At 42.2% G+C, this 57,671-nt stretch carries 49 protein-coding genes and 1 pseudogene (1 of these 50 running past the window's edge); 31 read left to right on the top strand and 19 right to left on the bottom strand.

Annotated elements, in window-relative coordinates; genetic code table 11:
• The 3 genes from ftsZ to ACFFAP_RS00975 all read right to left on the bottom strand — a co-directional run.
• Positions 1–1,002, bottom strand: the 5' portion of a protein-coding gene (ftsZ, locus tag ACFFAP_RS00985; protein WP_375509464.1) for a cell division protein FtsZ. 321 nt of this gene lie to the left of the window's left edge; only the first 1,002 of its 1,323 coding nucleotides appear in the window; the start codon lies at positions 1,000–1,002; its stop codon lies off the left edge, out of view.
• A gap of 60 nt (positions 1,003–1,062) precedes the next feature.
• The gene (locus ACFFAP_RS00980) at positions 1,063–1,347 is read right to left on the bottom strand and encodes a hypothetical protein (RefSeq protein ID WP_375509463.1); all 285 of its coding nucleotides are present in this window, start codon (positions 1,345–1,347) and stop codon (positions 1,063–1,065) included.
• Positions 1,348–2,044: 697 nt separating this feature from the next.
• Complete coding sequence (locus ACFFAP_RS00975) at positions 2,045–2,896, bottom strand: cell division protein FtsQ/DivIB (protein WP_375509462.1); 852 nt, start codon at positions 2,894–2,896, stop codon at positions 2,045–2,047.
• An 845-nt stretch (positions 2,897–3,741) separates the two neighbouring features.
• Here ACFFAP_RS00975 and ACFFAP_RS00970 point away from each other — a divergent pair.
• Together ACFFAP_RS00970 and ACFFAP_RS00965 are read left to right on the top strand one after the other, a co-directional pair.
• Complete coding sequence (locus ACFFAP_RS00970; RefSeq protein WP_375509461.1) at positions 3,742–5,073, top strand: P-loop NTPase fold protein; 1,332 nt, start codon at positions 3,742–3,744, stop codon at positions 5,071–5,073.
• A gap of 102 nt (positions 5,074–5,175) precedes the next feature.
• Positions 5,176–10,227 carry a hypothetical protein gene (locus ACFFAP_RS00965; RefSeq protein WP_375509460.1) on the top strand — a complete coding sequence of 1,684 codons (5,052 nt, stop codon included), beginning with the start codon at positions 5,176–5,178 and terminating at the stop codon, positions 10,225–10,227.
• A 152-nt stretch (positions 10,228–10,379) separates the two neighbouring features.
• Here the strand turns inward: ACFFAP_RS00965 and ACFFAP_RS00960 are convergent, their stop codons facing one another.
• Positions 10,380–10,718: a hypothetical protein gene (locus ACFFAP_RS00960; RefSeq protein WP_375509459.1), complete on the bottom strand. Its 339-nt coding sequence runs from the start codon at positions 10,716–10,718 to the stop codon at positions 10,380–10,382.
• Positions 10,719–11,348: 630 nt separating this feature from the next.
• Here ACFFAP_RS00960 and ACFFAP_RS00955 point away from each other — a divergent pair.
• The 7 genes from ACFFAP_RS00955 to ACFFAP_RS00925 all read left to right on the top strand — a co-directional run bounded on the left by ACFFAP_RS00955 (position 11,349) and on the right by ACFFAP_RS00925 (position 21,661).
• Positions 11,349–12,185 (top strand): photosystem II manganese-stabilizing polypeptide, encoded by an 837-nt coding sequence (locus ACFFAP_RS00955; protein ID WP_375509458.1) that lies wholly within the window; start codon positions 11,349–11,351, stop codon positions 12,183–12,185.
• A gap of 1,046 nt (positions 12,186–13,231) precedes the next feature.
• Entirely contained in the window at positions 13,232–14,008 is a 777-nt protein-coding gene (locus ACFFAP_RS00950; protein ID WP_375509457.1) for an RNA polymerase sigma factor SigF, read from the top strand.
• 166 nt (positions 14,009–14,174) lie between these two features.
• Positions 14,175–15,071 carry a hypothetical protein gene (locus tag ACFFAP_RS00945; protein WP_375509456.1) on the top strand — a complete coding sequence of 299 codons (897 nt, stop codon included), beginning with the start codon at positions 14,175–14,177 and terminating at the stop codon, positions 15,069–15,071.
• A 2-nt stretch (positions 15,072–15,073) separates the two neighbouring features.
• Positions 15,074–15,325, top strand: coding sequence for a hypothetical protein (locus ACFFAP_RS00940; protein WP_324985186.1), 252 nt, complete (start codon positions 15,074–15,076; stop codon positions 15,323–15,325).
• A gap of 492 nt (positions 15,326–15,817) precedes the next feature.
• Entirely contained in the window at positions 15,818–16,057 is a 240-nt protein-coding gene (locus ACFFAP_RS00935; RefSeq protein ID WP_375509455.1) for a helix-turn-helix domain-containing protein, read from the top strand.
• 5 nt (positions 16,058–16,062) lie between these two features.
• Complete coding sequence (locus tag ACFFAP_RS00930) at positions 16,063–20,655, top strand: ATP-binding protein (protein ID WP_375509454.1); 4,593 nt, start codon at positions 16,063–16,065, stop codon at positions 20,653–20,655.
• Positions 20,656–20,758: 103 nt separating this feature from the next.
• On the top strand, positions 20,759–21,661 hold the full coding sequence (locus ACFFAP_RS00925; protein ID WP_375509453.1) for an ABC transporter ATP-binding protein: 903 nt from the start codon (positions 20,759–20,761) through the stop codon (positions 21,659–21,661).
• A 2-nt stretch (positions 21,662–21,663) separates the two neighbouring features.
• Here ACFFAP_RS00925 and ACFFAP_RS00920 read toward each other — a convergent pair whose 3' ends face one another.
• Positions 21,664–22,344 carry a tetratricopeptide repeat protein gene (locus ACFFAP_RS00920; RefSeq protein WP_375509452.1) on the bottom strand — a complete coding sequence of 227 codons (681 nt, stop codon included), beginning with the start codon at positions 22,342–22,344 and terminating at the stop codon, positions 21,664–21,666.
• A 632-nt stretch (positions 22,345–22,976) separates the two neighbouring features.
• On the opposite strand from ACFFAP_RS00920, the gene ACFFAP_RS00915 reads away from it, so the two are divergent.
• Together ACFFAP_RS00915 and ACFFAP_RS00910 are read left to right on the top strand one after the other, a co-directional pair.
• Positions 22,977–23,303, top strand: a complete 327-nt coding sequence (locus tag ACFFAP_RS00915) for a YbjQ family protein (RefSeq protein ID WP_196528493.1) — start codon at positions 22,977–22,979, stop codon at positions 23,301–23,303.
• Positions 23,304–23,623: 320 nt separating this feature from the next.
• A complete protein-coding gene (locus ACFFAP_RS00910) occupies positions 23,624–24,256 on the top strand; it encodes a hypothetical protein (protein WP_375509451.1) in 633 nt (210 codons plus the stop codon).
• 205 nt (positions 24,257–24,461) lie between these two features.
• Here ACFFAP_RS00910 and ACFFAP_RS00905 read toward each other — a convergent pair whose 3' ends face one another.
• Together ACFFAP_RS00905 and sufR are read right to left on the bottom strand one after the other, a co-directional pair.
• On the bottom strand, positions 24,462–24,722 hold the full coding sequence (locus ACFFAP_RS00905; RefSeq protein ID WP_229470514.1) for a hypothetical protein: 261 nt from the start codon (positions 24,720–24,722) through the stop codon (positions 24,462–24,464).
• Between the two features lie 222 nt (positions 24,723–24,944).
• Complete coding sequence (sufR, locus tag ACFFAP_RS00900; protein WP_375509450.1) at positions 24,945–25,628, bottom strand: iron-sulfur cluster biosynthesis transcriptional regulator SufR; 684 nt, start codon at positions 25,626–25,628, stop codon at positions 24,945–24,947.
• 242 nt (positions 25,629–25,870) lie between these two features.
• Here sufR and sufB point away from each other — a divergent pair, with 242 nt between their 5' ends.
• From sufB to ACFFAP_RS00865, 7 genes are all read left to right on the top strand, one after another.
• Positions 25,871–27,310: a Fe-S cluster assembly protein SufB gene (sufB, locus tag ACFFAP_RS00895; RefSeq protein WP_375509449.1), complete on the top strand. Its 1,440-nt coding sequence runs from the start codon at positions 25,871–25,873 to the stop codon at positions 27,308–27,310.
• A gap of 130 nt (positions 27,311–27,440) precedes the next feature.
• A complete protein-coding gene (sufC, locus tag ACFFAP_RS00890) occupies positions 27,441–28,232 on the top strand; it encodes a Fe-S cluster assembly ATPase SufC (RefSeq protein ID WP_375509448.1) in 792 nt (263 codons plus the stop codon).
• Positions 28,232–29,611 (top strand): Fe-S cluster assembly protein SufD, encoded by a 1,380-nt coding sequence (gene sufD, locus ACFFAP_RS00885; protein ID WP_375509447.1) that lies wholly within the window; start codon positions 28,232–28,234, stop codon positions 29,609–29,611. Before sufC ends, sufD begins: the two co-directional genes overlap by 1 nt.
• Positions 29,612–29,675: 64 nt before the next feature.
• A complete protein-coding gene (locus ACFFAP_RS00880) occupies positions 29,676–30,938 on the top strand; it encodes a cysteine desulfurase (RefSeq protein WP_375509446.1) in 1,263 nt (420 codons plus the stop codon).
• Between the two features lie 267 nt (positions 30,939–31,205).
• Positions 31,206–31,838, top strand: a complete 633-nt coding sequence (locus tag ACFFAP_RS00875) for a Uma2 family endonuclease (RefSeq protein ID WP_375509445.1) — start codon at positions 31,206–31,208, stop codon at positions 31,836–31,838.
• A gap of 48 nt (positions 31,839–31,886) precedes the next feature.
• Positions 31,887–32,519, top strand: coding sequence for a Uma2 family endonuclease (locus ACFFAP_RS00870; protein WP_375509444.1), 633 nt, complete (start codon positions 31,887–31,889; stop codon positions 32,517–32,519).
• 111 nt (positions 32,520–32,630) lie between these two features.
• Positions 32,631–33,026 (top strand): hypothetical protein, encoded by a 396-nt coding sequence (locus tag ACFFAP_RS00865; protein WP_375509443.1) that lies wholly within the window; start codon positions 32,631–32,633, stop codon positions 33,024–33,026.
• 18 nt (positions 33,027–33,044) lie between these two features.
• On the opposite strand, the gene ACFFAP_RS00860 is transcribed toward ACFFAP_RS00865, so the two are convergent.
• On the bottom strand, positions 33,045–33,998 hold the full coding sequence (locus ACFFAP_RS00860) for a pentapeptide repeat-containing protein (RefSeq protein ID WP_375509442.1): 954 nt from the start codon (positions 33,996–33,998) through the stop codon (positions 33,045–33,047).
• Between the two features lie 324 nt (positions 33,999–34,322).
• On the opposite strand from ACFFAP_RS00860, the gene ACFFAP_RS00855 reads away from it, so the two are divergent.
• Positions 34,323–34,835, top strand: coding sequence for an Imm1 family immunity protein (locus tag ACFFAP_RS00855; RefSeq protein ID WP_375509441.1), 513 nt, complete (start codon positions 34,323–34,325; stop codon positions 34,833–34,835).
• Positions 34,836–34,872: 37 nt separating this feature from the next.
• Positions 34,873–35,094 carry an addiction module protein gene (locus tag ACFFAP_RS00850; protein WP_375509440.1) on the top strand — a complete coding sequence of 74 codons (222 nt, stop codon included), beginning with the start codon at positions 34,873–34,875 and terminating at the stop codon, positions 35,092–35,094.
• A gap of 106 nt (positions 35,095–35,200) precedes the next feature.
• On the opposite strand, the pseudogene ACFFAP_RS00845 reads toward ACFFAP_RS00850, so the two are convergent.
• Positions 35,201–35,506: pseudogene (locus ACFFAP_RS00845) on the bottom strand (hypothetical protein); the annotation flags it as partial.
• Positions 35,507–35,651: 145 nt separating this feature from the next.
• On the opposite strand from ACFFAP_RS00845, the gene ACFFAP_RS00840 reads away from it, so the two are divergent.
• From ACFFAP_RS00840 to ACFFAP_RS00830, 3 genes are all read left to right on the top strand, one after another.
• Positions 35,652–37,226 (top strand): lysostaphin resistance A-like protein, encoded by a 1,575-nt coding sequence (locus ACFFAP_RS00840; protein WP_375509439.1) that lies wholly within the window; start codon positions 35,652–35,654, stop codon positions 37,224–37,226.
• 509 nt (positions 37,227–37,735) lie between these two features.
• Complete coding sequence (locus ACFFAP_RS00835) at positions 37,736–38,011, top strand: TM2 domain-containing protein (RefSeq protein WP_375509438.1); 276 nt, start codon at positions 37,736–37,738, stop codon at positions 38,009–38,011.
• Positions 38,012–38,280: 269 nt separating this feature from the next.
• Positions 38,281–38,514: a hypothetical protein gene (locus tag ACFFAP_RS00830; RefSeq protein ID WP_375509437.1), complete on the top strand. Its 234-nt coding sequence runs from the start codon at positions 38,281–38,283 to the stop codon at positions 38,512–38,514.
• A gap of 43 nt (positions 38,515–38,557) precedes the next feature.
• Here the strand turns inward: ACFFAP_RS00830 and ACFFAP_RS00825 are convergent, their stop codons facing one another.
• Positions 38,558–39,352 (bottom strand): hypothetical protein, encoded by a 795-nt coding sequence (locus tag ACFFAP_RS00825; protein WP_375509436.1) that lies wholly within the window; start codon positions 39,350–39,352, stop codon positions 38,558–38,560.
• 267 nt (positions 39,353–39,619) lie between these two features.
• On the opposite strand from ACFFAP_RS00825, the gene ACFFAP_RS00820 reads away from it, so the two are divergent.
• A complete protein-coding gene (locus ACFFAP_RS00820) occupies positions 39,620–42,151 on the top strand; it encodes a heavy metal translocating P-type ATPase (protein ID WP_375509435.1) in 2,532 nt (843 codons plus the stop codon).
• Between the two features lie 184 nt (positions 42,152–42,335).
• Entirely contained in the window at positions 42,336–42,833 is a 498-nt protein-coding gene (locus ACFFAP_RS00815; protein ID WP_375509434.1) for an FHA domain-containing protein, read from the top strand.
• Positions 42,834–42,905: 72 nt separating this feature from the next.
• On the opposite strand, the gene ACFFAP_RS00810 is transcribed toward ACFFAP_RS00815, so the two are convergent.
• Positions 42,906–43,253 (bottom strand): hypothetical protein, encoded by a 348-nt coding sequence (locus tag ACFFAP_RS00810; RefSeq protein WP_375509433.1) that lies wholly within the window; start codon positions 43,251–43,253, stop codon positions 42,906–42,908.
• A gap of 196 nt (positions 43,254–43,449) precedes the next feature.
• Between ACFFAP_RS00810 and ACFFAP_RS00805 the strand changes: the two genes are divergently transcribed.
• Positions 43,450–44,370 (top strand): TIGR01777 family oxidoreductase, encoded by a 921-nt coding sequence (locus ACFFAP_RS00805; RefSeq protein WP_375509432.1) that lies wholly within the window; start codon positions 43,450–43,452, stop codon positions 44,368–44,370.
• A gap of 119 nt (positions 44,371–44,489) precedes the next feature.
• On the opposite strand, the gene ACFFAP_RS00800 is transcribed toward ACFFAP_RS00805, so the two are convergent.
• The 3 genes from ACFFAP_RS00800 to ACFFAP_RS00790 all read right to left on the bottom strand — a co-directional run bounded on the left by ACFFAP_RS00800 (position 44,490) and on the right by ACFFAP_RS00790 (position 45,878).
• The gene (locus ACFFAP_RS00800; RefSeq protein ID WP_375509431.1) at positions 44,490–44,735 is read right to left on the bottom strand and encodes a hypothetical protein; all 246 of its coding nucleotides are present in this window, start codon (positions 44,733–44,735) and stop codon (positions 44,490–44,492) included.
• Positions 44,736–44,908: 173 nt separating this feature from the next.
• Positions 44,909–45,331 carry a tetratricopeptide repeat protein gene (locus tag ACFFAP_RS00795; RefSeq protein WP_375509430.1) on the bottom strand — a complete coding sequence of 141 codons (423 nt, stop codon included), beginning with the start codon at positions 45,329–45,331 and terminating at the stop codon, positions 44,909–44,911.
• Positions 45,332–45,521: 190 nt separating this feature from the next.
• Positions 45,522–45,878, bottom strand: a complete 357-nt coding sequence (locus tag ACFFAP_RS00790; RefSeq protein WP_179069217.1) for an iron-sulfur cluster assembly accessory protein — start codon at positions 45,876–45,878, stop codon at positions 45,522–45,524.
• 327 nt (positions 45,879–46,205) lie between these two features.
• Here ACFFAP_RS00790 and ACFFAP_RS00785 point away from each other — a divergent pair, with 327 nt between their 5' ends.
• The 4 genes from ACFFAP_RS00785 to ACFFAP_RS00770 all read left to right on the top strand — a co-directional run bounded on the left by ACFFAP_RS00785 (position 46,206) and on the right by ACFFAP_RS00770 (position 52,698).
• Entirely contained in the window at positions 46,206–47,846 is a 1,641-nt protein-coding gene (locus tag ACFFAP_RS00785) for a DUF6930 domain-containing protein (protein WP_375509429.1), read from the top strand.
• Between the two features lie 2,433 nt (positions 47,847–50,279).
• A complete protein-coding gene (locus tag ACFFAP_RS00780; protein WP_181985004.1) occupies positions 50,280–50,456 on the top strand; it encodes a CopG family transcriptional regulator in 177 nt (58 codons plus the stop codon).
• Between the two features lie 274 nt (positions 50,457–50,730).
• Positions 50,731–52,170: a 9,9'-di-cis-zeta-carotene desaturase gene (gene zds / locus ACFFAP_RS00775; protein ID WP_375509428.1), complete on the top strand. Its 1,440-nt coding sequence runs from the start codon at positions 50,731–50,733 to the stop codon at positions 52,168–52,170.
• 84 nt (positions 52,171–52,254) lie between these two features.
• The gene (locus ACFFAP_RS00770; protein WP_375509427.1) at positions 52,255–52,698 is read left to right on the top strand and encodes an SRPBCC family protein; all 444 of its coding nucleotides are present in this window, start codon (positions 52,255–52,257) and stop codon (positions 52,696–52,698) included.
• A 360-nt stretch (positions 52,699–53,058) separates the two neighbouring features.
• Here ACFFAP_RS00770 and ACFFAP_RS00765 read toward each other — a convergent pair whose 3' ends face one another.
• The 3 genes from ACFFAP_RS00765 to ACFFAP_RS00755 all read right to left on the bottom strand — a co-directional run bounded on the left by ACFFAP_RS00765 (position 53,059) and on the right by ACFFAP_RS00755 (position 55,605).
• The gene (locus ACFFAP_RS00765) at positions 53,059–53,295 is read right to left on the bottom strand and encodes a 2Fe-2S iron-sulfur cluster-binding protein (protein ID WP_375509426.1); all 237 of its coding nucleotides are present in this window, start codon (positions 53,293–53,295) and stop codon (positions 53,059–53,061) included.
• Between the two features lie 102 nt (positions 53,296–53,397).
• Entirely contained in the window at positions 53,398–54,876 is a 1,479-nt protein-coding gene (gene cobQ, locus ACFFAP_RS00760) for a cobyric acid synthase CobQ (protein ID WP_375509425.1), read from the bottom strand.
• A 324-nt stretch (positions 54,877–55,200) separates the two neighbouring features.
• Positions 55,201–55,605, bottom strand: a complete 405-nt coding sequence (locus ACFFAP_RS00755; RefSeq protein ID WP_375509424.1) for an Npun_F0494 family protein — start codon at positions 55,603–55,605, stop codon at positions 55,201–55,203.
• A gap of 195 nt (positions 55,606–55,800) precedes the next feature.
• On the opposite strand from ACFFAP_RS00755, the gene ACFFAP_RS00750 reads away from it, so the two are divergent.
• Positions 55,801–56,238 (top strand): peroxiredoxin, encoded by a 438-nt coding sequence (locus tag ACFFAP_RS00750; protein ID WP_375509423.1) that lies wholly within the window; start codon positions 55,801–55,803, stop codon positions 56,236–56,238.
• Positions 56,239–56,316: 78 nt separating this feature from the next.
• Here ACFFAP_RS00750 and ACFFAP_RS00745 read toward each other — a convergent pair whose 3' ends face one another.
• Positions 56,317–56,715 carry a hypothetical protein gene (locus ACFFAP_RS00745; RefSeq protein WP_375509422.1) on the bottom strand — a complete coding sequence of 133 codons (399 nt, stop codon included), beginning with the start codon at positions 56,713–56,715 and terminating at the stop codon, positions 56,317–56,319.
• Between the two features lie 33 nt (positions 56,716–56,748).
• Entirely contained in the window at positions 56,749–57,636 is an 888-nt protein-coding gene (locus tag ACFFAP_RS00740) for an ABC transporter permease (RefSeq protein ID WP_375509477.1), read from the bottom strand.
• Positions 57,637–57,671 lie beyond the last annotated feature (35 nt).

Genomic DNA, 57,671 nt, shown 5'->3' with positions numbered 1-57,671 from the left:
GATTGCTTCTGCTGCTGCATTGACTTCATGCAAAGTCAGGTCAGTACCACCAGTAATATTAAAGACAACCCCTCTGGCACCTTCAATAGAACATTCTAGTAATGGTGAAGAAATAGCTGCGATCGCAGCTTCTCTGGCTCTAGATTTTCCAGAGCTAACGCCAATTCCCATCAATGCCGATCCCGCATCTGCCATCACAGCTCGGACATCAGCAAAGTCAACGTTTACCAAGCCGGGGATCGTGATGATATCAGAAATACCTTGCACCCCTTGACGCAGCACATCATCTGCATAGCGAAAAGCTTCTTGCACAGGCGTTTGTTCGGGGATCACTTCCAGCAGTTTGTTGTTGGGGATAATAATCAGTGTATCTACCCTACTTTTTAGTCCTTCAATACCTTGTTCCGCTTGGCTGGTACGGCGGCGTCCCTCAAAGACAAATGGACGTGTTACCACACCAACAGTGAGAGCGCCCATTTCCTTTGCTACTTCTGCCACGATTGGGGCTGCACCTGTCCCAGTACCACCCCCCATCCCAGCAGTGATAAATACTAGGTCTGCACCCTCTAAAGCTGTAGCAATTTCGTCTCGTGATTCCTCTGCTGCTTTTTGACCGATGGCAGGATTACCGCCTGCTCCTAAACCCCGTGTTAGCTTCTGTCCAATTTGCAATCTACTTGGAGCGCCAGCTAAGGTAAGAGCTTGGGCATCAGTGTTAATTGACCAAAACTCTACCCCAGAGACATCAGATTCGATCATGCGGTTAACGGCATTGCCACCGCCACCACCTACACCAATCACTTTGATGTTGGCAACCCGCCCAGGAACAATCTCGCCAATTCGGCTATTTTCCGCAGAAATCTTCTTATTATCGTGATTTTGTCCGAAGTTCAACCCAGAGTTATTAAAGGGATTGGTCGAGTTAACTGCCAGAGAGAACCCCGGCTGTCCCGTAGATTGGGAATTTTTATAGTTAAGTCCTTGGTTATTATCAAGTGTCATTGGATTTGTCAAAGGGTAGATAAACGACTTTTTCAGGTGTTATTCACCTAAGAGTCAACTTTAGTTTGACAGTGCCACAATACTAGGGCACTGTTCTTTATTGTTTTCACTACTGCCAAGCCTAACAGAATTGGCAGTGCGAAAATTTGCTATGGGATAAGCTTTCAGGGCAACCGATCGCACAGCCAATTCTAGAGAAGTATACCTACATTTATCTAAAAGTGATCTGTATAACTTCAACCAGACATTAATCGCTTCATTATTCTCAACAGAGGGCAGAACTTGTAAAGACACACTACAGCGCATCTTATCTACCTCAATAATATTGTTAATAGATTTCACCATTGGGGATAGCTGCAACTTTAGACACAAAATTTACCTTATACTTACTTATCCATAAGGTTGAAGTAAGCAAGAATTTACTTTGTCAGACTATACCTGATTAACTTGTTGTTTGGGGGGTCTTAATGGACACTTTCCTTGAGCAATAGTCTATCTTACAAGAACCCTCACTAGTGTGGTCAACAAATCAAGATTTTTCCAGAGGTTTCGTAACCAAATAGGAATTACGGCACAGAATAGTCTGAACTGATTGCCCACAAACAATGCTTACGCAACTTTGGGCGGTATTTTCCTTTACAGATTGAAACTTTGGTAAACTGTCTTTGGAATAGAAGGCGTTTTGCACGCCATAGCCCATCATTAGATTGTCGGACATCTTGCACCCTACTATTAAATGTTAGGGGTCATAATTGAAAGTGTTTTACTCGTAATAGAGATTTTAGGATTTATCTTCTTATTTTAATTAGAAGTTAATGCCGATTTTCGTGCGTTTGGCTCGAAAACTGAAAATAAATTAGATATCTATCAGCATAAAGCTTCTTAATTTACTAGGAGCTATCAATACATTAAACACGCTAGTACCGCAAGGCGGAAGTCAGCCCCTACGGGGAATTCAAAAGTCAAAAGTCAAAAGTCAAAATAATTATCTTCTAAGCTTTTGCGCCATTTGAAATGGTATGTTTATTTGCGCGGTCCTGTACTAGATGTTTTTAGGGGTTTTGGAAGTTAATTTTTGTTCTTGGTTCATCTGTACTAATGGAAATTCCGGATTTTTCAGATCAATATACTCTATTTGGCCGGAATTTAGTTTTGCTCTTAAATGGCGCATTTGGGCGAGTACTTTAATTTGTTCAGACAGTTGGGGACCTGGAACGCCAAGATACACATTTCCTAATTCTGTTTTCAAAATTAAATTCGCTGGATTTTGGCAATCAATTTCTATCACCTTAACGGGACTTTGGCTTACAGCTTGATGAAGTTGAGTCCAGTAGAGACAGTATTGTTTAGGCAATCCAATTACTCTGAGATTGGGTAATTTCTTAGTGGGATTCAGTGATGTGTATTTTTCTAAAGGCATCCAGGCCCCACTTGCATCTAGTAAGCCGATTGTGACTTTTTTGTTGCCAGTGCCCTGATTTTGTCCACTTGGTGTTTGAGTCACGGCTACAGGGACTCGTTCTTGGATTTCGATGTTTAATCCAGGAGGAAACAAGCGGCGTCTAACCATCGCTTCGGCAATAGTTGGTTGTTTCTTCAAAGAGTTAGCGATCGCTGCCGGTTCAATCCGCCACAAAGATTGGGGGTAAGATAGCACCAACAGTGATTGAGTTGTCTCATCTGACAGTAACTGATTGCCTGATTTCATCACCACTTGTTTGGGAGTTTTTAGTACCCAAACTGGTTGAACTGCCACCCACAGCAATCCACCTGCAAAACCGGTAATGGCAAAAGTTCGCCAAATAGCCTGAATAATTCTCATCTGCCTCTGCCGACGTAATTTCTTACGACGCTGCGCTAAATTTGTGCGGGAAACTGATATTATGCCAGCCATTCAAACCCCTTTCTGGTTACAATCCAAATTCCTTGACGCGCTTGTATCATTATTAATCTTCAGTAAACCCTGTTGGCATCTGTTAGCCGCTCTCCTCAAGACTTTTTTTATTTTTAGTAACACTTTACAGTAACTAGACAACGAACGTGGCGCTAGTCATTCTTCCAATTAAAGTTTCCGGTGTCCATTGTTAACTTACTGTTGTCTTTTTGACAAGCGATCATTAAATATTTTTTCTCTAAAGATTACAAAATATTAATTTAGATATTTCTAATTTGGTATTCTTGACAAATATAATATTAAATGATATAAAAAATTTCCTAAATCTCTGTATAGCTTGCTATAATTCATACCAGTCCTTATGATTAGCTATCCAAACTGGGAACTATATGATGTAGTAGCTTTTTTTACTGATTAACTCAAGCCTACAAGGTTTGTACTAGGTCAAACAAAAGCTACAGATTGTCAAAATCTCAATAGCAGGAGTAAAAAGGACAGATATGCTTAAGTTTACTAGTACAGCACGGCGTAAATAAACATACCCTTCGGGTTCACCAGTCGCCTGCTTCGGGAAACCCTCCCGCAGCGCTGGTTCACCATTTCAAATGGCGTAAAAGCTTAGAATACAATTATTTTGACTTTTGAATTCCCCCTAGGGGTTGACTTCTGCCTTGCGGTACTAGGGTCAACTAAATCTCTACCATACTACTGACAGTGATCTGTAATAAGTGCTGTCTTTTGCAAGATACTACTAACTTGCCAAATAATCGTGTATTTACATCCAGCTTCAAGATGTTTTGTATAAAAAATACAATTTAACTGCATTCACACACACATCTACATACATGAAAACGACATTAAATTTATCACGTTTTTATAAAGCATGTAACCCAAGCTACACACTTAATATAAGTAACGTGCTAGATCGCCAGTATTACATAGATTTTGCTGATGTCCGTGGTTGCAAGATTGTGGAAGAATTGCAGCGGACTATCATTCGGATTTCTCCTGATGAGCCAACCTGCCAGTTATTTACGGGTCACATTGGTTGCGGGAAGTCAACGGAATTGCAGCGCCTGAAGACAGAACTAGAATTGGCGGGATTTCATGTAGTTTACTTTGAGTCCAGTCAAGACTTAGATATGGCGGATATTGATATCAGCGATATTTTGCTGAGTGTAGCCCGTCAAGTCAGTGCCAGTTTAGAAGGCATTAACATCAAACTCAAACCTGGTTACTTTACCAATTTGTTTAAAGAAGTAGGCGATTTTTTGCAAAGCCCCATAGAGCTTTCTGGACAAGCAGAGTTATCGTTGGGTATTGCCAAAATTACTGCTAAAACCAAAGATAGCACCCAGACGCGGAATCAACTAAGGCAATATCTGGAACCACGTACCAATAGTATTTTGCAAGCGATTAACGAAGAAATTTTAGAAAAGGCTGTTGAACAGCTAAAGCTACGGGGTCAAAAAGGATTGGTAGTAATTGTAGATAATTTGGATCGAGTGGATATGCGTCCCTTAGCATCGGGGCGATCGCAACCAGAATATCTCTTTATCGACCGAGGCGAACAACTACGCCGACTCAAATGCCACCTAGTTTATACCATTCCCTTAACGTTAATTTTCTCCAATGAGTATGAGACACTGAAAAATCGCCTGGGGGGAGGGATTGCGCCAAAAGTACTACCGATGGTATTAGTGCGCCAAAGAGATGGCAGTGACTACGAACCAGGGATGTCACTAGTGCGCCAGTTAGTCCTAGCTAGAGCTTTTCCAGAAGTTCCTTTGAGTGAAAGGCTTTTATTAATTACAGAATTATTCGATCACTCCCAAACCTTGGATCGGATATGTCGCGTTAGTGGTGGTCACATTCGTAATTTATTAGGTTTACTTTATAGCTGCCTGCAACGACAAGATCCGCCTTTTTCTAGGGACTGCTTAGAAGCCGTGATTAAGGACTACCGCGATGATCTGCTATTAGCTATTGATGAATCCCAGTGGGAATTATTGTTTGAAGTAGTGCAGCAGCAGAGAGTTAAAGGTGAGTCTGACTACCAGAGCTTACTAAGAAGCATGTATCTGTTTGAATATCGTGATCCTCTGGGGCGCTGGTTCGGCATCAGTCCAGCCTTAGGAGAAACAGAAAAAGTTTTAGCTTGGCAACAAAAAAAGTAACAGTGCTGGGTGAGTCATTAGTCATTAGTCCTTTGTCCTTTGCCATTGGACTAATAACTAATACCCCATTCCCCATTCCCCATTCCCAATGCCCAATAACCAATGACTACTGACAAGCAGCTACAAGTCTACACAAAAGAAAATCAACATACTTTGCAAAGACTGATTAGAGCGATCGCACTTTCCGAAGGTCAATTTGCCCTAATTTTAGTTCGGTGTAACTATGGGCAATTATGTGAGCAAATGTTAGAAAATATTCGCTCCATCACCAAAGACATCTATATTAGAGAAATCGTTCTGAATCCATCAACTACTTCTTTACACAACACAATAGTTTCAGAACTATCTTTAGATAATCCTGCTGTCCTTACAGACTCTTTGCCATCAGCTGTAATGGTTTTCGGTATTGAGTCAAATACCGATCTAGAAAACTTACTTACAGGTATCAACCAAGCACGAGATATTTATGCCGCGACTTTTCCATTTCCAGTGGTATTGTGGCTACAAGATGATGTGGCATCATTGCTTTCAAGATTAGCGCCTGATTTTAAAAGTTGGGCTGCAACCACGATTAAATTTGAAATGGCCAAAGCAGATTTAATTGCTTTGATCCACCAAGAGGCAGAATCTCTATTTGCCAAAGTTTTAGAAGCAGGTGCCGAAACATTTTTATCTAATGCCTCCCTAGATTTAGATCCTAAGTCTCAACACCGTCACGAAATAGAATCAGCGCGTAATGATTTGCTGCGCCTTTACGGCTTTCAATTAACACCAGGATTAGAAGCTAGTTTAGAATTTGTTTTAGGGCGAGATAAATACGCCAACGATCAAATTAATGGTGCTTTAGTCAATTATCAAAGAAGCCTAGCATTGTGGCAGAAAGAAACAAAGAGAGGAGCAGAGTGGGAGAGTGATTCTTCTTTATCCCTCTCATCTCCTAACCCTACCCTTCTCTCATCTTTACTCAAGCAAGCAATAGTAGTATTCCATTTGGGGCTGTGTTATCACCGAATGGCAGACTTACACCAAAATAGTAATAGTAGCTATTGTGAAGATGCTCTGTTGTGGTTTAAACAATGCCTGGAAATATTGGAGGAGGTGCAAAGAGAAGACTTAGTTGCTAAATTTATTTTGCCTGCTTGTGAAATGCTGCAACGTTTACAAGCCTGGGATGACTTAAAAAAATTAGCTCAAAAGTCATTACATCTACATAAAACCTATGGAAGTCCTGCACAAGTTGCTCAAGATTATGGATTTTTGGCAAATGTGGCAGCTTCTGATTCAAATTGGATACTGGCTCATGAATTAGCGAATACAGCACTTTCTATCTCTGAAGAAGTAACACAAGCTTCTCTGCAAGACGCTTTGCGAAGGCGACGACAAGAAAGTTGGTATCTTCTCTTAATAGCACGTACACAGAGGCATCTAGGTGAGCCAGAGGAGGCTATCAATAATCTGGAATGGGCGAGGGTAGTTTGTGAGCTACAACATCAGCCATCTCTTTATTTAGAGATTTTAGAAGAACTGCGCTCGCTTTACTTTTTTGAGCGTCATGATTATACAGAAGCCTTTAAGCTCAAGCAAGAAAAAATTCAAATAGAACATCAGTATGGTTTTCGTGCCTTCATTGGGGCAAGCCAATTGCAGCCGCAACACTCTAGAATTAACCCAGCATTGGAATCTCAAAAAATACCGTTTATTTCTGAGGGAGTTGCCCAAGAAATATCTGCTTCTGGACGGCAGCAAGATGTCAATCGTTTGATTGAAAGAATTACTCGTGCAGACTACAAGCTTACAGTAATTTATGGGCCATCAGGTGTAGGTAAAAGTTCAACTCTTAAAGCTGGTTTAGTCCCAGCACTAAAAGGTAAAGTTATCAGTGAACGCATTCCTATACCTATTGTTTTGTCTGTTTACACTGATTGGCTCTCAGTCTTGATAAGCAGTCTAAATCAAGTGCTGGCATACACAGGAATATCGGTTAATATTGACTCTACACCCACTGTACTGCTAGAAAAAATTCGGTTAGCAACCGAGCGTAATTATACAATAATTATCATCTTAGACCAGTTTGAAGAATTTTTCTTTATTAGTAATCTTCCCACGCAAAGAATAGAATTTTACAAATTTTTTAGCGAATGTTTAAATATTTCATTTGTCAAAATTATTCTGTCATTAAGAGAAGATTATTTACATCATTTACTAGAATTTGAACGGTTGAGTCAAAAAAATAGTATTGGTCTATATGATTTAGGCGTAATTAATAAAAATATTCTCGATAAAGATATTCGCTACTATCTAGGAAAATTCTCTACCCAGGATGCTAAAGCCATAATTCATAGTCTTACTCAGCGTTCACATTATGAACTGAGTGATGAATTAATTAACCGATTAGTCCAGGATTTAACAGGAGAACTAGACGAAGTACATCCAATTGAATTACAAATAGTTGGCGCTCAACTACAAATAGAAAACATTACCACACTCGCACAATATAAGCTTTGCGGCGGCTCGACAAAATTGGTGGAACGCTGGCTTGGGGAGGTTATTAAAGATTGTGGTCAGGAGAATGAAGAGTTAACTTGGAAACTATTATTTGAGTTAACTGATGAAAAAGGCACGCGACCGTTAAAAACTAAAGCTGATTTAGCGGCTACATTAGTTAATAATCATCATATAGATACAATATCAAGCTTTGACACAGTTGGGGAACTGATTTTAGAAATATTGGTGGGTTCAGGTTTGGTATTGCGAGTTAGAGAAGAGTTAGGCGATCGCTACCAGCTAGTTCACGATTATTTAGTTGAACCAATTCGCCAAAAGAACAATTATGGTATGCTCGCGGAATTAGAAAAAATCAAACTTGAAAAAACTCAAGCTGAAGTCGCCCAACAACTTAGTCAAAAGCAACTCAATTTGGTATTGCAACGGCGACTGCGGGAAGCACGAATAGCAGGCGCAGTGCTGGCAATCATGGGGGGAACAATAGCAGCATTATGGTGGCAAGCCGACTTGCAAAAAAGAGCAGCAATCCGCCAAACTCTACGAGCTGAACGCAGTCAAAGCAACTTGAACATTAGTGCGATCGCTGCTGCTAGTGAAGCTTTATTTGCCTCTAATAAAGAATTTGATGCTTTATTAGAAAGTTTGCGGGCTTGGAGAGAACTTAAACAGGCTGATGGAGTGCAGCCAGATACCCGAATGCGGGTGGTGACAGCCCTCCAACAGGCAGTTTATGGGGTAACAGAGGCTAACCGCTTAGAAGGGCACGCTGATATTGTCTGGGGAGTAGCTTTCAGCCCAGATGGCCAATTACTAGCATCAGGTAGCCGAGATCAGACAGTGAAAATTTGGCGTCCTGACGGTACTTTACTCCAAACCCTTAAAGGTCACACTGATGCTGTCACTTGTGTAACTTTTAGCCATGATGGTCAATTTCTCGCCTCCGCCAGCCTCGACAAAACAGTGCAAATCTGGCGCAAAAACCGGGTTACAGGTGAATTTGACCGCAAGCCATATAAAACCCTCAAAGGACACGGTGATTCTGTTGACAGTGTTAGTTTCAGTCCTGATGGCGAGTTGTTAGCTACAGGCAGTCAGGATACAACCGTAAAAATCTGGCGCAAAGACGGTAGTTTAGTAAAAATACTGAAAGGACATCTTGGCTGGGTTAACTGGGTAAATTTCAGTCCCGATGGTCAATTCATTGCCTCGGCCAGCGACGATAAGACAGTGAAAATCTGGCGACGGGACGGTAGCCTTGTGACAACTTTGCAGGGACATCAGCAGAATGTGATGATGGCTGTTTTTAGCCCAGATGGTAATTTGTTGGCGTCAACAGGTCAAGATAAAACAGTGAAACTTTGGCGGCGGGAAATTAACGCCACTAAAGACGGTTTTGACTTTCGTCTTTACAAAACTTTACGCCACCATACCAGGAGAGTGTGGAGTTTGAGCTTTAGTTCCGATAGTAAAAAGTTAGCTTCCGCAGGTGAAGACAACACCATAAACCTCTGGAGTAGTACTGGTACTTTACTCAAAACCTTCAAAGGACACAGCGATGCTGTTGTCAGCATCGCTTTCAGTCCAAATAACAAATTTCTAGCTTCAGGAAGTTATGACAAAAGCGTGAAACTATGGAGTTTAGATGCCCCAAGACCGTCTATTCTTCAAGGGCATCAGAAACGAGTTTTGAGCGTTGCTTGGAGTCCCGACGGTCAGATGCTAGCTTCTGGGAGTAGCGATCGCACTGTCAAACTTTGGCAACGATACACCAGTAGAGGTGAGGTGAAAACCCGACTTTACAAAACTTTAGTGGGGCACACAGATCAAATTCCTAGTGTCAGTTTTGACCCCAAAGGTGAAATGCTGGCCTCAGGGAGTTATGACAAAACAGTGAAACTTTGGCGGCTTGACGGTACCTTAATCATGACTCTCCACGGGCATACTGATAGTGTGATGAGCGTGAGTTTCAGCCCTGATGGTGAGTTTTTGGCATCAGCTAGCAAAGATAAAACAGTGAAACTTTGGAACCGAGAGGGCAAGTTGCTTAAAACCTTAGTGGGGCATCAGGGTTGGGTAAATAGTGTAAATTTTAGTCCTGATAGTCAGATTTTAGCTTCCGCCAGTGATGACCAAACTGTAAAATTGTGGCGACGGGATGGTACTTTGCTCAAAACTTTTTCACCCCATGACAGTTGGGTGATGGGTGTCAGCTTTAGTCCCACTGACGAGTTATTGGCTTCTGCCAGCTGGGATAACACCGTAAAACTGTGGCGACGGGATGGTACCTTGTTAAAAACCTTGTTAAAGGGGTACAGCGATAGCGTCAATGCCGTGACTTTCAGTCCCAATGGTGAATTGCTCGCTGCCGCCAGTTGGGACAGTACAGTGAAACTCTGGAGCCGTGAAGGCAAATTAATTAAAAGTCTTAATGGGCATCGCGCTGCGGTATTAAGTGTCAGTTTTAGCCCAGATGGACAAACACTAGCATCAGCCAGTGATGACAACACGATAATTCTGTGGAATTTACATCTTGATGATCTGCTTGTTCGTGGTTGCGACTGGGTGGGCGATTACCTCAAACACAACCGCAATCTTGAAAAGCGTGATCGCATTCTTTGTGATGATATAACCACTACAAACCCTTTTTAATTCCGAATTCCGTAGCTTGCTTCTCGCCAAAGGCGAGTATTACGAATTAGCTTGAAGCCTCAATGAGCAACCGCTCTTGGTTTAGCGGTTGATGAGGCGATCAGAGATTATTAATTCAAAGCTAGAAACTTATTTTGAGTTGATCAGCCGTATCAGCCATCGCTCTGCAAAACTTCATGATTATTATCTGCGGGAGCCTCTTGTGGCAAATTCGCTAAAAAGGCTTGTAGCTTCATGCGCTCAATATAAGGCCAGCCTCCCTCAGACTCAATATCTTTCAGTAGTGAGTAGAGTTGCCGACGGTTAACAGGCAAACTCTCTTGAAAAATCCCATCACGGATCTCTCGGTGTAAATGCTCTAATTGCCTAAGCATTGCCAAAAGAGCTACACTATCGCCTTGACAACCTTGAACTGCATCATACACCACAGTTGCGATCGCTTGCAGTTTACAAGACAACTCCCCTAATTCAAGATTCTTGTTATCGTTCATGCCATCCTTTCCGTATAAATGAAGTCAACTCAAATTTACCGGAGATTTTTAATTTTCCCTAGTTTGCCAATAGTTCTTCTAGAAAATGAAGCTTCTGTAAGCTTCTAGATGAGTTTTTTCTGGAATCTCCGTTTCCCCCTGCCCCCTGCCTCTTCGTTGACTAAGGGGTGAATATAACTAGATTTGTATCTTTATCAAAAGCAATTGCGATCGCTCGTAAAAGAGCGTAGTAACCTTTACCATAGCCTTTACAGCAGCTAGATGCGATCAATATCAGACTTTCTTGGATTTTGAGTACTTTGATTTTGAGTTAAAAAAAATCGTATGATCTGGCTGATTTACCCATCAAACAATGGGCTGTATGTAGTGGCGTCACATACATGATACAAAATAGACTTGGGCGACGCCGCTTTTGCTATAGCAAGAGCAAAGTGCGAAGCAGCGACACGTTTAAGTACGTTTAGCAGAGAAAAGTTTGAGTGGCGACTGCCAACCTATACGCCCGGACACTTGTTTCAACTCAAGAATCAGAGCAATGCAATGTCCGATAAAGGATGGCTTCTCGTCAAAGATCAAAGCTTCGATGCAGTTTTACAACTTAGATATTAATTTTTGAGATTGAGGTTGACCATGAGGTATCGCGCTTTAATTGTTGCATTCTTGGCTTTGTGCCTGGGGCTAATAACTGCTTGTAGTGATGCTCCTGCTGTTAGTAGTGGTAGAGATGTACTCACTTACGATCAAATTCGCGGCACTGGCTTGGCTAACAAATGCCCCCAACTAACAGAAACAAGCCGTGGCTCCATTCCCATTGATTCTAGCCAGTCATACACCATCAAAGAACTTTGCTTAGAACCAACCAGCTTCTTCATCAAAGAAGAACCTGCTAATAAACGCCAACAAGCAGAATTTGTTGCTGGCAAATTGTTGACCAGATACACTTCCACCATTGACCAGGTGCAAGGCAACTTAAAAATCAACCCAGATAATAGCCTCACCTTTGTGGAAACTGATGGTCTTGATTTCCAAGCCATCACTGTGCAACTTCCTGGTGGTGAGCGAGTACCTTTCCTCTTCACCATCAAAAACTTGGTTGCTCAAACCCAACCCCGTTTGAGCAGTATTAACACCTCTACGGACTTTGAAGGCACCTTCAAAGTTCCTTCCTATCGTGGTGCTGCCTTCCTAGATCCAAAGGGTCGTGGTGTCGTTAGTGGCTACGATAATGCTGTGGCTCTCCCCGCCCAAGCGGATGATGAAGAACTTACCCGCACTAACGTCAAGCGTGCTGAAAATCTTAATGGCAAGATTTCTTTGCAAATCGCTAAAATCGATAGCTCTAGTGGTGAAATTGCTGGTACTTTCCAGAGCGAACAGCCATCTGATACTGATTTAGGTGCTGGCGAACCTAAAGAAGTTAAGATTCGCGGTCTATTTTTTGCACGGGTTGAACCGGCTCGTGCCTAAACTCTCTGGAGTTAGGTAACTGACTGGCATTCAGAACTACAATTCTGTAAGCATCAGGTTTCATTACAAAAGTTAACTTCTTTGCCTTCATTTTCAGGGCTGTTTCATTCCGATAAAAGCATCACAGCGACGAAAAGAGACAAAGGTTCAAGGGGAGACAAGAGAAAAATTCTTCCTTCCCTTGTCCCCAGCTTTTCAAGAGGCTTTTAAAGAATGAAACAGCCCTGCTTTTTTTAGGGAGGTAGATAGGTTTTTTAGAAAGAGGAAGGAAGATTAAAGCCGAGCAAAATTGTGCGCGAAATAATCATTGCAATTGGGAAAAGTTTAATACTTCGTTCTTGTGGCAACTTGATTCATCCCTTTACCCCCAATACGGTTCGGTTAAAGGGGAAAAGCGAAAGGTTTAAATTTACCCCTTACCCTTCCCGCAAAACCCAATTCCCAGACCAGAAGGGAGGTGGAAGAGTGCTTATCTGACCGTATTGTCTTTACTCCGTACCCTTTAACCTTTTCGCTTTCATTAAAAGATTATGAACTTAAATACAACAAAAAGCGAGATGCTTTTTGTTGTATTTAATTGCGTAAATTTACTTACTATTTTATAAAATTATTAGTAATTTTTAATTATTGGATGAATTTCGGTTTAATGAACACGTAATTTTACTGTAAATCAGACTTTTGCTTATCCAACAAAATTCCGGCTACTGTTGTTTTGTTTATAAAAATTAGCTTCAGCATTAATTAATTAAAGTTAAGTACAATCTCGGTTTTATATTTGGTAACTAATTTTATATTTTATTTCTATGTAGTTATAAAAACAGCTACAGATCATACTGAAGAGCAATAACCAACTAAATACCGATTTTGCTTATTTAAACTTTGCTCGATTGTCAAGCAAGTCTATGGAAGTTTTTTTAGAAAAACGTTGTTATCTACCAGAGAATTTGCTAAGGCATATAGCACAACATTATCTTTGATATCGTGCGTTCGCAGCTGAGTTTAAAAGAGAAAAATTAATTGTTGATTTACTTAATAAACAAAGGTCTATGCCTACCACAACCACCAATGAACTGAAACATGAAATTTGGCAGTTGTTACGAGAATATCAGCAATCTCCGTCAGAAAATGTTCGCAATAAGCTGGTACAACTTAATTTTGGACTTGTGAGAAAAGAAGCTCACTACTGGACGAATCAATGTCATGAAACCTACGATGATTTGCTCCAGGTTGGATCTTTGGGTTTAATCAGGGCGATTGAAAAATTTGAACTTTCCAAGGGACATGCCTTTAGTTCCTATGCTCTTCCCTATATTCGGGGTGAAATTCAACACTATCTCCGAGATAAAGGTGTTACCGTGCGAATTCCTCGCAAGTGGTTAGCACTGCAACAGCAAGCAATAGGACTGTCACGTTCTTGGCGTGAAAAGCATAATCGCCAACCAACAGACTCAGAATTAGCAACAGCATTGGAAATTTCTGCAAACGAATGGCAAGAAATTAAATTAGCATGGATAAATCGCGCTCCCTTGAGTCTTGATGTGCCAATCCAAGATGGAGAAGAAGGCTCTACCTGTTTGGGAGAATTAGTTCCAGATCCTAACTATCGTAGCTTTCAACTAGTACAAGAAGACCAACTTCGCTTGCAACAAGCATTGGTTCAGCTAGAACAACGCACCCGCGATGTGTTGGAATGTGTGTTTTTACAGGATTTAACACAAAAACAAGTTGCAGAACATCTGGGAATTAGTGTAGTAACAGTTTCCCGTAGAGTTAAGAAAGGTCTGGATTTGATGAAAAAGCTTATGGGTGTGGCAGAAGATTGACTACAAATAAACACCAAGCCGCAGTTATGCCCAGGAGGCAGTGCTAAAAATAACCCTTAAAATGTAAAAAGTTAGGTTATAAAGGGAACATACTTTGCCTTTGATCCAAATTTTAGGCATGTTGATTTGCACTTTCCAATTTTTCAATGGCTTTTGAGAACAACTCATGGGCAGAAATTTAAAAATTACAATTGCAGCTATTTTAACTTTGACGATCACTGGATGTGCTTCTGAAGATACACCACAAGTGATCAATCCTGCGCCGATTCCCAAAATAGCAGCAAAGTCGCCACCAACAGCTCAATCCTTTAAGAATCCAGTCATACTTGCCAAACAGGTTTCACAAGTTACTCCTGCATCTGCTAACTTGATTCAATCCACTAATGCTACAGAGCGGATACCGCTAGTTCAGCTATCAAAAGATCGAAGTGACCCGTTTGCACAACTTTTTGGGCAAACGGTTCCTGGAATGCCTAAAACATCTGGAAGACCTGTTCCCGTGTTGCCTAAGCTACCTACTCCATCGATAGCAGTCCGAAAACTTCCAACACGCAGGATAGTTATAAATAGACCTGTTCCCGTATCGCCTAAGCTACCTACTGCATCACTAGCAGTCCGAAAACTTCCAACACGCAGTATAGCTAAAAAGCTTAATCCTACTTTGATTTCAGTCTTACCTAAGGTTTTGCCTCAAGTTGTCCCCAACCCAGCTTTAGTATCTGTATTGCCACCGCCAGCACAACCTGAGTTAGCAAAGGCAGTTGTTGTGACTGGTGTAGTTCTAATTAGTAAGGAACCACAGGCAATTATCAAAGTACCGGATGAGCCGACGAGTCGCTATGTGCAGGCGGGACAGCGATTAGCAAATGGCGTACTGGTTAAACGGATTGAAATGAATCAGGGCTACAACCCCATCGTGATTCTGGAACAATATGGTATTGAAGTTGCCAAAATGGTAGGGGAAGGGGCTGTCAATTCAACGCCGTCAGCTGCATCTGCTATCGGCAATCCTGTTTCACTGACAACGCCCCCCTCAAATCCTTTTAATGTTGGAGCTTCATAAAGATGGAGACTAAGGAAAAAATTGAATTCGCTGGTTTGCCTTTAGCTGTCTATAGAGAGATAGCAGCTCATTTACATCAAGTCGAAGGGGTAGAAGTGGAGTTAATTCCCCAATCATCCCAAGAGTTTGATTACAATCAAAGTCAAATTGGTGGCTTGTGTATCTCGTGGACAGCAAACTCTGGTTCAGAAAGTCGGCAACGAGTTAACCAAATTTTGGCTTACTATCAAAATCGCTATATGAATCCTATTTGATTTGTAAAAATTTAAATTTTAGATTCCCGACTTCTTTGAGTAATCGGGAATTTTTTTGTTCACAAATGACTAAGTAGAGCTTACACATTGACAGGAAAGACCAAATATAAATGATTTGAAAAACCACATCTGTCGTAAGGGCACAGCAATGCTGTGCCCTTACAGCGCGGGTCTATTTATCATCAAAGAATGATTAATAAAAGCCTGAAACGACGTATTTACCTTGATACACAACATAATTTTTTTGTACAGTGCGTAAGTCCTAGTGAGTCTGTGTCATTAATAATTTTGCTGGGTTCGTAGTAAGCACAAAGCGTGCTTAAAAATCTAGGACTAAAGTCCTTACTACGAACTTGTTCACCCCTCGTAACTAATGAGACAGACCACTAGTAAGAAAGAGCCTTCATTGGCAATAAACTCTATTAGCAGATATTTTTGCATTTATCACATCTGTTATAGTCTAGACAGTTCAATTAAGGAAAGCTCAACTTGATGGCAGCCTTGGAAGATGTAAAAATTGCAGCGTTGATTCGGGAAGCTCGGCAGCTACTGCAACTGTCTCAAGTTGAGTTTGCCGGCAAAGTCGGTGTGTCATTTCAGAGTGTCAATCGATGGGAGAATGCACGAAACAGACCAATTCCCCTAGCACTTAAGCAGATTGAAAGATTGTTACATGATATGGGAGAACCAGGTGAAAACCTCTTAACCAAATACTTTAGCAATCAGGACTAGCAGCGATGACACCTGAAAAAGAAGGTATAGCTGTTAACAGTGTTTTTATTCAAGGTGGCGAAATTGGAAATCTGATGAGATCGCTCGATTGGTCGCAGACTGCTTTAGGTTATGTGGCTGATTGGCCCCAGAGCTTACGGAGTGCCATTAGCATCTTGCTGGCTTCTAAAGCTCAGATTTGCCTCTTCTGGGGTTCGGAATTAATCACGCTTTATAACGATGCCTATCGCCCTGTCCTTGCCTCAAAACATCCCTGGGCGCTCAGTCGCCCTGCCCATGAAGCGTGGAGCGAAGTCTGGAATGTTTTAGAACCTTTGCTCAAGGGTGTTGTTGCGACAGGAGTTGCATTTTGGGCGCAAGATTATTTATTTTTCGTGAATCGACGCGGTTACATTGAGGAAACTTACTTCGATGTCTCCTACGATCCCGTGCGAGATGAAAGTGGGAAAGTTGGCGGAGTGTTTTGCATTGTTAGTGAGACAACAGGACGAGTGCTGGGCGATCGCCGCTTACAAACCTTGAGCTTACTAAGTAGGGAAACGGCTCAAGCAAAGACCGTGGAAGCGGCTTGCCTGTCTGCAATTCAAGCCTTAGCAACCAATTCTCATGACATCCCCTTTGCCATGCTATATCAGGTAGAGGCAGACGGTATCAACGCAAAGCTGGTTGCAACTACTCCAATTGAGGAAACAGGGGCAATTCCATCGAGAGTGAACTTAACTCAACAGAGCGATGCATGGAAACTCACACAAGTTTATCATACCGGGGAAGCAGCAATCGTTGATGATTTGACAACTCGGTTTGGGGCTTTGCCCACAGGAGCTTGGGACAAACCCCCCTCTGCTGCTTGGGTCGTGCCGCTGATCCCAGGTGGACAAAAACAAATTTTTGGATTGCTGGTATTGGGCATCAATCCCCATCGGGCTTTTGAGGAGGATTACCGAAAGTTCTTCGATTTGCTGGTAGGTAACATGACGATCGCGATCGCTAATGCCCGTGCTTATGAAGAAGAACGCAAGCGACTGGAGGCACTAGCAGAACTGGATCGAGCTAAAACGACCTTCTTCAACAACGTCAGCCACGAATTTCGCACTCCCCTAACGCTGATGCTGTCGCCACTGAAAGAGACCTTAACCGAATTAGACGGAATTCTTCCAGCCAAAGCGCAAGCGCAATTAGAGATGGTGCAGCGCAATGGCACACGCCTGCTCAAGCTAGTCAATACGCTGTTAGATTTCTCGCGCATTGAAGCCGGATGCACCATAGCTAGTTATGAGCCAATTGATTTAGCCACGTATACCGCAGAACTGGCAAGTATTTTCCGGTCTGCTGCTGCCTCGGCGGGACTACAATTAATTGTGGATTGTCCTCCCCTAGCAGAACCCGTTTACGTAGATCGCGAAATGTGGGAGAAGATTGTGTTAAATCTGCTCTCCAATGCATTGAAGTTTACCTTTGTTGGAGAGATTGCAGTTTCTTTGCGCCAGGTTGGGATGATAATATCATTGGTAGTGCATGATACTGGTAATGGGATTCCGGCAGATGAGGTTCCCCAGTTATTTGAGCGGTTTTATCGAGTTAAAGGTGTCAAAGGTCGCACCTTTGAGGGCACGGGCATTGGGCTGTCGCTAGTGCAAGAATTAGTCCAGATGCATAGTGGGACAATCACCGTTGACAGCACCTTCGGTCAAGGCAGTACCTTTACTGTTCAATTGCCAACTGGAACGGCTCACTTACCCCTAGATTGCCTTAATACTAGCCAAACCAGTGTTTCTACTGCTTCTGGAGCAATGTCTTATGTTGAGGAAGCTTTAGGGTGGCTCCCGAAAGAAGCTGTTGAGAAGGAAGAATTCTCCCCTTTGTCCCCCTACTCCTCTGCTTCCTCTGCCCGGATTCTGCTGGTAGATGACAACACCGATATGCGGAATTATTTGCGACGGATTTTGGGCGAGTACTACAAAGTGGAGGTGGCAATTGAAGGTGAAACTGCTTTAGCTGCCGCATACAACGACCCGCCTGATTTGATCCTCAGCGATGTGATGATGCCAGGAATGGATGGCATTGAATTGCTGCGGCAGTTACGGGCTGATTTAAGAACGTGCGAAATTCCCATTCTGCTACTATCTGCCCGGGCTGGAGAAGAATCGGCAGTCGAAGGGTTGGAGTCTGGAGCAGATGATTATTTGGTGAAGCCATTCAGCCAACGTGAATTACTGGCGCGGGTTGCCGCCAATATAGAGTTAGGACGAGTGCGCCTTGCTGCGAGTCAGCAACGTTTTCGTTTTCTGGCTGAATCCATTCCCCAAATGGTATGGACGGCTGATGCAATTGGTCGGGTAGATTATTACAGCCCTCGCTGGCTTGACTACACTGGGTTGACACTAGAGCAAATCCAGGGGATCGGTTGGCAGAACCTCATCCACCCAGAGGAACGAGAACACACTATCTCGCTGTGGACTCAAGCCGCTCAAATGGGCACAAGCTACGAGGTTGAACATCGTTTGAGACAGGTAGATGGAACCTATCGTTGGCATCTCACCCGCGCTTTACCAATGCTCAATGAAAACAGTCAAATTATTCGCTGGTATGGCACTTGCACAGATATCAGCGCTCACAAACTTGCACAAGAAACCTTACGCCGATCTGAGGAACGCTATCGAACGCTGTTTGAGTCCATTGACGAAGGATTTTGCGTGATCGAAATGCTGTTTGATGAAAACGATACGCCAAGCGATTACCGCTTTTTAGAAATCAGTCCCTCCTTTGAGAAACAAACGGGACTCAAAGACGTACAAGGCAAAAGGATGCGCGAGCTGGCTCCGAATCATGAAAAGCATTGGTTTGAAATTTACGGCAAAGTCGCCATGACGGGCGAACCCGTTCGCTTTGAGAATTGCGCTGTTGCCCTACAACGTTGGTTCGACGTTTTTGCATTTCGCATTGGGCAGCCGCAGCACCGAAAAGTCGCCGTCCTTTTCAAGGATATCAGCGATGCCTATCGGCAAGCTACGCAACGCAAACTTACCGAAGCAGCCCTGAGAGAAAGTGAAGAGTTAAAGCAACGAATTTTGGAGAGCAGTCATGATTGCATCAAAGTTTTAACGTTAGATGGGCGGCTACTCTACTTGAATCAAGGCGGGTTGCATCTTCTAGATATTGATGATCCTGCGTCCATTCTTAACGCCGAGTGGATTGGTTTTTGGCAAGGCGAAGACCGAGAAAATGCCAAAGCGGCGATCGCCGCAGCCAAAACAGGTAATGTCGGTCAATTTCAGGGCTACTGCCCCACAGCAAAGGGTAAGCCAAAATGGTGGGATGTGATTGTTACTTCCGTCCGAAATGCATCAGGAATTATTGCACAACTCTTAGTCGTCTCACGCGATATTACAAAGCAAAAGCAAGCGGAAGCTGAACGCGAACAACTTTTTTTGCGTGAGCAAGCTGCACGTGAACAAGCTCAGACAGCGAATCGGATTAAAGATGAGTTTCTGGCAGTGCTATCACATGAATTGCGATCGCCCCTCAATCCTATCCTGGGTTGGTCTAAGTTGCTTCGCAATGGGACATTAAATGCCGCAAAAACGGCTATTGCTTTGGAAACAATCGAGCGCAATGCCAAACTCCAGGCACAATTAATTGAAGATTTGTTAGATATCTCTCGCATCTTGTCTGGCAAACTCAATTTAGAAATGGCTCCTGTTAACTTGGCATCCACGATTGAAGCAGCTATTGAAACCGTGCGTTTAGCAGCAGAAGCGAAGTCAATTCAAATTCAGAGAGTATTTGACCCAAAAATTGGGCAGATTTTGGGAGATTCTGCTCGTTTACAGCAAGTATTTTGGAATTTGCTTACTAACGCTGTAAAATTTAGTTTCGCTGGTGGACGGGTTGAAATTCGGTTAGAGTGCCAAGACTCGCAGGCTCAAATTACTGTTAGCGACACGGGTAAAGGTATTAATCGTGACTTTCTCCCCTACGTGTTTGAATCCTTTCGTCAGGCGGACGCGACAACAACTAGAAAGTTTGGCGGATTAGGGTTAGGGCTGGCGATCGTGCGTCATCTGGTTGAACTGCATGGAGGTACTGTTCAAGTAGACAGTCCTGGAGAAGGACAGGGAGCCATCTTTAATGTCAGGTTTCCCTTGATGAAAGCACAAGGTTCTAGCCAGAAAGTACAAGAGGACTCATCATTTTTTACTTTTAACACCTCACCTCTGACAGGAATACGGTTATTAATAGTTGATGATGATGAAGATATCCGTGATTTTTTAGGCTTTGTCCTTGAGCAGGCGGGAGCAGAGGTTAGTATTGTGACATCGGCAATAGAAGCACTGCAAGCGATAGAGCAATCACCACCAGATATTTTGTTGAGTGACATTGGGATGCCAGAGATGGATGGCTATATGCTGATTCGACAAATTCGAGCAATGCCACCCGAACAAGGTGGGCAAATTTTGGCTTTAGCCCTCTCGGCTTATGCTGGAGAAGTTAATCGCCAACAAGCTCTAGCCGCCGGATTTCAGCAGCATGTTGCAAAACCAATAGACCCAGACACATTAATTGCAGTCATTCTAGATATAATCGCCAAGAGAAATTAAATTTCAAGATAAGTGTGTAGATGCTTCTGCGGCTTCCCGCAGGGTGGGTCGGCTTGTGACCATCAATTGGGGATTTTAAATTTTTAATTGGAGCAAAATAACTATGACTGCTGCTGTCTTTCTAGAAAATGTCTACAAGTTTTACAACAATGTACCTGTAGTCAATGACCTGTCATTCCAAATTGAAGCGGGGGAAATATTTGCTCTACTCGGCCCGAACGGTGCGGGTAAATCAACCACAATTCGGATGCTGACTACACTAACAAAACCCTCCCAAGGACGGATAGAAGTAGGTGGATATGATGTTATGAGCCAAGCAATGCTGGCAAAACAGAGTATTGGCGTAGTCTTGCAGCAAACCAGTGTGGATAACGATTTAAGCGTTTGGGAAAATATGGAACTGCATGGGAGGCTACATCACATTAGCAACCCACAGCGACAAAAACTCATTAATCGATGGTTAGAGTATGTTGAGTTAGCAGACAAACGTAATGATTTGGTAAAAACCCTGTCTGGGGGTATGAAACGACGGTTGCAGATTGCGAGAGCTTTATTGCATCAACCGCAAATTCTCTTTTTGGATGAACCAACGGTAGGACTAGACCCCCAAACTAGGCGACGCCTCTGGGAAATTATTCGGGATTTGAATAAGCAGGGAATGACGATGCTACTGACGACCCATTATATGGATGAGGTCGAATTTTTGTGCGATGCTTTTGGTTCTACCAAGCCAGGACGCATCGGTATTATGGATAGCGGTAAGCTGATTTCTTTAGGAACTTTACAACAGCTGCGTTCTGCTCACGGTGAAGGTTTGGTGATGAAACAATTAGGTGTGTCTGATGTGGGAAGTGATGGTGCTCGTAGTTGGGAATATCTGTTTTTCCCATCCTTAGAAGCAGCAAATATCTACTTGAATGAACAGCCCGATAAAACCGGAATGATGGTGCGTCCCTCTAATCTGGAAGATATTTTTGTGGAATTAACGGGACGCCAGTTAGATTAACCTCATCCTCCTAACTGTCGCAGCATGGCTTCTACCCTGTTGACGCCATCTGAGTCATTGCGCCGCTTGTACAAGTCACGGGCTTTCTGAAGCAAGCTGTTTGCTTGTTTGGTTTGTCGGCGCTGTTTATACATCGAACCCATTAACTCATAAGTCTGGGCGTTATTCTTATCCAAGTCGATTGCTTGTTGGTATGCCCAGCTAGCAGCATTATAGTCTCCCATCCGAGATTGCGTCACAGCCAATCCTAAATAGGCGTTAACGTTGTTACGGTTCAGCTGTATGGCCCGACGGTAGCCTTCTTTTGCCCCAGGTGTGTCCCCCAAATTCGCTTTGATGTAAGCCACGGCGTAGTAAAAATCACTATTGTTAGGGTTGATGGCGATCGCACGACGATAAGCTGTTAATGCCGCCTGGTAATTTCCCTGTTGAGCGTATAAATACCCAATACCTGAATGAATTTTAGCATTTTTGGCATCTAACCTAGCTGCTTGCTGATAAACTGCGATCGCACCACCATAATCGCCCGTATCCACTAACCTCCGTCCTTCTTCTAGTAGTTGCTTTAACTCTGGGTTTTTGCCTTGCGCCACTGATACCTGAGCCTGAGCCACTGAAGGTATAGTCAAAGAAAAACATCCTAATAACACCACACTCAGCACAAATGATGTTGGCTTGTACACAGTAAATTTCCTGAAATTTTAGAGGACTTTTTTCTTGTACATTAAAACAAAAATATGGACTTTTGAAAACTGTATTTCTTCGTATTAATTAAGATGTTAATAATTCATTGACTCTGTCTTTACATCAGCACTAAATTACAGAGTTTTTACTGAATAAGGAAGTATAAGATATCAAATTTAAATGAAATTACTCACGTATAACTCATTAGGCTAGCAAAATGACACTTTTTACTAGTATTTATACGTATAAGTCAGAAAAACCCAACAGGCGTCTAGCTTAATTTTAGAAAGCGAACCGCCAATTTTAGAGGATTTAACATTGATTCCTGCTTGTTGTTTTCTTGAAGAATTTGCTGACTTTGTATCCAATTATTCACAGTTTTATACTACCCTTTAGGAAGCCGCTATCCAGGCGTTTATATCCTTTTTTGGACATTACACGTTAAGATAAATTTAACAAGTTAAATGTTTTTTCAAATGCTAGTTTTTAGCCAGCAAGTGAGAGCGCAAATACGCTCGCAATCTAAAATTATGTAAGAAAATGTTTAGCAAGCTTGTATCAATTCAAACTAGTTTGGTATGTGTGTTTTAATAATAAATATCAACCTATATGCAATCTGGGAGGCTAATTTATGATTATAACTACCACTGATGTGATTCAAGGAGCCGTTATTGAGTCCTACTTAGGCATTGTGACAGCAGAAGTAGTCTACGGTAGTAATTTTTTGCGGGATTTTTTAGCGGGTATTCGAGATATTATTGGTGGACGCACTGGTAGCTATGAGCGTCTATTTGAGCAGGGTCAACGCAAGGCATTAGAAGAATTAGAACAACGAGCACAACGTTTAGGAGCAAATGCTGTGATTGGGATTGAGATTGATACTGGCACAATCAATATTGACCAGTCAGGAGTTCTTTTGCTGATTACTGCCACAGGCACTGCTGTGAGGATGCGTTAATTTTTGATTATTTACTTTTGACAATCGTTACAAAGTTTTGTCTTAACTCTAATTGCATACACAATTAAAGCTGGTTTCTCATAAAATTTAATAATTAATTGTGTTTTAATTTCAAAATTTTAATGAAATTTTATTGAATAAAAAATTATTCAGAGATTTAATATTAAAAATTGTTAAAAAAAATTCTCACTAAAGATATACCTATTAACTCTTTCTATTGATAGATATAAAAATAGATGATTTAGCTATTTAATTTTAAGCATAAACATGAATATACCTGAGCAGCAACTTTGCTGAAACAGCACTGGAGAACATAAGCTATGTCATACGTAAATCGGACAGGTAATGAAGGTATTGCTACTGAGCCTGTGGTAGCAGGCCGAGTAGCTGATTATCATGATCTTGTTCGCTGGGGGCCAATTATTTCTGGTTTGTTGGTTGCTTTAGCCACTCAATTAATTTTGAGTGCTATGATTGGTGCGTTTGCGGCAGGCACAGTTGAAGGTTCAGGTGCACCCAGAACAATTGCCTCTAACGCTGCGGGGAATGCGGGGCTTTGGTCAACTATCGCTTTACTAATTTCCCTATTTACTGGTGGTTGGGTTACAGCCCGTGCTTGTGGGCCGATGAACCGCAATACAGCTCTTCTTAACGGTGCAATTCTTTGGGCAACGACTTTAGCAGTTAGCTCATGGCTGTTAGCAAACGGAGTATCTGGTGCTTTTGGTGTTGCTGCTTCTAACGCTGGGGAAGTCATAAACCAGGTACAACAGCAAGGTGGTGTTAATGTACCACAAGCAAACATCAGTGCCCAACAAGCTCGTGATGCAGCAGCTAATTTACGTTCGGGATTGTGGTGGTTTGTGTTTGGTTCTTTGTTGGGTTTAATAGCCTCAATGATTGGAGCCGCAACTGGAGCTCGTAGTCCTCGGGCTAACAATTACAATGCTTAAATAATTGTTTGACAAACAAAATGTTGTTATCAACTTTAAAAGCACCTTTTTCAAGGTGCTTTTATGTTTATAGTGGTTCCCATATAGGTAAGGTACAGAAAAAATAATTAACCACAGATAAACACAGAACAGGAGGTGATTACTGTTGGCGTTACGTAGAGCTATTTTTAGGCTATACCGAAAATGCAAACTTTAGTACCACAGTTCACCATTTCAGATATGAACCTTCAATGCCCTGTTCACGTCGGATTTTGCCATCTTTTTCAAACCAGGCAATTACTTGCTGTGCTGTTAAATCTTCAATAGCAACACCGTACTCTTGAGCAATATGCTTCAAAAGCTTAAGTGATGAAATTGTCAATCTTGTTAAAAACTTTTCTGGGGAAGACAACAAAGCCGCATCTACTTTTGCTGACTCTTCCAGGGTTAAAAATTGTGTTGATGGTTGCTGTGGTGGTACATCCATAAATGAAATGCTATCTCAAATTTAGTTGGGTATTGGGCATTGGGCACCTGTACTCTCGCACTTGTGCCGAGCGACTTGTACTCTTGCTAGTCGAAGTAAACTGAGGGAAGTCGAAGTATTGAGCATGGAGCACTTGTGCCGAGCGACTTGTACTCTTGCTAGTCGAAGTAAGCCGAGGGAAGTCGAAGTATTGGGTATTAGAAAATGACTAATAACTAATGACTAATGACGAATTTGTACCAAATAGCCACAACGATGTTCGCCATCGATAATCCAGTGGGTGCGTTCTACGGTACAATCAGGTAAGACGGCTGCAAACATTTCTAATTCATGACCACAGATGCTGGGGAAAGACTCGGCAACATTGGAAATGGCGCAGTTATGCTCCATTAAGATAAAGCGATCGCTCTCAAAGGAGTCATTCACATCAACAGGATGACACTCTGCCATGAAGCCTTCAGCTTTTCTCAACTCTACTAAGTTGGCTACACGTTCTCGCAGTGAACCGTTACCCACGCGAGCGCGGTATTCTAGTGCTTTGCGCTCCCACTGTTTCTGTAAAATCCATTTGAATTGCTCGTGTCCTACCGTTTCGGCTAAGGTGTCTAGCAGCGAAACCGCAAAATTTCCGTGGCCATCGCCAAAGCGATCGCTCATTGTTCGGTGCAAGTGATCGCGTCCCTGACGACTCAGTTGATAAAGATGCTGCGGACGCCCCATCCCCGCCGCCTGTACTGTTGATGAATACAAAACTAGCTCCTCCGTCTCCAAATCCTTGAGATGGCGACGAATCGCTTGGGGGGTAACGTCTAAAACTTCAGCTAGCTCCAAAGCCGTTGCTTTTTCGTGTTTATGCAGATATTCTAGGATATCTTGCTTGGTTGAGGACTGGTGGGTAGTCGCCATCTTATAGTTGGTGCAAGACGTTCAGCGAACGTCCCAAAAATTTCTTTGAAAATTTGACTTTGACAACATTGTTGTTGTTAATTTAGCGTAAAATGAAGATAAGTTAAACAACATAGCTGTTGTTTTATTATCCACCACTATTCTAGCAGCCGTGTAACCATTCCGTAACGTGATATGGGAATCGGTTAGCCACAGCCCGCCTCCCATCCTAAAAGAGTTCTGAACAAGAGAGATTATTACTGATGAGTGCCACTGTCAAAACCTTAGTCAACCAACCCTACAAGTACGGCTTTGTCACCGATATTGAAGCTGACACAATTGAGCGTGGACTAGACGAGGACGTTGTTCGCTTGATCTCCTCTAAAAAGAACGAGCCGCAGTTCATGCTGGACTTTCGCCTCAGAGCTTATCGCCAGTGGCAAAAAATGACGGAACCAACTTGGCCTAATGTAAAGTATCCGCCAATTAATTATCAGGATATCATTTACTACTCAGCGCCAAAACGCAAGAAAGAAAAACTAAACAGCTTGGATGAAGTTGATCCAACCCTTTTAGAAACCTTTGAGAAGTTAGGCATTTCCCTATCTGAACAGAAGCGACTGGCAAACGTCGCCGTCGATGCGATTTTCGATAGCGTCTCTGTCGCCACTACATTTAAAGAAAAGCTAGCGGAAGACGGCGTTATTTTCTGTTCGTTTTCGGAAGCATTGCAGGAACACCCAGAACTAATCAAAAAATACCTGGGTAGCGTCGTTCCCATAGCTGACAACTACTTTGCCGCCTTGAACGCCGCCGTATTCAGCGATGGTTCTTTTGTCTACATTCCTAAAGGCGTCAAATGCCCAATGGAACTGTCTACCTACTTCCGCATCAACTCTGGTGACACGGGACAATTTGAGCGGACTTTGATTGTCGCCGAAGAAGGTAGTTATGTTTCTTACCTCGAAGGTTGCACCGCACCGATGTATGACAGCAACCAGCTGCACGCCGCCGTTGTGGAACTCGTCGCCCTCGATAACGCCGAAATTAAATACTCCACCGTCCAAAACTGGTACGCTGGAGATGCCAATGGTAAAGGCGGTATTTACAACTTTGTCACCAAGCGCGGTTTGTGTCAGGGTGTAAATTCCAAGATTTCCTGGACTCAAGTAGAAACAGGTTCGGCAATTACTTGGAAATATCCTAGTTGTGTGTTGGTGGGTGATAACTCTGTGGGTGAATTCTACTCCGTGGCACTGACAAATCATATGCAGCAAGCCGATACTGGCAGTAAGATGATTCACGTAGGTAAAAATACCCGCAGTACAATTATTTCTAAAGGAATCTCCGCAGGTAAATCCAGTAATAGCTACCGGGGTTTGGTGAAAGTTAACCCGACGGCTAAAGGCGCGAGAAATTATTCTCAATGTGACTCAATGCTGATTGGGGATAATGCTCATGCCAACACTTTCCCCTATATCCAGGTACAACATAACGCTGCGAAGGTGGAGCATGAAGCTTCTACTTCTAAGATTGGGGAAGATCAGTTATTCTACTTTGCTCAACGGGGTATTTCTTCAGAAGATGCCATTTCAATGATGATTAGCGGCTTCTGTAAGGATGTTTTCAATCAGCTACCAATGGAGTTTGCTGTGGAAGCTGATAAGTTATTGAGTTTGAAGTTGGAAGGCAGTGTTGGATAGGGCTTGTAGTCAGCACTTTAGTGCTGGAAAACCGTTCCGAACTGAAAAGATTAACGCTTGTAGTCAGCACTTTAGTGCTGCCTAAAAGCGCTAAAGTGCCTACTACGAACCAAAAAAGAAGAGAGACAACATGATTATTGAAAATAGTGAAATTGTGCTGTCAGTAAGGGATCTGACGGCTAATGTTGATGGGACACCGATTCTTAAGGGTGTAAATCTTGAGGTGCGATCGGGTGAAATCCATGCGATTATGGGGCCGAATGGTTCTGGAAAAAGTACTTTTTCTAAAGTGTTGGCTGGGCATCCGGCGTATAAGGTGACTGGCGGTGAGGTGATTTTCCAGGGGCAAAATTTACTGGAATTGGAACCGGAAGAACGCGCCAGAAGTGGTGTGTTTTTGGCGTTTCAGTATCCGTTAGAAATTCCGGGTGTGAGTAATTTGGATTTCTTGCGGGTGGCGTACAATTCCCGTCGCAAGGCGCAAGGTTTAGAAGAAATAGACGCTTTTGATTTTGACGATTTGATTGAGGAAAAGCTGGATGTGGTGAAGATGAATCCCAGCTTTCTCAGTCGCAGTTTGAATGAAGGGTTTTCTGGTGGTGAGAAAAAGCGCAATGAAATTCTGCAAATGGCGTTGCTAGAACCAAAGTTAGGAATTTTGGACGAGACTGATTCGGGTTTGGATATTGACGCGCTCAGAATCGTGGCTAATGGGGTAAATCAACTGGCAAGTCCAGAAAATGCCACAATTTTGATTACCCACTATCAGCGATTACTCGATTATATTGTGCCAGATTTTGTGCATGTAATGGCACAAGGGCAAATTATTACGAGTGGTGGTAAGGAATTGGCACTAAAATTGGAGTCTGGCGGTTATGACTGGGTGCTGGAAGAATTTGCAGCCGCTGAGGTGGGTGTGTAATGAGTATTCAAGTATCTCCTAGTCCAATTCCTAACTCGGATACAGTCAATTTGACATCTACTTTGCTAGAAAAAGATGCGTATCTAACTGAATTATTAGATCAAGTAACGGCAACGAAAACAGAAGGTTGGTTGCAGCATTTACGTGAAGGTGCTGCTAATTGGGTACGCCACTCGACTATTCCCACCACCCGCGAGGAAGAATGGCGATTTACTGATTTGTCATCTCTGCGACAGTTCCGATTTAATGTAGAGACGCAATCAATACAAACTGATATCTCGTCGCTGACTCTAAGCGAAGCGCCTAACAGTCGTTTGGTATTTGTCAACGGCGTTTATGCACCGGAGTTATCCGCAGTTTCAGATTTGCCATCTGGAATTATGGTGAGTAATTTAGCTGGCTTACCTGTGGTTGAGCAGGAGGGTGTACACCAGTATTTAGCTCAAGCTGAGGGAGCGCAGGAAGTTTTTACCGCTCTCAACACGGCTGGGATAAGTGATGCAGCTGTGGTGTGGGTGAAGAAGAATGTGGTAGTTGAGACGCCAATTCATCTGCTGTTTATTTCGGTTGCGGGTGAGACACCGACGATTTCACAGCCGCGTTGTTTGGTGGTGGCGGAAAGTGGTTCGCAGGTGACGTTGGTTGAGGAGTATACGAACCGCAGAGGCGCAGAGAGCGCAGAGAAAGAGGGAGTATCTTTTACTAATGCTGTTACGGAAGTTTGGGTTGGTGACAATGCTGAGGTGAGTCACACTAGGGTTGAGCAGGAAGGTGCAGAGGCTTTTCATATTGGGAAGACTGCGATCGCACAGGCTCGTGATAGTCGATATACTTGTCATGCCATAACTTTAGGGGCGAAGTTGTCGCGGCACAATTTGGAAATTTTGCAAACTGGTGAGCAGACACAAACTACTCTCAATGGGTTGACGGTGATTACTGGTAAGCAGTTGTCTGATACTCACAGTGCGATCGCACTCAATTATCCTCACGGTACAAGTGAGCAATTGCATAAATGTATTGTAGGCGATCGCGCTCATGCGGTGTTCAATGGTAAAGTTTTTGTACCCAAACTAGCGCAGTTAACAAATGCAGCCCAGTTGAATCGCAATTTGCTGCTATCATCTAAAGCCAGAGTTGATACCAAACCCCAATTGGAAATTACTGCGGATAATGTAAAGTGCGCCCACGGTGCTACCGTTAGCCAATTGGAAGATGATGAAATATTCTATCTGCAAAGTCGGGGAATTGATGAAAACGATGCTCGGAAGTTGTTAATTAACGCCTTCGCTGCTGAAGTTATTAACCAAATACCAGTTCCTTCTCTAGGAGAAATCCTGTTAAACACAGTCAATAATCTTAAGTCTCTGACTAATGACTAATGACCATTGTACAGACGCGATTAATCGCGTTTGTACTGACTAATGACTAATAATTAATCTACCAATGACTTTTACTCCTACCAAAACCCTTGCTGATAAAGTTCGCGCTGACTTCCCGATATTGCATCAGAAAGTCAACGATAAACCCCTGGTTTATCTCGATAATGCTGCGACATCACAAAAGCCTTTGTTCGTATTAAATACCCTACGGGATTATTACGAGCAATATAATGCTAACGTGCATCGCGGTGCTCATATCCTGAGTGCTAAAGCTACTGATGCTTATGAAGGTGCTAGAGATAAAGTTGCCAAATTTATTAATGCTGCATCGCGTCAGGAAATTGTCTACACCCGCAACGCAAGTGAGGCGATTAACCTAGTAGCCTACAGTTGGGGAATGAACAATTTGCAGCCGGGAGATGAGATTATTCTGTCGGTGATGGAACACCACAGTAATATTGTACCTTGGCAGTTGGTGGCGCAAAAAACAGGTGCATTACTGAAATTTGTGGAACTAACACCAGAAGAAACTTTTGATTTAGAACAGTTTAAAAAACTGATTTCTGACAAAACCAAGTTGGTGTCAGTGGTGCATATTTCCAATGCTTTGGGTTGCATTAACCCAGTGTCAGAAATTGGTGCGATCGCTCACAGCTACGGTGCTAAATTCTTAGTTGATGCTTGTCAAAGTGTTCCCCACTTCCCTATCGATGTGCAGCAGATAGATTGTGACTGGTTGGTAGCTTCTGGTCATAAAATGTGTGCGCCAACTGGGATAGGATTTTTGTATGGCAAGTTGGAATTGTTAGAATCAATGCCGCCATTTTTTGGTGGTGGTGAGATGATTGCAGAGGTGTATTTAGACCATTCTACTTATGCAGAATTACCGCATAAATTTGAAGCTGGTACACCTGCAATTGGAGAAGCGATCGCACTTGGTGCTGCAATAGATTATCTTAGCAGTATCGGCATGGATAAAATCCACGCCTACGAAGCAGAATTAACAGCTTATTTGTTCCAACAATTAGAGCAAATTCCTCAAATTAGAATTTACGGCCCCAAACCAAATGCTAAAGGTGAAGGTAGAGCCGCTCTTGCGTCATTCACCGCCGGGGAAGTCCACGCTAACGACTTATCTACATTATTAGATCAAGAAGGCGTTGCTATTCGTTCTGGACACCACTGTACTCAACCATTACACCGTTACTTAGGTCTTGCTGCAACCGCACGAGCAAGTCTATCTTTCTACAATACCCGCGAGGAAATTGATATTTTCATCAAAGCACTGAAGGAAACTCTGGACTTTTTTGCGGGTTTCCTTGGTTAAAGTTACAAAATATTCAGATTCTAATTGTGCCAAATATCAGCAATCTATCTTGCTAATATTTGGCACAATTTAATTATCTGGAGTTTAATGAACGTGAGGGCAATAACATTCAGACAAATTATGGTATTGTCATCACTCTAACTAACTAGAAGTTTCTCAAGCTCATTGGGCAAGTGCTTGAAATTGACTTGGGCGAGTATTATATTAATGAGATAAATAAAATCATCGGGATTTTATCTAACATCCTGATGAAAAAAGGATTGTAATATGCTTGTTAAGTTAACCCTTGCAGAACAAAGAACAGTCTTAGACAACGTTAGCTGGGAAACTTTTGAAGCCTTACTGAAAGATACAGGTGAGGATAGAGGTTCTCGGTTTGCTTATGACTGCGGTGTTCTAGAAATCATAACTCCACTTTTTGAACACGAAAATCCTAAAATTCAGTTTGACCGATTTATATTCGCTTTAGCAGTAGAATTAAAAACTAAAATTAGAAGTGCTGGTTCTACAACATTAAAACGTAAACCAATAGCAAAGGGAATAGAACCCGATAGTTGCTATTATATTCAAAATGAGCCACTAATTAGAGGTAAACAAGAATTAGATTTAACAACAGACCCAGCACCGGATTTAGCCGTTGAAATTGATATTACTAGTAGTTCTGTTAATAAATTTAATATTTATGCGGCTTTAGGTGTAGCAGAATTATGGAGATATAACGGTGAAGTTTTAAAATTTTATCAATTAGTAGAAAGCCAGTATATTGAGATTAAGTTTAGTATAGCTTTTCCTTTAATTTCTGTTAGTGATATGAATAGATTTATCCAGCAAAGTAAAACTATGGATGAAATTGATTTGGTGGAATCCTTCCGTGCTTGGGTGCGGGGAAAGATAGGTTAAAGCGTACCTAATTGATAAATATAATTACTGGCTTATTTTTTCTGAGATATGCTTGTCAAGTCAACGTCTGCTGAACAAAGAACAGTGCTACATAACATTAGCTGGGAAACCTTTGAAGCCTTGCTGAGAGATACAGGTGAAGATAGAGGTTCTCGGTTTGCTTATGACTGCGGTGTTTTAGAAATCATGACCCCACTTTTTGAACATGAAAATTCCAAAATTCAATTTAACCGTTTTATTTTAGTCTTAGCTGAAGAATTAGGAATTGAAATTAGAAGCGCTGGTTCTACAACATTAAAGCAGAAAATATCAAAGCGGGGAATAGAACCAGATACTTGCTACTATATTCAGAATGAACTAGCTATTAGAGGTAAGGAAACTTTAGATTTAGAAAATGATCCGCCGCCTGACTTAGCAATTGAGATTGACATTACCAGCAGTTCGGTTAACAAATTGGGGATTTATTCAGCATTGGGTGTAACTGAACTTTGGAGATACGACGGGCAAAATTTGAAATTTTATCAGTTGATAGAGGAGCAATATGTTGAGTGTAAGTTTAGTATTGCCTTTCCTATAGTTTCGGTGAGTGAGATAAGCAGATTTATTGAGCAGAGTAAAAGTATGGGTGAAATTGCTTTGCTAAAATCCTTTCGCGCTTGGGTGCGGGATAAGTTAGGGTAGTTTACAACAGCTACTATAAACTAATAAAATTAACGCTATTTTTGATAAAGTATTGTCAAATACTACAAAATTAGGATATTTTTATAATAACTATTAATTGGAAAAGTTCTTATGATAAAACTCAAGATAGATATTGATTGGATAATAGAAGTATTAAAAAACTATAATGAATTGGGTGAATTGGTTATAGATATGCAATCAAGCAAGGTCATTTTACTATCTAGGGATGGTGAAATTAATGATTTAGATTTTGAAGAATTAGTGTCTGGTAATCCCTATATCCAAATACTAGACTGTGTATGTAATTTTTATCCAGTAGATGAGCAAGGTAATCAACTTGAATTCAAGTCAGCCACAACATTAAAAGATGAACTGGGTTTAACCTCACAACAAATCAAGCAGTTGGGAGAGCCAGATGGGATCAGAAAAAATCCATATTTCAAGAATGGGCATCCAATGAAGTTGTATTCGGTAGATAGAATTAAAAAGCTATTTTCCATTTCATGAGAGGTTTACTCTACATTACTAATCAATATCAATATCAATCCAACGCATTCCAGCACTTACAGGGTCAAACCCTTGAGGAAATTCAGTACGTCTGTTGTAGCAAGCATCTGGAAATTTGGCATCGAAAATTATTGCTTCTTTAAGACTTGCGAAACTTAAATCTGCTCCTGTTAGGTCTGCACCAGATAAGTTTGTCTGTAATAGTTCTGCACTATTAAAGAATACTCCCTTTAAGGTTGCTCCTTGTAGGTTAGCTTTACCCAAATGTGCTTCAGTTAAGTTTGCGCCTGTTAAATCTGCCTCACTTAAATCGACTTCAAATAGCAATGCTTCGACCAGGTTTGCCCCTTGCAATGACACTTTAGGAGCAATTAAATACATTCCAGCAGTAACTGGATCAAAATCTTCAGGAAAACGAGTTTTTTCGTTATAAAAAGCGCTTTGAAAAACTGCATCTTGAAGTTCGGCGCTACTCAGGTCAGCTTCAAATAAACGTGCTGTTTTCAGGTTAGCTTTTCTCAGGTTAACTCCTTGCAGGTTTACCTTTTCTAGGTTTGTCGTCTCTAAGTTAGCGCCTTGCATATCTGCTGCAAGCAAGTCTGCCATACTTAAGTTTCTAACACCTCCTAAATCTGCTTGTCTCAGATTTACCTCTTGTAGGTTTGCTCTACGTACTTCTGTCCCTATCAACTTTGTCCCTTGCAAGTTTGCTTTTCGCAGATAAGCTCCTTCTAAATTTGCTTCTGATAAGTCGGCTTTTTTCAGGTTAGCTCCCTCCAGGTTTGCTCCTTGCAGGTCTACCTCCTGTAAGAATGATAATTGTAGGTTTGCTCCTCTCAGATTCACCTCTGACAAATTTACGACTGCGAGATATGCTTGTTTCAAGTTTATGTTTTGAAAATCTCTTTTTCCGTCTGCATAGAGTCTCAGGAACTTATCTACATTCGTCTCTGGAGTAAACCCTTGTCCCATACGTGTGCCTTCAAGTCTTTTGTAATGGTATTAAATATATTTAACCAGAAAGATTACCAAAATCTACGCTTGTATTTGTTTGTCCGAACTTACTCAACTCAAAGTATTGTATTCTTGTATCTCTAGATTCAGCTTTTGACTACTATAGAGACATAATCAAAATGCAGTATGTGGGCGCAACAAACATTGCCCCAGGAGAAGATGGCTATGTGTTCAAATTCTCAAGAGACAACGCCGCAGCCTTCATCAGAAGACACGAAAGCCAATGGGGAATCCCCACGTTTGTTGACTCCTGAGCAAATCCGGGTGGGAACAAATGTGATAATGACCTATGCTGAACGTCAAGCCTTTTGGAAAAATTCTGAGATTGGTAAGTTACTTGGTTTCGATCGCTGGCCCGATTTGCCACAAAAAAGCGAAACAAGTTTAGTATTCAAGCTATCAGCAGAAAAATGGGTTACTAATAGCAATCAAGGTGAGTTAATAAAATATCCAAATTGGATTCAAATCGAAGCAGCCATCCGCGAGTTAGATGACAAAAGCAAAACTTTAGTAACCTTGAAATATGATGATGAGACTTACATGAATATTGGAGGCGGTAAGTCAGCTAAATATGTTGTAAATGCAACTTTTAATAACAAATTTTTTGAGATTTTAGTTGATTTATCAAAATCTGATGAAATAGAAACATTAGTAGTTGGTGGACAAGAAAAAAATTATCCTGCGAAAATGTGTGTTTATTTGCTGCACTGTTTAGTAGCTGCTAGAACATTTACCGAATCAGGTAAACTAGATGCTTTACTTGATTGGGAAGAAGAGAAGGAATTTATAATCTAAAATAAGATTATATTGAGCAATAACATTAACAATAACCATGCACCCCATATTAAAAGTTGATATTTCAGAACTAAGCGTATCTGAACGTATACAGCTTGCCGAGGACTTATGGGACAGCATTCTTAATACACCCGATGAAGTTCCTCTCAACGATGAGCAAAAACAAGAATTAGATAGACGTTTGGAGATGCATCGCCAAAACCCAAACCAAGGTTCAACCTGGCAATCTGTCAAGCAAAGACTAGGTTTATCTGAATGAACTATCAGTTAATAAAGCGATCGCACCCCACAAAATCAACTCAAAGAATCTGGATCTATCCCCAACCTTCGCAATTCTTGTGCCAGCCTTTGAGCGCGTTGTTCCGCAGTGCCATAATTGGCATCACCTTTTCTTCCCACAAGGCATAACTTAAACGCAAGTTTTCATCAAAAACTCGCTCGACTCCCAAACTTAAAAACCCATCGGGCACAATCGGCGGTAGTTCAGGATCGTAATATATCCCCATATCAACGCCAAAAAACCAATCCATCCGGTTTGTCCACAGCCAAGCTAAGATGGCTTCTAACAAGCCCGGAATCAAATGTTGTAGTTGATTATCCACAGGTTCATCGTCTGAATCGGGCAGATCCTCGGCGGAGGGTAAGCAGTGCAATGGGTTGTAATTTAACATGGTGGGTGCGTAGGCGTAGCCCGTCGTAGACATCGCAGATTCATAGCAAACTTATAATATTGATGATATCTATCCACCTCTGACTTTTTCTTGCGATAATTCCCAAGGGGGACGCGCTCCCCACTGGTCAGTTAAAGGGGGATAGATGACACTCAAGCGGTTGATTTTAATTTTTATACTGACGCCTATAGCAGTTCTGTTGGCAGTTTCAGCTTTATTCGGTAGTTGGCAAGAACCTCAGTTCCAAAGTCGCCTAGAACTATACCAAACCAATATTGCTCTACAAGCCCAAGCTTGGCAATCAGAAGATAGCAGTGATAGCAATCTCCAGGCGATTCGGGACGCAATACTTGGTGAGCAACCCCTGGAAAACGCCACAAAGCAGTATCAAGAGGCGCGTCAATCAGTTGAAGCTAATTTAGATAAAGTTAACAATAAACTTGCACAATTACGCTCTCAACCTGAAATAACTCCCATACCTCCGAAACCTCTACCGGACGTTCCTCCCACTACTAAAACTTCTAAACAAGGACAGCAACAGTTACAGCAGTCCCTCAAGCAATTACAAAAATTACTCGCTGAATTAGACCTGCGGCTAGGAATTTTACAAGCACAGCAAGGACAGACGGATACAGCTCTTAAAACTTGGAGCAAATTACAACAACGCTCAGATATCAATCCAGAATTTGGAGAAACCGCAGTTGTATTAAGTGGACTGTGGAGCAATCCTCCCCGTCTGCTCCAAAATTCTCAAGAACGGATTCAAAAGAATTTAGAAGGTTGGTTCCGCTCTACTGCTTTGGTTCAGCTATACCAACTCCAGCAACGACAAGATGCTTTATCAGCAGTTAAAGCAGCACAACAAGAATCTGCTACTCAAGCGGTGATCAAATTAGCAGTTATTGGCACTATTCCCACCTTGGCAGCTTTAACTGGTCTAATACTGCTGATTTTCTTATTTGCTCAACGCTTGTTGAAAGGAAAAGCCTCGTTACTAGCTCAAAATGCTGATGTCCTTTGGTCAACACCTTGGGATGGTGAAACGATTTTGCAGGTTTTTGTCGTCGGCTTTTTCTTCATGGGGCAAATTTTTGTGCCTTTATTGCTATCACTCCTCCCGATCCCGCGTCCTGTGGGTGATGTGCGACTTCAGGCTTTTTATGTTTTAGTTAGTTACTTACTGGTAGCATCGGGTGCGCTGTTAGTGCTGTATTTTTCTCTCAAGCGCTTTTTTCCATTACCAGAATTTTGGTTTCGCTTCCGTTTTCAAGATAAATGGTTTTTGTGGGGACTGGGAGGCTATTGCGCGGCTTTACCTATAGTTGTGGTGGTATCTTTGATCAATCAACAGCTATGGCAAGGACAGGGTGGTAGTAACCCCCTGTTGCAATTAGCGCTAGAAAGCCAAGATGGTGTAGCACTTGGGATATTTTTCTTTACAGCAGCGATCGCAGCTCCATTTTTTGAAGAAATTCTGTTTCGCGGCTTTTTGTTACCCTCTCTAACTCGCTACTTACCCGTGTGGGGAGCGATTCTGATCAGTAGCTTATTGTTTGCGATCGCTCACCTCAGTTTGTCGGAAATTCTTCCCCTGACTGCATTGGGGATTGTCTTAGGGGTCGTTTACACGCGATCGCGCAACCTCCTTGCTCCTATGCTCCTCCACAGCCTCTGGAATAGTGGTACATTATTAAGTTTATTTGTTTTAGGTAGTAATTAGTACTAGATAATTACTATTGCTAAAAACAAAAATATCTGATTTTATCTGCATAGGTAAGAACAATTTACTAGTTATATCTCGTCATTGGTGCGATGGCGTTTCACGCCCGATGGAAGCGATGTCTACCACGGGCTATTCGGCATCGCAAAAAAATCCGGAAATAATACTGATGGACTTGTAAAAAGTGGTGTAGCAGTTTTCGCTGATTATTGAGGTTCATCCTTCTTAAGATAAATGTCTTATTTAAAAATCTGCAAAATTGCCGCACCAGGGTTTGCAATCATCAAATCTACCAAAAGTTATTAAGGAGCGCCAAATTTTCCGGCATAGCCGGAAGAAATTTTAACGTCTCCTCTGGGATAGAAGTACGCTGATTTTAGTTATTTGTCTTGGGGCTTACTTGTACTGAAAAAATTAAAAATATATTTATTAAGCAAGTAAATGTATTTGCTTTGATTACAATAAAGACTTTATTTTTATACATCACTTATCAAGGAGCAGCACAAAATATGTCAAATCTCAACCCCAGTCACCCTACCAAACAACTTCTAGCTGGTTACTGTGGCATTATCCTTGGAGGATTTGGGGTTCATAAATTTATTCTAGGATACGCTCCAGAAGGCTTTATCATGTTAGTGATTTCTGTAGTCGGAGGTTCTTTCACCTACGGTATTGCCTTGTTAATTATGCTAATTGTAGGTTTAATTGAAGGCATGATCTACTTGAATAAGCCCCCTGAAGAATTTGTAAATACCTACTTTGTGAAGAAGCAGGGCTGGTTTTAGTGCAAGAAGGTAGTTCATGCTGGAGGCTGATTATTTCTCTTTTTATTGATAAAAAGTTTTTGGTACATACCTCGCCCCTTCTGGGCAAAAAAAACTAATAATTAGGATTAATTCAAACCACGTCTCTTGTGGGCGTGGTTTCTCTTGGATTAATGACTAATAACTAATGACTAATGACTTTCGCGTTGCATTTTGATATGCTCATTCTCAAACCTAAACAGCTTAACTGGGGAATATTCTTCTTATTGGGCATAGGGTATTTCAGCGTTATGTCTCATTTGGAAATTAACTATTTCTTAAAAAGCCTGATTGTAATCATGCCAATGCAGGTGGTAGCTATTATCTATGTGACTTATCTACGCTGGAGCCGTCAACCCTTTGTGGGGGAATTTAAAATTCCAAATCACCGTTCGCGTAGCGTCTCCGATAGGAGAAGTTCAGATTTCCGGCGCTCAGAGTCCAGGGAAGCCGCCGCTTTGACTTCTCTCAAAATTAAAAACTAATGTAAAATATTTCTGAGTTGGCATTACATGCAAGGTGTTTAAATTATCTTCTTCGAGAAGATGCTAGCTTCTTGTTTATGAGTAAGCCACCAAGTCCAAAGAAGAAGAGAGCAAGGTTAGTACTGGGTTCGGGTACTGAGGTGACGTTATCAAGTGACTGAAATCGAATAAAATCCAATTGGTAAGCTGAATTCACACAACAATTAGGGAAATCAATACTGTCATTAGACTGGTCGCCAAATGCCACAGTACCAACTATACTTTCGTCTTGTGGTGTTACACCAATACGTGTTAGTACAGGAGTCGCAGTACCTGCAATGATGTCGTCAAAAGAGTTATCCACGTAGACATTCAGGTTGCCATCTATATAGCTAATTGCATATTCATGAAAAACAGAAGTGTCGATTGCAAAGCTATCCCCTACTAAGTCAGACCACTGTATACTTTTTTCGCCTATAGTTAATGAATTAGCACGATCTAGGGTGAAGGGTGACAAACCCAAACCATAGTCGAAAGAGTTGAAAGAAGAACGCAGTACTTTTACACCCATTGAAATTATATAGTTAGTAGCATCAATCTCTCTGGTATACAGATTAATTGCTGTTCCGGTAGTACTAACACTCAAGACATCACTCGGTCTACCAGTGAATTGTGGTGTCACCCTTATCGCACCATTCAGTTGATCTACAGAACTGTATAATTGCCAACCAACAGCTTCGGGTGTGCCGCTCCCGTCAAAGAGGAATGTTGCAGCTTGTGCCGCAGAAGGTAAACCAACACCAGCGCAGCCCAGAACAAGACCAGCAGTAGCAATGCCCAGTTTTTGAGTTAATTTCATTAAAAATTTTCTTCAATTTAAATTGGATCATTTAAGCCTTAAAACGTAGGTTAACACTTATAAGTAACAATGGAATGTGTTACCCACACTCTGTAAGTTTTATAAAGTAACGCGGTATGGAACAGTCATTGACCCTCAGCGAGATCCGATAAATTAAGAAATTTAATAGGGTTGACATACAGTCATAGTTCCATATTTCGCCTACGCTCAAATTAGAGACGCTTTTAGTCAGGCGTTGAATTTCTGTAGCGAATCTAAACACTTGCCATGCAACTTGTCCCAAAAACTAAGCTAGCCCCAGAATTTGACCCAATCCTAGAGAAAATTATTCTCGATGTTGGGGGTATGAAGTGTGCTGGGTGTGTGAATGCAGTAGAGCGACAGCTAACCCAACATCCAGGAGTCAAGAGTGCCTGTGTGAACCTGGCCACAGAGGTAGCAGTTGTAGAGTCAGAAACTGGTGCGGTAGATGCAGATGCACTAGCACAGAGATTAACAGCCGTTGGATTCCCGACTCAACCCCGAAAAACTAGTGGCACAGTAGCAGGCGAGATATCTACTTTACCAGACCCAGCAGAACGACAACGCAAAGAAATGCGATCTTCTATAAGGCAGTTAGCGATCGCTGCAATCTTGCTGTTATTGTCGGGAAGTGGACATTTTGGTAATCTTGGTAGCTCAATGCTACCAGTACTAAATAACATCTGGTTTCACTGTGGACTGGCGACAGTAGCACTATTAATTCCCGGTCGCCCGATTTTAGTAGATGGCTGGCTGGGCTGGCGGCGAAATGCGCCTAACATGAACACCCTCGTGGGATTGGGAACGCTGACAGCCTACATTGCTAGCTTAGTAGCGTTGCTTTTTCCCAAAATGGGTTGGGAGTGCTTCTTTGACGAACCAGTAATGATGCTGGGCTTTATTCTCTTAGGAAGGACATTAGAGCAACAAGCTAGAGGTCGTGCTGCTGCCGCATTTAGGAAATTGTTAGCACTCCAGCCACTCTTAGCGCGATTGATTCCCAACCCAGAGAAAGGAGGAATGGGATCTTCTAGCGTAGAGATTCCTGCTGAACAGGTGCGTGTTGGTGAATGGGTACAAGTGCTGCCAGGTGATAAAATTCCTGTCGATGGTGAAGTAGTGGTTGGTAAAACAACGGTGGATGAATCCATGTTGACTGGGGAAGCCGTGCCAGTAATCAAGCAACCAGGCGATATGGTGACAGGAGGGACGCTAAACCAATCAGGAGCGATCGCTATTCAGACAACCCGTACTGGAAGTGATACAACTTTAGCTCAAATTGTCGCCTTAGTAGAAGCCGCCCAAACTCGGAAAGCCCCAGTACAGAAATTAGCAGATACAGTAGCTGGTTACTTTACCTACGGGGTGCTAACAGCATCTGTATTAACATTTGTCTTTTGGTACTTTTTTGGTACTCACATCTGGACTGATGTCAGCATGTCTAGTGGTATGGAAATGATCAGCCACACTACACATGAAGTTCCCCACTCCCCTTTATTAATCAGCTTAAAGCTAGCGATCGCAGTTATGGTAGTCGCCTGTCCCTGTGCTTTGGGACTTGCCACACCAACAGCCATTCTTGTCGGGACTGCGATGGGCGCAGAACGGGGTCTGTTAATCAAAGGCGGCGATGTTTTGGAAAAAGTACACAAGTTAAACACCGTAGTCTTTGATAAAACCGGCACTTTGACCACGGGTAATCCCATTGTCACAGATTGTCTGTTAATTGAGGAAATGGGGAGTGGGGGATTAGAGGCATGGGGAGTAGGGAGTAAAGAACCCCACTCCCCACTCCCCAGTACAGACGCGATTAATCGCGTCTCTCCCTACTCCCTGATTCAACTAGCAGCAGCCGTAGAAAGTGGTACTCACCACCCCCTAGCAAAAGCGATTCAGCAAGAAGCACAGGGGCAACAGTTATCTATTCCAGAGGCTGTGGACTTTCACACGGAACCAGGACTAGGGGTATCTGCTGTCGTAGAGGGTAAAGTTGTACTGTTGGGTAACTGGGACTGGTTGAGTTGGCACGGCATTTCCATTAACGAAACTGCACAACAGGTAGCACAGGATTTGGCAACAGATGGTAAAACAGTCGTTTGCGTAGCTGTTGGGGGAACTTTAGCCGGGTTAATTGCTGTTTCTGATACCCTCAGACCAGATGCCCAATCTACCGTAGACAAGTTACGTCAGATGGGCTTACGAGTAATGTTGCTCAGTGGCGATCGCCAAGAAGCAGCTAATGCCATAGCCAAACAACTAGGATTAGATAGTGCTGATGTAATAGCAGGTGTTCCCCCAGCGAAAAAAGCGGCTGCAATACAAGCACTCCAGAACGAGGGACTGGGGACTAGGGACTGGAGACTAAGAAAAATTCTTCCCAATCCCCAATCCCCAATTCCTAATCCCCAATCCGTTGTGGCAATGGTAGGAGATGGAATCAACGATGCTCCAGCTTTATCCCAAGCAGATGTAGGAATTGCTTTACACTCCGGGACAGATGTGGCGATGGAAACTGCTGAAATTGTCCTAATGCGCGATCGCTTAAACGATGTCGTCGAATCTATTCAGCTTAGTCGCGCCACCTTCAACAAAATCCGCCAAAATTTATTCTGGGCTTTTGCATATAATACAGTTGGTATTCCTTTAGCAGCAGGCGTTTTGTTCCCTAGTTTGGGTTTTGTGCTTAACCCATCTGGTGCTGCTGCACTAATGGCTTTTAGCTCTGTTAGCGTCGTCACAAACTCAATATTATTACGGCGATTAGCTCATCACCCGTAAAATTTCCCTTCTCTTGTTAAACTGAGTCGCCCCATCAGCTTTTACGCAGCCCATAAAGCCTCTTGGGACGCTTACCAAAGCTATCATAGCTAGTGGAGTAGAACGAATATGTTCTACTCTTTCAAGGTATTATGCAACTTTAAAGCTTATTTGGATCAGCACCACAGACTTATGGTGCGCGAAAATGGCAAGATACGATACTAAACAAATATTGATTAATCACAGTTCCACCAATTTGTCAATGGCAGCAGAAACCAATGAAAACCATCTACTGATTATTGAAGACGATCAAGGTCGCAAAGAATTTTCTCTGGAGCACCCCGTCTACTCTATCGGTAGAGATCGTGAGTGTAATATCCGTTTGATGTCGCAGTTTGTCTCCCGCCGCCATGCCACATTAGTGAGATTGCCACGAGATCATAATAGTCATAGCTACTATTACCGGATTGTAGATGGCGATGCCAAAGGCAAGCCTAGTTCCAATGGTTTGATGATTAATGGACGTAAAATACCAGCTCACGATCTCAGAAATGAAGACGAGATCGTTTTTGGGCCTCAAGTACGTGCTATTTATTACCTTTTAAGAAATACTCAGCGTTTGGGACAAACGGATTCGAGTGAGTACGATATTACACTAATAAACCCCGGTATGGCCGAGGAATTAGAGGATGTGGAAGAGTGAATTATAACCACCAATAACAGCTTGATAATCCCACGACTTGAAGGCGTGGGAGTGTCAATTCAATCACCAAAGCTATCCTGCAAGACTTTCAATCAAATGCCAATGGCGGCTACTTTCAATAGCCTGCTTGATGACTTCAAACATTTGTCGGCAGTAATTATCTAGTTGGAGTGGTAGTTCTTCATTTTTAATCACAATGCTCATCCGGGTTTCTGTTTCAGTAGATTTTGATTTATCAATCAATACTTCTGCTGTGATTAATTTAGGAAAAGGAACATGGCCCGGAACCTCACGAGCGATAATATAATCGCCAGTGTAGTATTGAATATCCAACTGACAGTCCTGTAGAAGTTCTACAAGTAACGGCAACAGATGGTCACTAGGAACAGAAACAGTAAATGAACAGGTATAGCGAGCCATAATAGCCCCAAGCCTTGCAACACTCTGTCCATCCTATAATACCGAAGCATCTAAACGAAAAGTGATTACAAAAGCAAAGTTTTTCAGATTAGGCATTACGAGATATACATTCACATCTGTTCTATGCATAACGAAAGTGCCGTAAGCTGAAAGTTTGATCAAAAACTTTACAATAAAGGTTTGGCAGAGGTAGAACATGAAAGTAGCAATTACTGGAGCAACAGGATTTGTTGGTAGTCTTTTGGTACAACGACTCCACGCAAAAGGCGATCAAATAGTAGTATTAACTCGGAACACCACCTTTGCTCAAAAGGTTTTTCCATCTGAGGCTTTCCCAAATGTAGAAATTGTTGCCTATACACCAAATACATCCGGTTCTTGGCAAAATTTCATTGCTAGTTGTGATGGCGTAGTTAATTTAGCAGGAGAACCCATTGGTGAAGGACGCTGGACACCAGAACGCAAACAAGCAATCCTCAATAGCCGGAAGCTAGGTACACAAAAAATAGTTGAAGCAATAACCAACGCTAACCCTAAACCAACAGTGTTAATTAATGCTTCGGCTATTGGCTACTACGGCACCAGCGAAACGGCAACCTTTGATGAAACAAGCCAATCTGGTAACGATTTTCTCGCCCAAGTCTGTCAAGCCTGGGAAGCAGAAGCGAGAAAGGTAAAAGATGCTGCTGTGCGGCTGGTAATTCTGCGTTTTGGGATTGTTCTAGGCAATGGTGGTGCCTTAGGTAAAATGATTCCGCCTTTCAAACTGTTCGCTGGTGGCCCTATTGGCAGTGGTAGGCAGTGGTTCTCATGGATTCACGTAGACGATTTAGTTAACCTGATTCTGCAAGCTTTAACTAAACCGGAAAGAGAAGGTGTATATAATGCTACTGCCCCTAACCCAGTCAGAATGGCAGATTTAAGCCAAACTTTGGGACAAGTGATGAATCGCCCTTCTTGGTTGCCTGTTCCTGGTTTTGCGATCGAAGCTCTTTTAGGAGACGGGGCTATGGTAGTTTTAGAAGGTCAACAAGTCCTTCCTAAGCGCACCCTGGAAACAGGGTTTAACTATAAATACCCAAAGTTGCAGTCAGCATTAACACAAATTCTTACATAGATTAAAAGGGCTGGGTACTGAAGATTGGACACAACAGGCAGAGGTTCAGAAGAGAGGAATTTTACCCCTGCTAACCTGCTTCTTTCCCAGTCCCCAGTCCCTAATACCCAGTACCCAGTCTATTGACTAGATAGAAATTTTCTGGAAACCCAACTGATAATACCACTAAGGATGGCACCGCCCATCAGGATACCGATCGCTGGGTTAAACACGGGTTGCCACAGTTTATGCCACAAATCCAAACCCAAGTTTACTCCTACAGAATCACCGATCGCTGCGATCGCTAACCAGATAAAGCCAAACAAAACCAAAAAAACATCGGCGACTAAAATCGTGTTTAGCCAATTTAACAATTTATCTTTCATGATTGGAATGGGGAATGGGAAATGGGGAGTGGGGAATGGGAAATGAGGAATGGGGAGTTGGTATTAGCAAGAGACAAGGTAGACAAGAAAGAAGACTTATTCAATAATTTCTCCTTGTTCCCCTACACCGTACGCGATTAATCGCGTCTCTCCCGACTCCCGACTCTCCATCCTCATTCTTCAAACAGCCAATTTTTGACTTTTTTCAAACTCTGCCAATCTGGTTTTCTACTGAAACCGTCTTCAATACTGGTTTTTATTTCATCGCGCCATTCTTCGTTGACAAAAATTAGCTGCTGTGCTATATCAATATGTTCTCGTAAACCTTTTTGACCTGTTTCCAGCATTGCTAAGGCCAGATTGACTCTAGCCTGTGGGTCTTGTGGATTTAACTTGACTGCTTTCTGTGCAGCTTTGTAAGCCAAATTGGGTTTATTATCGAGTAGATATAACCACGCCAAACAAATCCAAGCAGCACTAGTTTTAGGAGCGCGATCGCACACTTCTTTAAACACAGGGATTAAAGAATCTACCGCCTCTCCTGCTTTATAGCGTTCCAAACCTGTATCAAACAGGGATTCAAATGTATTAGTCATTGGTCATTAGTCATTAGTCATTGGTGAGCCAGTGCGGTCTTCTCCCAAAGGGAGAGGCTAGCGCCAAGGGGGTTTCTCCCATGAGCAACTGGTGCTAGCGTAGCGGTAGCGAGGTACGAGCGTCACCCGAAGGGGCATTAGTCATTTGTCTTTCGTCCAATGACAAGGGACAAATGACAAATGACAATTATTACACCCCAAATGACTTGCCGCAACCGCAAGTTTGGTTAGCATTGGGGTTAGTGAATTGAAAGCCACCGCCAATCATGGCATCACTGTAATCGAGCATTAAACCGTAGAGATATAATAGACTCTTGCGATCGCTAACAATTTTGAAGCCATCATAGTCAAAAACTTCATCCTGAGGGGTGATCTTGCTAGTGTCTTCAAAGTCCATCATGTAAGACATCCCAGAACATCCACCCTGACGGACTCCTACCCGTAAGCAGAAGTCTGTGCCTTGCTTGTCCCGGAGGGATTTTACCTGGTGCAATGCGGCTTCGCTCAACAGAATTCCGCGTTGTTGAGCCTGAATAGCTTGTGTCATCTGCTTTTTTAACTCCTTAATTAATCTAAGCGTTACCCTGTATCGGCTTGTTAATGCCTTTGGGTTGCCCTTGGTGTTTTTGTATTCATTCTAGCGGCTTAGATGTCGTTAGATGCCAAATTGTAAACACTCCGTCAAAAGCAGCCAAAGATTTCTATTCTAGAATTGAGAGATTCAGTGTATTTATACATTCGGTATTTCTGAAGTTCAAGTTTTACGGCAGCCTGAGAAGCAACTATCTTTCAGGTGCAGCCATAAAAATTTAATCCGAGGCTAGCTATCCCCCAAAGTTTACTTCCAAATTGCTTCTTTTGATTAACTTACTCTATGACAAGTTTTAATCGCTCTACCAGTCGTCGGTTGAAGAAATTAACTCAAATTCCTTCTGTATGGGAGGGCGATCGGCGTCCGTTGTCATCACCAAACCAGCATTCAGACTCAGAGGAAAAGGGAGAATGCATCCTTTGGGTAGATTACTCCCAAGGTGTGGTTCGAGGAATGGACGTGGTAGCTTCAGATATCGGTCCAGAAGCAATAGTTCGGACTTTAATGCAAGCAATGGAGCATCCCCACAGTCCGGCAAGACCTGCCAGACCTCAAAGAATTGTAGTCAAAGACCGCGAGATCCAATTTTACCTGCGGGGGGTGCTGCAAGATTTAGATATTGCCATTGACTACGCACCAGAACTGCCTTTAATTGACGAACTGTTTCGCGGGTTCGCTGACATCCTCGATAGTCAAACCCCCGACTTACCCCCACAGTATGCACAAATCTTGCGAGAGAAAGCATTTGCAATTTGGCAAGCAGCACCTTGGGAATTTTTGGAAGAACAGCAAATTTTGTCAATCGAGATTAATAAGTGGGATGTTGGCACACTCTACGCCTCAGTTATGGGAATGCTGGGAATGGAGTATGGGATTTTGTTTTATCGCTCAGAAGAGTCTTTAAAACAGTTTCGCGCCGCCGTTTTAACGGATGAAGAATCAACGGAGCATCTAGAAGAAGCGTTCCTTAAGCAAGATTGCTTATTTCTCACCTTTGAGAGTGTTGACGAAACCGATGAAGATGAGGATGAAGAAAGTGATTTGGCGGATCTGCCATTATCAGAAATTGAGCCAACTTTCGGTAATATCCACCCCTTAGAAGGACTACGGTCTGTTTTGTATGACGAAGAAGCACTGGTAATCTTCGTTGCGATCGAAAGCCTGATCCGCTTTATTCGCGATCACCGTCGCCAGCTTCATGAGGACATTTTCCCTCCCCTCAGCCGTCGCTATCGCATTTCTCTGCCACAGTCGGAAGAAGCAACTAAATCTCTGCCTGTTACAGTCTCTACCATGCCGCAGTTAGCAGCAGAATTAGAGGAAATGGCAGGCTTTGATGTCGATGATGAGGACATTGGAAATCTTGACTCCCCAAATTTCCAATCATTGCAAGATGACTTAATACCAGAAGATTCCTTCCTCAGCTTAGGTGTAGTGTCCTGGGAAATGTTGGAGTACTTGCGAAAGGGAGTCAGCTACCATCCGGCTGGTGAAATCAAACAAGTGGGTGACGGTTTGCCGGTGATTTTAATTCAAACTTCCCGACCTAAGGCTAAGACTGTAATTGAAAGAATTGAAGCAACAGGGGGACTGAGAGCTATTTGCTTTAATCCAGGTGCCGACCCTTTGGATGGCGATCGCTACGACCTGGGTTTATTACAAACTCAAAATGGCGAATTGTTCCTATTCGGTGAATTCTTAGATGAAGATCCTATTCATGTAGAAGCCCGGAAAAAATGGAATCAGCGCTGTAAAAACACTAAGGGCTACTGTGGCTTAATCATTGCCAAAGGGCTAACCGGAGCTTCCCGTGGCAATCCTCAGTTACGAGATATGATGGCTTTGTTTGAAGCGCGATCGCTTTCACCTAAAGATTTAGGTATTGGCACTCTTCAACTGATGCCCCAAGTTAAATTTGAATAGTTGCACCAATTCTCCCAATTCTCAATCTTAAATTGTGGTTATGAGAAATTACAGCAGTTTTCCTTTACATGAAGTGCAAAGCTACGGGTTTTGAGGCAGGAGGTAGAAACTCTTTATATCTGATGCGTAAATCCTACACTTTGTACCTCACTTACTTGCAAACTGCTCTTAGTTGATGTGTATTTGATTCACATATTGATTAAAACTGTATTCGGGAGAGAAAAAGGGAAAGGTTTACCCCTCTTCTGTTGACAAACTGAGTGCTGAGTGAAGTAAAAAGTACTCAGAATTTTTGCATTTGTATATACCTCAACCTTGGTGGGCGATCTTTTCACTCAGCACTCTTCATTTGCGTAGCTCTTAGAAGATGTTTGAAAAATATTATGGTAAACATCGGGAGCATCCCAATTTTACAAGAACATGTTTGTCATTGCGTTCGCCTTTAAAGAACCCGTAGGGTAGGAAGCAACAGCGTAGTGAAGCAATCCCATATCTTGCGATTGCTTCGCTCCACCCAAACATCCTCTTAGGGTGCAGCACTTTGCAATCCGCATTTACAGTGGATTTAAAGTCGGTGAAGTACACCAACTACATCCATTCAGTAGACCTCTTGCATAAATCCAAAATAATACCAATTTGAAAAATGATTGCGACAGATGGATAGAGAAAACCCAGATACAGTAAGCGCTTTCCAATCCAAAATCTAAAATCGTTCGACTTGGCGTTCGCGAGTGCGTCTCCAAAAGTTGCCGAACGCGAGTGCGTTTTGCAGGAAAGTCTAAAATTCAAAATGGTATAAGAACCCCACCCCGCCAAAGCTACGCTTTGTCTCCCCTCCTCTTATTTTTGAAGAGGGGTTGGGGGTGGGGTGTTAGGAACTTTTGCAAGAGGTCTAGTAATGCTGGAGGAACCTTTAGGATTACTGAATTGAAAAATCCAGAGCAAAGGAAATCTCCGCTCTGGATTTTCGAGATCAAAGTTCTCTCTGAATTCTGCTGTATGTCAACAGCAATAGGTAACCAATGATTAGAAGCTAACTTTACCTCAATTTCATGAAGTAGCTGTATTTTGAAATTTTTTCAGTCATTTCATCTGGATATATATTCGTATAAATAATTACAAACTTCTAAAAAATTCTCTGCAAGGTTCTGTTTAATAAAAGCTAGGTAACGTACTTAGATATCGAAATATTTTTTTAACCATTTTTTGAGTTTTGCATCTTCTTATGTATCAATATAATTAAGCAAAATTTCATAAAACATCTTTTTCTTTGTAATTTTTTTATAAAGGATGAGAATGAGTTTATTTAGAGACTAAATGAAGATTATTTAAAGTGTATAAACAATGGCTAGAATGAACACATAATGGAAGAAGTAAAATCTACAATTGTTTTTATGAGTATACCTACTAAATAATAAATGTTTGCAAATTTAAAGTTTATTGGCAGGAATTTATGTTTTATTTGTGAAAAACTTACTGCCTTACTTCTAGGACAAAAATTGGCAAAAAATGATTTATCTAACCTGACAATAGAGAAATACTATGAATATCAAAAAAAATCACTGAGTTTAAAACAAACTATATCGCTAGAGAGAAGATAAAACACATGTCAGATTGCATCGTATTTTTACGGCGAGTTAGTCTAAAAGTATGAAACAAAAATAAAATATTGTTATGGGCAACAGTCAAGTAACATCATATCTGTTTAGCGAGCATTTATCTGTGTAAAATTACAGATGATGCTGTTAGAATTTACCAAATAACTCAGCTATATACACCCAGAAAACTCAGTTTTATACCCTTTTTGGTGGTTACTATATTGGCGCAAAGAAGCAATCAGCTTGATAGAGGGTAGCCAAAATTTATAACCGTTCAAGTAGCTCTTAACTTCGTGGTTACAGTAATGGGTGCAGATGGGTGTTTGTTTTAGAGCGATCGCTTATTTGCCTACTTTTAAGTGATTATTCACGACCTCTATAGACGATTGTAACCCGCCTTTGGGCAAGCATTTCAGCATGATAATGATTCTGAAGTTTTATTTTCTGGTGTTATCCTAGATGTTCTCTCCAAGTGGGTTTGGCGAACTTGGTTAAGAGAGAAGGTCAAATACTTCCGATGGAGAATAACTTTGGAAATCTTGATTGAGTCAACAGTAGGTGTCTCAAATTCATTTATAAAATTTCATTGTCAGGCTTTACTCATGCTGTTAGTAGCGTTATTATCTTCAAAAGCAACTATGTGGTCTTTATCATGTCACAACAGTAACAAATAAAGTGTCTTTTTTTAATTTTTTTAGGAAATGATGAATACTTTGACAAAACGAACATTTTAATATTAATGATATTACTTGTTTCCTGAGACAAATTCTGATAACCTTATCGGTTCCCTCTTTAATTTAGACTTTTTCGACGATGTAAATATCCAGCAGATAGCATGATAATGACAAATAAAAAATGGGCTGTTAAACGTATAACTGTCAATCTCGCAACACAGGAAGCAGAAAAGCTAGAAAAATATTGTCAACAAACAGGTAGACCCGCAACCGATGTGATTCGCGAACTGATTAGAAGTTTGCCTGTCTCCGATGACGACAAAGATGTAAATAAGTAAGAAGTTGCTTTTACAACTTACCAGATAACTGCTTTGTTACCAAAAAATAGCTATGATACTTTTTTGAGTCCGCCGCTATGGACAAGAGTTTGTCTAGCTGATACAGACGCGTTATTCTCGCGTCTGGTCAATTACCGGGACTAAAAGGAGTGATCAAAAAGGTTTTAGTATCGACATTGCCATGCTTTAATATGCTGGTGGAGTTGATATTAAGTAGCAAATTCCGACACCAACCCAGTTACAATCTGTAAAGAAACTGAAAAGGAACGACGGAATGCGTGTTGCAATCGTAGGTGCGGGACTGGCTGGGCTAGCAACCGCAATAGATTTAGCTGATGCTGGTTGTGAAGTAGAGATTTTTGAGTCTCGTCCGTTTGTGGGTGGTAAAGTTGGCAGTTGGGTTGATGGAGATGGCAACCATCTAGAAATGGGTTTGCATGTATTTTTCGGCTGCTACTACCAACTATTTGACTTGATGAAGAAAGTGGGGGTGTTAGAAAACTTACGCCTCAAAGAACATACCCACACTTTTATTAATAAAGGGGGGCGCACTGGTGGTTTAGATTTTCGCTTCTTTACAGGTGCGCCTTTCAATGGCTTAAAGGCATTTTTCACTACTTCCCAACTATCGTTGCAGGATAAGTTGCAAAATGCGATCGCTTTGGGTACTAGTCCAATTGTTCGCGGGTTGGTAGACTTTAACGGGGCAATGAAAACCATCCGCAAATTAGATAAAATCAGCTTTGCCGACTGGTTTCGCAGTCACGGTGGAAGTAATGGCAGCATCAAACGCTTATGGAATCCCATCGCCTACGCATTGGGATTTATTGATTGCGAAAATATGTCTGCCCGTTGTATGTTAACGATATTCCAGTTATTTGCAGTCAGAACTGAAGCCTCTGTTTTGCGAATGCTGGAAGGTTCTCCATCTGAATATTTGCACAAGCCCATTCTGGAGTATTTAGAAGTTAGAGGCACCAAAGTTTACACGCGTCGGCAAGTGCGAGAAATTCAATTTACTGAGTCAGCCGAACAAACCCGCGTCACTGGTATAATAGTTGCCCAAGGTGATACCGTCGAAACTATAACTGCTGATGCTTACGTTTTTGCCTGTGATGTTCCAGGAATTCAACGCATCCTACCCCACGAGTGGCGTAAGTGGTCAGAATTTGACAATATTTACAAACTGGATGCAGTGCCAGTAGCAACAGTGCAGCTACGCTTCGATGGTTGGGTAACAGAACTGAACGATGGAGAGGAACGTAAACAGCTTTTGCACGCGGCTGGAATTGATAATTTGCTGTACACAGCCGATGCAGACTTTTCTTGTTTTGCTGATTTGGCGTTGACTAGCCCTGCTGATTATTATCGCCCAGGACAGGGTTCATTGTTACAGCTAGTGCTGACACCGGGAGATCCGTTCATTGCACAAAGTAATCAAGCGATCGCACATCATGTCCTCAAGCAAGTCCATGAACTGTTCCCCTCGTCACGGGAGCTAAATATGACTTGGTACAGCGTGGTAAAACTTGCTCAGTCTCTCTACCGAGAAGCACCAGGGATGGATGCATACCGTCCCAACCAAAAGACACCAGTAGATAATTTCTTCCTTGCCGGGAGTTATACTCAGCAAGATTACATCGACAGCATGGAAGGAGCGACTATTTCTGGACGGCGGGCGGCTAAAGTGATTTTGGAGAGTTTGAAGAGATAAGGAACTGCAAAAGCCGCAAAGGACGCGTACTCTTGCAAAGAAGCAAGCTACGCAAAGCATCTTATAGAGAAGGAAGAAGAGAGAATGTCAGATTGGTTAGAGCATACCGTGCAGGTAGAAGTAGAGGCTCCCATAGATTTAGTATGGAGCCTCTGGTCTGATTTAGAGCAAATGCCCCGGTGGATGAAGTGGATTGATTCGGTGAAAATCCCGCCAGATAATCCAGATATATCTCTTTGGAAATTAAAAACTGGCAGTCTAGAATTTAATTGGCAATCCCGAATTCTCAAAGTTATTCCTAACCAAATTATCCAATGGGAATCGGTTGATGGTTTGCCGAATCAGGGAGCGATTCGCTTTTACGATCGCCAGAATAGTAGCATTGTCAAAATGACCATTTCCTACGCCATCCCTGGCATTATTGGCAAAATTATGGATAACTTGTTTTTGGGACGCATAGTTGAATCGACGATTCAAGCTGATTTGGAAAGATTTAAAGAATACGCACTAAATGTTAAATCTAGTTAACGGGACTTAAAGATACATACGCCAAAATTTCATGTAAGTGTCAATCTTACTTAAAAGTAGCTAAAGACTATATATAGCAAGGGTTTTGTTCCCCGAAATGCTGGTTTTTACACGTATCTCGGCTCAATGCCATATTATTGCCATAAATAAATATACTTAAAGACATATTAAAAAATACGTGTATCTCTTGCTTAGGTTTGAAGTTGTCAACAAATATGTTGTTATAAACTACAATTCGCGGATTTTCTTTGGCATTAATCTTGCAAAAATTTTACACAGTTCTAAAAATAGAACTAGAGGAAAAAAGCTGCGATCGCTACACTTAAAAATCTGCTTGTATAGGTTTAAAGGGTTGAAAAATTACCAAGTTGGGTCGCTAAACAAATTAATTGTCAATTCTTCGCGTGGCGGTACTGGCGTGATACAAGCGCGGATGATCTCTCCATCCTCTAATTCGACGGTGCAAGCGTGACAAGACCCCATGAGACAACCGGTGGGAATAAATACCCCAGCCCGATCTGCTACATCTAATAGGGCTTCTCCCACTTCAGCATCTACTGTGACATCATCTGGTAAAAAGCGGATACGAACAATCATCAATGTTACGCATTTAATTTAGTATTGTCCTTCGTCAGTAGTCCTTTGTCATTTGTAAATGACCAATGACTAATGACTAATGACATTTCAACGCATTTTAGCTTAAGACAAAAACAGACTTAAGTCTAAATGGCTTTCAACTTCAGTGGCTAGGGAATCCAAAATCTGCTCTCGCTGGTCTCGGTAGTTAGCAACACCTGTGGGCAAAGATTTTAAACCGCGCTGTTGACGGAGGCGATTTAACCAAGCGCGTCGCCAAGGGCCGTTGTCAAAAAGTCCGTGGAGGTAACTTCCCCAGACTGATTGACAACTATCCACTAACCCTAAATTAATATCGTCAAATAGGGCATGGTAGGATTGAGGGTCTATACCTTGCTGTTCGATGCGCGATCGCCCTTGGTGGATTTCAAAGCCATTGACTGGCAAGCCCGGTTGCGGATAATTCGAGCTAACTTGGCGCTGGCGGGCAATTTTTTGTCCTGTAATTACAGTTCTGATTGGTAAAAGATTTAACCCTTGAAATCTGCCAGCTTGTCCCTCTATCCCTTCAGGATCAGCGATGATTTGACCGAGCATTTGATACCCACCGCAGATACCTAAAACCGTTCCACCAGAAGCAGCATAGTGTTGGATAGCTTCTGCCATACCGCTTTTTTGCAGCAGTAGCAAATCAGCAATTGTGGTCTTTGTACCTGGTATAATTACTGCATCGGGATGTCCTAAATCTTGCTTGGGACTTAGATATTTTACTGAAACAGTGCTTTCTGATTCGAGTGGGTCAAAGTCGGTGAAATTGGCAATTCTGGGTAAGCGAATGACGGCAATGTTGAGGTCAGTTTGGCCTTTATGGGATTCACGTTCTAGTAAATCAAGGGAGTCTTCTGCTGGAAACACTTGTTGTAAGTAGGGTATAACACCGATAACGGGGATACCTGTGCGTTCTTCTAACCATTTTATCCCCGGATCTAAGAGCGATCGCTGTCCTCGAAATTTATTAATTACTACACCCTTAATTAAGGCGCGTTCATCTGGTTCTAATAACTCCAAAGTTCCAACGACATGGGCAAAAGCACCACCCCGATCAATGTCAACGACTAACATCGTTGGCGCATTTAAATGTTTTGCCACCCGCATATTAGTTAAGTCGCGGTGCTTGAGGTTAATCTCTGCTGGACTACCGGCACCTTCACAAACCACCATGTCAAATTCTGTTCCTAAATGCTGTAGTGATTCTTCAATTGTCCGCCACCCCAGTTCAAAATATTGCTCGTAGTAATCTGAGGCACTAACTTTACCAACAGACCTACCTTTGATAATTACTTGGGAAGTCATATCCCCTTGGGGTTTGAGTAAAATTGGGTTCATTTCTATCCAAGGCACGACTCCCGCCGCCCAAGCTTGCACTGCTTGGGCATAGCCAATTTCTCCACCATTGGCAGTGACATAAGCATTTAAAGCCATATTTTGACCTTTAAAGGGAGCCACTCGCCAGCCACGCCGCGACAGAATGCGACAAATAGCTGTAGTTAAAAGTGATTTCCCTGCATGGGATGTTGTCCCCACCACCATAATTGATTTCATAGTTGTTATTCGTTAGTTTTTCAGGATACAGGGTGAATTTTTAGGAGTGAACAATTATATGGCAATTCGTCCATCAGTTAAAAAACAGGGGAGCAGGCTTGCCGTGAGCGTAGCCGAACGGGAGCAGATAACAGGAGGAGAATTCCTGTATAATTTATCCCCCTTGCAAGAGCAGCACCCTTCTCTCTGCCTCATTTCTTTACTAGCACCATCAGAAATTTCGATTATTTAGATGATTATCGTAAAGACTTCATGAATAGATATGACGTTTCCGTATATATTGTTCCCTTTGATTCCCTAATCCTAACTCTTTGGTTTTTTATTCTAAAAAGGTATCCGCAACCAACGAATCACAGCATCGGATAAACGATCGCGCCATGAAGGTGTCCGCCAATTTTTTCCCTGATATTGTTCCACCAACTGGCGACCCAAAGGAGTGAGGCGAAAACTATCTGTAATTCCCTGACCATCGACTTCTCGCCGCAATACACCTACTTGGATCAGCCAACCCAAGGCGTTGTCACACGCTAATTCTGATAAAGGGCGTTTAGTATAGCCCTGCTTGAGGCCATTTTCTAAGGCGATCGCAGTTATTGATACACTCTGGTGTCCCATCACTTCAAATAAAGATAGATTAAAGGGTGAACACACTAGCGATCGCTCGGCTCTCTCTACTGTGCTTTGAGGATAGACAAAAATATTTGGGTTTTGGGAATCAACAGCAGGCATTATGTATGGGTAGAAATTTTTCTTCTGATAAAAATTAATATAAGAATATATTTTTTCTTGTACCAACTACCTCATTTAACCAAAAATTGCTTACCTAAAGTATAGGGTTGCTATTTTTTAGTAATTATATTTAATGATTATAAATTAATGTAAAATTTCAAGTGCATCAACAATCTTAAACAGGAAAGGTTAATTATGCCTCTAGCAGTTGGTACGGATGCACCTGCATTTACCGCCAAAGATACAAAGGGCAACACAGTCTCCCTATCTGATTTTGCCGGGAAGACGGTCGTTTTGTATTTTTACCCCAAAGATGACACGCCAGGCTGCACCAAACAAGCCTGTAGTTTTCGGGATGCCCAGTCTCAATATCAAGGTAAAGATATTGTAATCTTGGGAGTCAGTGCAGATGATGAAGTCTCCCATCAGGCATTCACCCAAAAATATGATTTGAATTTTCCCCTACTGGCTGACACCGACAAATCCCTCATCAAAGCTTTCGATGTGGATGGCGGCGGTTATGCCAAGCGCGTCACCTTCGTAATTGACCCCAACGGCAAAATTACCCATGTTGACGCTAATGTAAATACCACCAACCATGCTAGCGATATTTTAGCTGCACTTGGGCTGTAGTTTTTTACCTGATAACTAAGGATTTTTTAAATAGTCTCAGCCCCAAGCCCTACAGGCTTGGGGTTCTTTGCTTGGAATTCACTTACCTGATTGTGGTGTAACGGATGGTGGTGTAGCTGATGGTAGTGTAACCGATGGCAAACTAAGAGTTGGTTGCTGTTGTTGACCTCGAATTAGGTTTTGTTGTCTGGCTTTAAAGGCTGCTGCTGCTGAGTCTAATTGTTCGTTCTGTTGGTTAGAATCCCAGTTGAGAGTCCCGAAATTCGCCCGATGAATCAGGTCAAACATGTTGAAATTATCTGAGTTTGAACGGGAGAAGGGATCGGTATTTTGGTCTGTTGTACTATTACTGGGAAAAGAATCCGTTGGGCTGCTGATTTGAGCCGAACTGGGTTGAGCTATGAGTAAGGAAGCAAAGCTAATTCCTGCCACGGTAGCGACAAAGAGTCTAGAAATTTGTAAAAATGGTTTTTTCATGGGGTTTTGACCCTAAAATTTCTCTATTTTATCTTAAGCAAGAGTCCGACGCAGTTGGGGTTGAATACTCAGTAAGGCGACAAGGGCAAAGCCAAACAATACTAGCAACGCTCCCCCGAAGGTTACATCACCCCAAGGAGCTTGCATTACTACGCTACCTAGTTCCCAACTACTGTGGAGATACAGATAGCGAATGGGTTCGATCGCATAGCTGAGGGGATTTAGGGTAGCTACAACCTGCAACCACTGAGGCATGAAGGATAGAGGAGCCAAAGCAGTACTAGCAAACAATAATGGTAAATTAGTGACGAAAATCACTGCAATCAATTCAATGTGTCCGGGTAGAGCGAAAGCTAAACCAAGGGAGATGGCTGTTACACCCAAAGCTAAGAGGAAGACAATTAGAGCGATCGCACATAAACCCGTTGCATCTGGTAGTCCAGCCCCAATAAACGCGGCTGCTGCAACAATCACGGCTGCTTGCAGCAAACTTTGGCTGATGATAAAGATTGCTGAAGCAAAGACAATGGAAAACCGTGATGCTAACGGTGCTACCAACAAACGATTCAAAAAGCCGAACTCGCGATCAAACATTACGGGCAAACCAGCATTCAGCGCTCCAGCAAAGGCTGTAAACACAATTACTCCAGCAGCCAAAAATTGCCCATAATTTGTCGTACTGCCGAACAATCCCTTAGGTGCATTTTGAAATAAAGCACCAAATAGCACCAACCACATCACTGGCTGAATAATTCCGGCAACCAATGTGGAGGGACGGCGTTGCAACTGAATAAACAAGCGACGAGTTAAAGCCAACGTCTCTTGTACCAATTCACCGAAAAAGTTAGGTGCAGCATTCGCATCTGCTTGTGGCGATGCTAAAGGCTGCCAATTGATATCAGATTTAGGAGTAACGCTCATGATTGGGGATTGGGGATTGGGGATTGGGGATTGGG

Origin of the sequence: uncultured Nostoc sp., from assembly GCF_964245575.1 — a bacterium.
Classification (GTDB): Bacteria; Cyanobacteriota; Cyanobacteriia; order Cyanobacteriales; family Nostocaceae; genus Nostoc.
Note: the sequence above shows the minus strand (reverse complement) of the source record. Positions and strands in the feature narration are given on the sequence as shown.

Bases quoted from the DNA above. Each gene is read 5' to 3' on its own strand.
- ACFFAP_RS00905 (WP_229470514.1), bottom strand. From the start codon at position 24,722: ATGGATGTACCACCACAGCAACCATCAACACAATTTTTAACCCTGGAA.
- ACFFAP_RS00820 (WP_375509435.1), top strand. From the start codon at position 39,620: ATGCAACTTGTCCCAAAAACTAAGCTAGCCCCAGAATTTGACCCAATC.
- ACFFAP_RS00840 (WP_375509439.1), top strand. From the start codon at position 35,652: ATGACACTCAAGCGGTTGATTTTAATTTTTATACTGACGCCTATAGCA.
- ACFFAP_RS00955 (WP_375509458.1), top strand. From the start codon at position 11,349: ATGAGGTATCGCGCTTTAATTGTTGCATTCTTGGCTTTGTGCCTGGGG.
- ACFFAP_RS00850 (WP_375509440.1), top strand. From the start codon at position 34,873: ATGCACCCCATATTAAAAGTTGATATTTCAGAACTAAGCGTATCTGAA.
- ACFFAP_RS00815 (WP_375509434.1), top strand. From the start codon at position 42,336: ATGGCAAGATACGATACTAAACAAATATTGATTAATCACAGTTCCACC.
- ACFFAP_RS00810 (WP_375509433.1), bottom strand. From the start codon at position 43,253: ATGGCTCGCTATACCTGTTCATTTACTGTTTCTGTTCCTAGTGACCAT.
- ACFFAP_RS00855 (WP_375509441.1), top strand. From the start codon at position 34,323: ATGACCTATGCTGAACGTCAAGCCTTTTGGAAAAATTCTGAGATTGGT.
- ACFFAP_RS00980 (WP_375509463.1), bottom strand. From the start codon at position 1,347: ATGGTGAAATCTATTAACAATATTATTGAGGTAGATAAGATGCGCTGT.
- ACFFAP_RS00975 (WP_375509462.1), bottom strand. From the start codon at position 2,896: ATGGCTGGCATAATATCAGTTTCCCGCACAAATTTAGCGCAGCGTCGT.
- zds (WP_375509428.1), top strand. From the start codon at position 50,731: ATGCGTGTTGCAATCGTAGGTGCGGGACTGGCTGGGCTAGCAACCGCA.
- ACFFAP_RS00805 (WP_375509432.1), top strand. From the start codon at position 43,450: ATGAAAGTAGCAATTACTGGAGCAACAGGATTTGTTGGTAGTCTTTTG.
- ACFFAP_RS00950 (WP_375509457.1), top strand. From the start codon at position 13,232: ATGCCTACCACAACCACCAATGAACTGAAACATGAAATTTGGCAGTTG.
- ACFFAP_RS00935 (WP_375509455.1), top strand. From the start codon at position 15,818: ATGGCAGCCTTGGAAGATGTAAAAATTGCAGCGTTGATTCGGGAAGCT.
- ACFFAP_RS00865 (WP_375509443.1), top strand. From the start codon at position 32,631: ATGATAAAACTCAAGATAGATATTGATTGGATAATAGAAGTATTAAAA.
- ACFFAP_RS00800 (WP_375509431.1), bottom strand. From the start codon at position 44,735: ATGAAAGATAAATTGTTAAATTGGCTAAACACGATTTTAGTCGCCGAT.
- ACFFAP_RS00780 (WP_181985004.1), top strand. From the start codon at position 50,280: ATGATAATGACAAATAAAAAATGGGCTGTTAAACGTATAACTGTCAAT.
- ACFFAP_RS00770 (WP_375509427.1), top strand. From the start codon at position 52,255: ATGTCAGATTGGTTAGAGCATACCGTGCAGGTAGAAGTAGAGGCTCCC.
- ACFFAP_RS00915 (WP_196528493.1), top strand. From the start codon at position 22,977: ATGATTATAACTACCACTGATGTGATTCAAGGAGCCGTTATTGAGTCC.
- ACFFAP_RS00795 (WP_375509430.1), bottom strand. From the start codon at position 45,331: ATGACTAATACATTTGAATCCCTGTTTGATACAGGTTTGGAACGCTAT.
- ACFFAP_RS00910 (WP_375509451.1), top strand. From the start codon at position 23,624: ATGTCATACGTAAATCGGACAGGTAATGAAGGTATTGCTACTGAGCCT.
- ACFFAP_RS00960 (WP_375509459.1), bottom strand. From the start codon at position 10,718: ATGAACGATAACAAGAATCTTGAATTAGGGGAGTTGTCTTGTAAACTG.
- ACFFAP_RS00745 (WP_375509422.1), bottom strand. From the start codon at position 56,715: ATGAAAAAACCATTTTTACAAATTTCTAGACTCTTTGTCGCTACCGTG.
- ACFFAP_RS00790 (WP_179069217.1), bottom strand. From the start codon at position 45,878: ATGACACAAGCTATTCAGGCTCAACAACGCGGAATTCTGTTGAGCGAA.
- ACFFAP_RS00835 (WP_375509438.1), top strand. From the start codon at position 37,736: ATGTCAAATCTCAACCCCAGTCACCCTACCAAACAACTTCTAGCTGGT.
- ACFFAP_RS00750 (WP_375509423.1), top strand. From the start codon at position 55,801: ATGCCTCTAGCAGTTGGTACGGATGCACCTGCATTTACCGCCAAAGAT.
- ACFFAP_RS00755 (WP_375509424.1), bottom strand. From the start codon at position 55,605: ATGCCTGCTGTTGATTCCCAAAACCCAAATATTTTTGTCTATCCTCAA.
- ACFFAP_RS00740 (WP_375509477.1), bottom strand. From the start codon at position 57,636: ATGAGCGTTACTCCTAAATCTGATATCAATTGGCAGCCTTTAGCATCG.
- ACFFAP_RS00930 (WP_375509454.1), top strand. From the start codon at position 16,063: ATGACACCTGAAAAAGAAGGTATAGCTGTTAACAGTGTTTTTATTCAA.
- cobQ (WP_375509425.1), bottom strand. From the start codon at position 54,876: ATGAAATCAATTATGGTGGTGGGGACAACATCCCATGCAGGGAAATCA.
- ACFFAP_RS00880 (WP_375509446.1), top strand. From the start codon at position 29,676: ATGACTTTTACTCCTACCAAAACCCTTGCTGATAAAGTTCGCGCTGAC.
- ACFFAP_RS00925 (WP_375509453.1), top strand. From the start codon at position 20,759: ATGACTGCTGCTGTCTTTCTAGAAAATGTCTACAAGTTTTACAACAAT.
- ACFFAP_RS00965 (WP_375509460.1), top strand. From the start codon at position 5,176: ATGACTACTGACAAGCAGCTACAAGTCTACACAAAAGAAAATCAACAT.
- ACFFAP_RS00945 (WP_375509456.1), top strand. From the start codon at position 14,175: ATGGGCAGAAATTTAAAAATTACAATTGCAGCTATTTTAACTTTGACG.
- sufR (WP_375509450.1), bottom strand. From the start codon at position 25,628: ATGGCGACTACCCACCAGTCCTCAACCAAGCAAGATATCCTAGAATAT.
- ACFFAP_RS00970 (WP_375509461.1), top strand. From the start codon at position 3,742: ATGAAAACGACATTAAATTTATCACGTTTTTATAAAGCATGTAACCCA.
- sufC (WP_375509448.1), top strand. From the start codon at position 27,441: ATGATTATTGAAAATAGTGAAATTGTGCTGTCAGTAAGGGATCTGACG.
- ACFFAP_RS00860 (WP_375509442.1), bottom strand. From the start codon at position 33,998: ATGGGACAAGGGTTTACTCCAGAGACGAATGTAGATAAGTTCCTGAGA.
- sufB (WP_375509449.1), top strand. From the start codon at position 25,871: ATGAGTGCCACTGTCAAAACCTTAGTCAACCAACCCTACAAGTACGGC.
- ACFFAP_RS00875 (WP_375509445.1), top strand. From the start codon at position 31,206: ATGCTTGTTAAGTTAACCCTTGCAGAACAAAGAACAGTCTTAGACAAC.
- ACFFAP_RS00765 (WP_375509426.1), bottom strand. From the start codon at position 53,295: ATGATTGTTCGTATCCGCTTTTTACCAGATGATGTCACAGTAGATGCT.
- ACFFAP_RS00785 (WP_375509429.1), top strand. From the start codon at position 46,206: ATGACAAGTTTTAATCGCTCTACCAGTCGTCGGTTGAAGAAATTAACT.
- sufD (WP_375509447.1), top strand. From the start codon at position 28,232: ATGAGTATTCAAGTATCTCCTAGTCCAATTCCTAACTCGGATACAGTC.
- ACFFAP_RS00830 (WP_375509437.1), top strand. From the start codon at position 38,281: ATGTCTCATTTGGAAATTAACTATTTCTTAAAAAGCCTGATTGTAATC.
- ACFFAP_RS00870 (WP_375509444.1), top strand. From the start codon at position 31,887: ATGCTTGTCAAGTCAACGTCTGCTGAACAAAGAACAGTGCTACATAAC.
- ACFFAP_RS00940 (WP_324985186.1), top strand. From the start codon at position 15,074: ATGGAGACTAAGGAAAAAATTGAATTCGCTGGTTTGCCTTTAGCTGTC.
- ACFFAP_RS00825 (WP_375509436.1), bottom strand. From the start codon at position 39,352: ATGAAATTAACTCAAAAACTGGGCATTGCTACTGCTGGTCTTGTTCTG.